This window comes from Streptomyces sp. NPDC048606 (genome assembly GCF_040650855.1).
Taxonomy (GTDB): domain Bacteria; phylum Actinomycetota; class Actinomycetes; order Streptomycetales; family Streptomycetaceae; genus Streptomyces.
The window spans coordinates 115,344-170,943 of the sequence record NZ_JBEZIB010000016.1 but is presented as its reverse complement, the minus strand read 5'-3'; the positions used below and the strand labels follow the sequence as shown (position 1 = coordinate 170,943).

Annotated in this window: 49 protein-coding genes and 2 pseudogenes (1 of these 51 running past the window's edge); 37 read left to right on the top strand and 14 right to left on the bottom strand. The window is 74.0% G+C overall.

Features of this window, described 5'->3' with window-relative positions; genetic code table 11:
• Nucleotides 1-672 (top strand): annotated as a pseudogene (locus tag AB0D01_RS19385) (hypothetical protein); the annotation flags it as partial.
• Nucleotides 654-1,499, top strand: coding sequence for a hypothetical protein (locus AB0D01_RS19380; RefSeq protein WP_363056734.1), 846 nt, complete (start codon nucleotides 654-656; stop codon nucleotides 1,497-1,499). The pseudogene AB0D01_RS19385 and the gene AB0D01_RS19380, both read left to right, overlap by 19 nt.
• Before the next feature lie 72 nt (nucleotides 1,500-1,571).
• On the opposite strand, the gene AB0D01_RS19375 is transcribed toward AB0D01_RS19380, so the two are convergent.
• Entirely contained in the window at nucleotides 1,572-2,843 is a 1,272-nt protein-coding gene (locus AB0D01_RS19375; RefSeq protein WP_363056732.1) for a DUF1015 domain-containing protein, read from the bottom strand.
• Nucleotides 2,844-2,968: 125 nt separating this feature from the next.
• Here AB0D01_RS19375 and AB0D01_RS19370 point away from each other — a divergent pair, with 125 nt between their 5' ends.
• The 4 genes from AB0D01_RS19370 to AB0D01_RS19355 all read left to right on the top strand — a co-directional run bounded on the left by AB0D01_RS19370 (nucleotide 2,969) and on the right by AB0D01_RS19355 (nucleotide 7,206).
• Nucleotides 2,969-4,000 (top strand): HAD-IIA family hydrolase, encoded by a 1,032-nt coding sequence (locus AB0D01_RS19370; RefSeq protein WP_363056730.1) that lies wholly within the window; start codon nucleotides 2,969-2,971, stop codon nucleotides 3,998-4,000.
• Between the two features lie 142 nt (nucleotides 4,001-4,142).
• The gene (locus AB0D01_RS19365) at nucleotides 4,143-5,189 is read left to right on the top strand and encodes an iron chelate uptake ABC transporter family permease subunit (RefSeq protein WP_363056728.1); all 1,047 of its coding nucleotides are present in this window, start codon (nucleotides 4,143-4,145) and stop codon (nucleotides 5,187-5,189) included.
• A gap of 47 nt (nucleotides 5,190-5,236) precedes the next feature.
• Nucleotides 5,237-6,280 (top strand): iron chelate uptake ABC transporter family permease subunit, encoded by a 1,044-nt coding sequence (locus AB0D01_RS19360; RefSeq protein ID WP_363056768.1) that lies wholly within the window; start codon nucleotides 5,237-5,239, stop codon nucleotides 6,278-6,280.
• A gap of 71 nt (nucleotides 6,281-6,351) precedes the next feature.
• On the top strand, nucleotides 6,352-7,206 hold the full coding sequence (locus AB0D01_RS19355) for an ABC transporter ATP-binding protein (RefSeq protein WP_363056766.1): 855 nt from the start codon (nucleotides 6,352-6,354) through the stop codon (nucleotides 7,204-7,206).
• Between the two features lie 170 nt (nucleotides 7,207-7,376).
• On the opposite strand, the gene AB0D01_RS19350 is transcribed toward AB0D01_RS19355, so the two are convergent.
• Nucleotides 7,377-7,724, bottom strand: a complete 348-nt coding sequence (locus AB0D01_RS19350; RefSeq protein ID WP_363056726.1) for an SCP2 sterol-binding domain-containing protein — start codon at nucleotides 7,722-7,724, stop codon at nucleotides 7,377-7,379.
• A gap of 65 nt (nucleotides 7,725-7,789) precedes the next feature.
• Between AB0D01_RS19350 and AB0D01_RS19345 the strand changes: the two genes are divergently transcribed.
• From AB0D01_RS19345 to AB0D01_RS19325, 5 genes are all read left to right on the top strand, one after another.
• Nucleotides 7,790-8,077 carry a hypothetical protein gene (locus AB0D01_RS19345; protein ID WP_363056724.1) on the top strand — a complete coding sequence of 96 codons (288 nt, stop codon included), beginning with the start codon at nucleotides 7,790-7,792 and terminating at the stop codon, nucleotides 8,075-8,077.
• Nucleotides 8,078-8,084: 7 nt separating this feature from the next.
• Nucleotides 8,085-8,900 carry a TlyA family RNA methyltransferase gene (locus tag AB0D01_RS19340; RefSeq protein ID WP_363056722.1) on the top strand — a complete coding sequence of 272 codons (816 nt, stop codon included), beginning with the start codon at nucleotides 8,085-8,087 and terminating at the stop codon, nucleotides 8,898-8,900.
• Between the two features lie 41 nt (nucleotides 8,901-8,941).
• On the top strand, nucleotides 8,942-9,865 hold the full coding sequence (locus AB0D01_RS19335) for an NAD kinase (RefSeq protein ID WP_363056720.1): 924 nt from the start codon (nucleotides 8,942-8,944) through the stop codon (nucleotides 9,863-9,865).
• A 93-nt stretch (nucleotides 9,866-9,958) separates the two neighbouring features.
• On the top strand, nucleotides 9,959-11,686 hold the full coding sequence (gene recN / locus AB0D01_RS19330) for a DNA repair protein RecN (protein WP_363056762.1): 1,728 nt from the start codon (nucleotides 9,959-9,961) through the stop codon (nucleotides 11,684-11,686).
• A gap of 226 nt (nucleotides 11,687-11,912) precedes the next feature.
• Entirely contained in the window at nucleotides 11,913-13,031 is a 1,119-nt protein-coding gene (locus tag AB0D01_RS19325; protein ID WP_363056718.1) for a glycosyltransferase family 4 protein, read from the top strand.
• A gap of 733 nt (nucleotides 13,032-13,764) precedes the next feature.
• On the opposite strand, the gene AB0D01_RS19320 is transcribed toward AB0D01_RS19325, so the two are convergent.
• The 3 genes from AB0D01_RS19320 to AB0D01_RS19310 form a co-directional block, all read right to left on the bottom strand.
• On the bottom strand, nucleotides 13,765-15,387 hold the full coding sequence (locus tag AB0D01_RS19320; RefSeq protein WP_363056716.1) for a PucR family transcriptional regulator: 1,623 nt from the start codon (nucleotides 15,385-15,387) through the stop codon (nucleotides 13,765-13,767).
• Between the two features lie 58 nt (nucleotides 15,388-15,445).
• On the bottom strand, nucleotides 15,446-16,828 hold the full coding sequence (locus tag AB0D01_RS19315; RefSeq protein ID WP_363056714.1) for an FAD-binding oxidoreductase: 1,383 nt from the start codon (nucleotides 16,826-16,828) through the stop codon (nucleotides 15,446-15,448).
• Between the two features lie 68 nt (nucleotides 16,829-16,896).
• Nucleotides 16,897-18,726 carry a glycoside hydrolase family 15 protein gene (locus AB0D01_RS19310; RefSeq protein WP_363056712.1) on the bottom strand — a complete coding sequence of 610 codons (1,830 nt, stop codon included), beginning with the start codon at nucleotides 18,724-18,726 and terminating at the stop codon, nucleotides 16,897-16,899.
• 449 nt (nucleotides 18,727-19,175) lie between these two features.
• On the opposite strand from AB0D01_RS19310, the gene AB0D01_RS19305 reads away from it, so the two are divergent.
• The 13 genes from AB0D01_RS19305 (at nucleotide 19,176) to AB0D01_RS19245 (ending at nucleotide 33,927) form a co-directional block, all read left to right on the top strand.
• Nucleotides 19,176-20,828 carry a CTP synthase gene (locus AB0D01_RS19305; RefSeq protein ID WP_363056710.1) on the top strand — a complete coding sequence of 551 codons (1,653 nt, stop codon included), beginning with the start codon at nucleotides 19,176-19,178 and terminating at the stop codon, nucleotides 20,826-20,828.
• 85 nt (nucleotides 20,829-20,913) lie between these two features.
• The gene (locus tag AB0D01_RS19300; RefSeq protein WP_363056708.1) at nucleotides 20,914-21,552 is read left to right on the top strand and encodes an NUDIX hydrolase; all 639 of its coding nucleotides are present in this window, start codon (nucleotides 20,914-20,916) and stop codon (nucleotides 21,550-21,552) included.
• Between the two features lie 286 nt (nucleotides 21,553-21,838).
• Entirely contained in the window at nucleotides 21,839-23,857 is a 2,019-nt protein-coding gene (locus tag AB0D01_RS19295; RefSeq protein ID WP_363056706.1) for a tetratricopeptide repeat protein, read from the top strand.
• Between the two features lie 153 nt (nucleotides 23,858-24,010).
• On the top strand, nucleotides 24,011-25,126 hold the full coding sequence (gene ald, locus AB0D01_RS19290) for an alanine dehydrogenase (RefSeq protein WP_363056704.1): 1,116 nt from the start codon (nucleotides 24,011-24,013) through the stop codon (nucleotides 25,124-25,126).
• A 449-nt stretch (nucleotides 25,127-25,575) separates the two neighbouring features.
• A complete protein-coding gene (locus AB0D01_RS19285) occupies nucleotides 25,576-26,613 on the top strand; it encodes a ParA family protein (protein WP_363056702.1) in 1,038 nt (345 codons plus the stop codon).
• Nucleotides 26,598-27,107: a hypothetical protein gene (locus tag AB0D01_RS19280; protein WP_363056700.1), complete on the top strand. Its 510-nt coding sequence runs from the start codon at nucleotides 26,598-26,600 to the stop codon at nucleotides 27,105-27,107. The genes AB0D01_RS19285 and AB0D01_RS19280 overlap by 16 nt, the downstream gene beginning before the upstream one ends.
• A 167-nt stretch (nucleotides 27,108-27,274) precedes the next feature.
• A complete protein-coding gene (locus AB0D01_RS19275) occupies nucleotides 27,275-28,420 on the top strand; it encodes a ScpA family protein (protein WP_363056698.1) in 1,146 nt (381 codons plus the stop codon).
• On the top strand, nucleotides 28,417-29,037 hold the full coding sequence (gene scpB, locus AB0D01_RS19270) for an SMC-Scp complex subunit ScpB (RefSeq protein ID WP_363056696.1): 621 nt from the start codon (nucleotides 28,417-28,419) through the stop codon (nucleotides 29,035-29,037). The genes AB0D01_RS19275 and scpB overlap by 4 nt, the downstream gene beginning before the upstream one ends.
• Nucleotides 29,037-30,305 carry a pseudouridine synthase gene (locus AB0D01_RS19265; protein WP_363056694.1) on the top strand — a complete coding sequence of 423 codons (1,269 nt, stop codon included), beginning with the start codon at nucleotides 29,037-29,039 and terminating at the stop codon, nucleotides 30,303-30,305. Before scpB ends, AB0D01_RS19265 begins: the two co-directional genes overlap by 1 nt.
• 121 nt (nucleotides 30,306-30,426) lie before the next feature.
• Nucleotides 30,427-31,038, top strand: a complete 612-nt coding sequence (pnuC, locus tag AB0D01_RS19260) for a nicotinamide riboside transporter PnuC (RefSeq protein WP_363056692.1) — start codon at nucleotides 30,427-30,429, stop codon at nucleotides 31,036-31,038.
• Nucleotides 31,035-32,132: an AAA family ATPase gene (locus AB0D01_RS19255; RefSeq protein WP_363056690.1), complete on the top strand. Its 1,098-nt coding sequence runs from the start codon at nucleotides 31,035-31,037 to the stop codon at nucleotides 32,130-32,132. Before pnuC ends, AB0D01_RS19255 begins: the two co-directional genes overlap by 4 nt.
• Nucleotides 32,096-32,905 (top strand): NUDIX hydrolase, encoded by an 810-nt coding sequence (locus AB0D01_RS19250; protein WP_363056688.1) that lies wholly within the window; start codon nucleotides 32,096-32,098, stop codon nucleotides 32,903-32,905. The genes AB0D01_RS19255 and AB0D01_RS19250 overlap by 37 nt, the downstream gene beginning before the upstream one ends.
• Nucleotides 32,902-33,927, top strand: coding sequence for an ADP-ribosylglycohydrolase family protein (locus AB0D01_RS19245; RefSeq protein WP_363056686.1), 1,026 nt, complete (start codon nucleotides 32,902-32,904; stop codon nucleotides 33,925-33,927). The genes AB0D01_RS19250 and AB0D01_RS19245 overlap by 4 nt, the downstream gene beginning before the upstream one ends.
• A 12-nt stretch (nucleotides 33,928-33,939) precedes the next feature.
• On the opposite strand, the gene AB0D01_RS19240 is transcribed toward AB0D01_RS19245, so the two are convergent.
• From AB0D01_RS19240 to AB0D01_RS19230, 3 genes are all read right to left on the bottom strand, one after another.
• Nucleotides 33,940-34,626, bottom strand: a complete 687-nt coding sequence (locus AB0D01_RS19240) for a nucleotidyltransferase domain-containing protein (RefSeq protein WP_363056684.1) — start codon at nucleotides 34,624-34,626, stop codon at nucleotides 33,940-33,942.
• Nucleotides 34,627-34,654: 28 nt separating this feature from the next.
• The gene (locus tag AB0D01_RS19235; protein WP_363056682.1) at nucleotides 34,655-35,140 is read right to left on the bottom strand and encodes a Rieske (2Fe-2S) protein; all 486 of its coding nucleotides are present in this window, start codon (nucleotides 35,138-35,140) and stop codon (nucleotides 34,655-34,657) included.
• 81 nt (nucleotides 35,141-35,221) lie between these two features.
• Nucleotides 35,222-35,563: a DUF952 domain-containing protein gene (locus AB0D01_RS19230; protein WP_363056680.1), complete on the bottom strand. Its 342-nt coding sequence runs from the start codon at nucleotides 35,561-35,563 to the stop codon at nucleotides 35,222-35,224.
• Between the two features lie 138 nt (nucleotides 35,564-35,701).
• Here AB0D01_RS19230 and AB0D01_RS19225 point away from each other — a divergent pair, with 138 nt between their 5' ends.
• The 5 genes from AB0D01_RS19225 to der all read left to right on the top strand — a co-directional run bounded on the left by AB0D01_RS19225 (nucleotide 35,702) and on the right by der (nucleotide 40,649).
• Nucleotides 35,702-36,175 carry a YidB family protein gene (locus AB0D01_RS19225; protein WP_363056678.1) on the top strand — a complete coding sequence of 158 codons (474 nt, stop codon included), beginning with the start codon at nucleotides 35,702-35,704 and terminating at the stop codon, nucleotides 36,173-36,175.
• A gap of 292 nt (nucleotides 36,176-36,467) precedes the next feature.
• Nucleotides 36,468-37,556: a prephenate dehydrogenase gene (locus tag AB0D01_RS19220; RefSeq protein WP_363056676.1), complete on the top strand. Its 1,089-nt coding sequence runs from the start codon at nucleotides 36,468-36,470 to the stop codon at nucleotides 37,554-37,556.
• A gap of 178 nt (nucleotides 37,557-37,734) precedes the next feature.
• A complete protein-coding gene (gene cmk / locus AB0D01_RS19215; protein ID WP_363056674.1) occupies nucleotides 37,735-38,463 on the top strand; it encodes a (d)CMP kinase in 729 nt (242 codons plus the stop codon).
• Between the two features lie 56 nt (nucleotides 38,464-38,519).
• A complete protein-coding gene (locus AB0D01_RS19210; RefSeq protein WP_363056760.1) occupies nucleotides 38,520-39,107 on the top strand; it encodes a lysophospholipid acyltransferase family protein in 588 nt (195 codons plus the stop codon).
• A gap of 75 nt (nucleotides 39,108-39,182) precedes the next feature.
• Complete coding sequence (gene der, locus AB0D01_RS19205; protein ID WP_363056672.1) at nucleotides 39,183-40,649, top strand: ribosome biogenesis GTPase Der; 1,467 nt, start codon at nucleotides 39,183-39,185, stop codon at nucleotides 40,647-40,649.
• Between the two features lie 12 nt (nucleotides 40,650-40,661).
• Here der and AB0D01_RS19200 read toward each other — a convergent pair whose 3' ends face one another.
• Together AB0D01_RS19200 and AB0D01_RS19195 are read right to left on the bottom strand one after the other, a co-directional pair.
• The gene (locus tag AB0D01_RS19200) at nucleotides 40,662-41,069 is read right to left on the bottom strand and encodes a hypothetical protein (protein ID WP_363056670.1); all 408 of its coding nucleotides are present in this window, start codon (nucleotides 41,067-41,069) and stop codon (nucleotides 40,662-40,664) included.
• Between the two features lie 226 nt (nucleotides 41,070-41,295).
• Nucleotides 41,296-42,099, bottom strand: a complete 804-nt coding sequence (locus AB0D01_RS19195) for a hypothetical protein (RefSeq protein ID WP_363056758.1) — start codon at nucleotides 42,097-42,099, stop codon at nucleotides 41,296-41,298.
• 301 nt (nucleotides 42,100-42,400) lie between these two features.
• Between AB0D01_RS19195 and AB0D01_RS19190 the strand changes: the two are divergent.
• A pseudogene (locus AB0D01_RS19190) lies at nucleotides 42,401-42,955 on the top strand (transglycosylase family protein); the annotation flags it as partial.
• A 290-nt stretch (nucleotides 42,956-43,245) separates the two neighbouring features.
• Nucleotides 43,246-44,256: a YafY family protein gene (locus tag AB0D01_RS19185; RefSeq protein ID WP_363056668.1), complete on the top strand. Its 1,011-nt coding sequence runs from the start codon at nucleotides 43,246-43,248 to the stop codon at nucleotides 44,254-44,256.
• 277 nt (nucleotides 44,257-44,533) lie between these two features.
• Here AB0D01_RS19185 and AB0D01_RS19180 read toward each other — a convergent pair whose 3' ends face one another.
• The gene (locus AB0D01_RS19180; RefSeq protein ID WP_363056666.1) at nucleotides 44,534-45,580 is read right to left on the bottom strand and encodes a phosphatase PAP2 family protein; all 1,047 of its coding nucleotides are present in this window, start codon (nucleotides 45,578-45,580) and stop codon (nucleotides 44,534-44,536) included.
• Nucleotides 45,581-45,820: 240 nt separating this feature from the next.
• Nucleotides 45,821-46,915, bottom strand: a complete 1,095-nt coding sequence (locus AB0D01_RS19175) for a glycosyltransferase family 39 protein (RefSeq protein WP_363056756.1) — start codon at nucleotides 46,913-46,915, stop codon at nucleotides 45,821-45,823.
• A 457-nt stretch (nucleotides 46,916-47,372) separates the two neighbouring features.
• Between AB0D01_RS19175 and AB0D01_RS19170 the strand changes: the two genes are divergently transcribed.
• Together AB0D01_RS19170 and AB0D01_RS19165 are read left to right on the top strand one after the other, a co-directional pair.
• On the top strand, nucleotides 47,373-49,097 hold the full coding sequence (locus tag AB0D01_RS19170; RefSeq protein ID WP_363056754.1) for an MFS transporter: 1,725 nt from the start codon (nucleotides 47,373-47,375) through the stop codon (nucleotides 49,095-49,097).
• A 116-nt stretch (nucleotides 49,098-49,213) separates the two neighbouring features.
• Entirely contained in the window at nucleotides 49,214-50,425 is a 1,212-nt protein-coding gene (locus AB0D01_RS19165) for an acyl-CoA dehydrogenase family protein (RefSeq protein WP_363056664.1), read from the top strand.
• A 17-nt stretch (nucleotides 50,426-50,442) separates the two neighbouring features.
• Here the strand turns inward: AB0D01_RS19165 and sepF are convergent, their stop codons facing one another.
• Entirely contained in the window at nucleotides 50,443-50,901 is a 459-nt protein-coding gene (gene sepF, locus AB0D01_RS19160; RefSeq protein ID WP_363056662.1) for a cell division protein SepF, read from the bottom strand.
• A 284-nt stretch (nucleotides 50,902-51,185) separates the two neighbouring features.
• On the opposite strand from sepF, the gene AB0D01_RS19155 reads away from it, so the two are divergent.
• From AB0D01_RS19155 to AB0D01_RS19140, 4 genes are all read left to right on the top strand, one after another.
• Nucleotides 51,186-52,601: a DUF5685 family protein gene (locus AB0D01_RS19155; RefSeq protein WP_363056660.1), complete on the top strand. Its 1,416-nt coding sequence runs from the start codon at nucleotides 51,186-51,188 to the stop codon at nucleotides 52,599-52,601.
• Between the two features lie 288 nt (nucleotides 52,602-52,889).
• Complete coding sequence (locus AB0D01_RS19150) at nucleotides 52,890-53,708, top strand: DUF1684 domain-containing protein (RefSeq protein WP_363056658.1); 819 nt, start codon at nucleotides 52,890-52,892, stop codon at nucleotides 53,706-53,708.
• Nucleotides 53,709-53,868: 160 nt separating this feature from the next.
• Nucleotides 53,869-54,753, top strand: coding sequence for a S1 family peptidase (locus AB0D01_RS19145; protein WP_363056656.1), 885 nt, complete (start codon nucleotides 53,869-53,871; stop codon nucleotides 54,751-54,753).
• 84 nt (nucleotides 54,754-54,837) lie between these two features.
• Complete coding sequence (locus AB0D01_RS19140; RefSeq protein WP_363056654.1) at nucleotides 54,838-55,317, top strand: hypothetical protein; 480 nt, start codon at nucleotides 54,838-54,840, stop codon at nucleotides 55,315-55,317.
• A 62-nt stretch (nucleotides 55,318-55,379) separates the two neighbouring features.
• Here the strand turns inward: AB0D01_RS19140 and AB0D01_RS19135 are convergent, their stop codons facing one another.
• Nucleotides 55,380-55,600, bottom strand: the 3' end of a protein-coding gene (locus AB0D01_RS19135) for a DUF4231 domain-containing protein (protein ID WP_363056752.1). Its footprint extends 676 nt past the window's final position; 221 of the gene's 897 nt are visible here — the last part of the coding sequence; its start codon lies off the right edge, out of view; it ends in the stop codon at nucleotides 55,380-55,382.

Sequence of the window (55,600 nt, the reverse complement as noted above, 5' to 3'; positions counted from 1 at the left end):
GGCGTCCTTCCTACCCGCGTCGTGATGACGACCGTGGTGGTTTCCGTGGCGGTCGCGATGACCGCGGTGGCGACCGTCCGTCGTACCCGCGCCGTGACGACGACCGTGGCGGTCGTCCTTCCTACCCGCGTCGTGATGACGACCGTGGTGGTTTCCGTGGCGGTCGCGACGACCGTGGCGGCGACCGTCCGTCGTACCCGCGTCGGGACGACCGTCCGTCGTACCCCCGTCGTGACGACGACCGTGGCGGCCGTCCCTCCGGTGGCGGCTTCCGCCGTGACGACCGGGGCGACCGTCCCTCGTACCCCCGTCGCGATGACGACCGTGGCGGTTTCCGTGGCGGTCGTGACGACCGTGGTGGGGACCGTCCCTCCTACCCGCGTCGGGACGACCGTCCGTCGTACCCCCGTCGTGACGACGACCGTGGCGGCCGTCCCTCCGGTGGCGGCTTCCGCCGTGACGACCGCGGTGACCGCGGTGGGGACCGCCCGTCCTACCCGCGTCGTGACGACCGGGGTGGCGACCGTGGTGGGTACCGTGGCGGCCGCGATGACCGTGGTGGCGACCGCGACTTCCGCGCGGACCGCGACCGTGACCCGGTCAAGCGTCTGCCCATCGACGAGGACGTCACCGGCCACGAGATCGACGCCGACGTGCGTCAGGAGCTCCTGAGCCTGCCCAAGGGCCTGGCCGAAGAGGTCTCGCGCAACCTGGTCATGGTCGCCCGGCTCATCGACGAGGACCCGGAGCAGGCGTACGCGTACGCCCGCATCGCCCTGCGTCTGGCCTCCCGCGTCGCCGCCGTCCGCGAGGCCGCCGGCTTCGCCGCGTACGCCACGCAGAAGTACAGCGAGGCGCTCGCCGAGTTCCGTGCCGCCAAGCGCATGACCGGTTCCGTCGAGCTGTGGCCCGTCATGGCCGACTGCGAGCGCGGCCTCGGCCGCCCGGAGCGGGCCCTGGCCATGGCCGGCGAGCCCGAGGTGCAGAAGCTGGACAAGGCCGGTCAGGTCGAGATGCGTCTCGTCGCCGCCGGTGCCCGCCGGGACATGGGCGAGCTCGACGCCGCCATCGTGACCCTGCAGAGCCCGGAGCTGGCCTCCAACGCCGTCCAGCCGTGGACCGCGCGCCTGCGGTACGCCTACGCCGACGCCCTGCTGGCCGCCGGCCGTGAGGACGAGGCGCGCGAGTGGTTCGGCAAGACCATCGAGGCCGACAAGGACGGGGCTACGGACGCCTCCGACCGACTCGCCGAGCTCGACGGCGTGGAGTTCGTGGACGCCGCCGTGACCGAGGCCGACGCCGACGTGGACTTCGAGGACGACGAGGACGAGGACGACGAGGACGCGGCGGAGATCGCCGCGGCCGAGCGCGCCTCCGACATGGCCGAGTACTACGACGAGGACGACGAGGAGTACGAGCCCGTCGCCGCGGCCGACGCCGAAGTCGACGTGACCGACGAACTGGTCGTCGTCGAGGACGACGAGCGCGACCGCGCCTAGCCGATGACGAAAGGGCGGTACCCCCTCGGGGGTACCGCCCTTTCGCATGTCCGGGGCCGGGTCGGCGCCCGGTCAGTCCAGGCTGCGCAGGACCAGTCCGGTGGCCGGCTTCGGGCCGAAGGAGGTCGACTTGCGGGGCATCGTGACGCCTTGGCGGGCCAGGCCCCGTACGACGTCCTCGCGGACCGGGTGCAGCAGGACGGCCGTGCCGCCGTGCCGCTCGGCCATCGCCACCGTGGCGGCGCTGTCGTGGATGTAGGTGATGTGGTCCGGGGTGTCCGGGACCTCCCACAGGGTGTCCAGCAGGGAGGCGTGCAGGACCGTCGCGTCCAGCCGGCGCCAGGCCTCGGGCCGGTCGTGGCGGACGGTGCGCGCGATGAGCGCCGGATCCGGGTCGGTGACCAGGTGGAAGGTGCCGTCGCCGGTGAGGAGGAAGGCGTTGCCGCGCTCCGAGGCGTCCGCGAGGGTCTCCAGGGCCAGCGGCAGCGGGCCGTCGACGGGACGCACCCGGAAGGAGCCCTCCAGGGCGGCCAGGGCCCGGGCCGGGGGGAGGCGGCGCAGCATGCGGTGGATGGCGCGGACCTGGAGCGGGTAGCGGACGGTGTCGACGAGGAGGACCAGTCCGAAGTCCCACGGCGTCGGCGAGCCGTGCTCCTCCTGGAGGCGCAGGTACGTCGCCCAGCGGTGGTGTCCGTCGGCGATGAGGGCCTGGCGGGTGGCGAGGTCGGCGGTGACGGCCTTCAGGTCGTCGGGGTCGGTGATGGCCCACAGGCTGTGGCGGAAGCCGTCCTCGGTGACCGTCGACAGCAGGGGTTCGCCGGCGGCGGTGGCCTCGATGATCGCGGCGGCGCCCGTGCCCGGACCGTTGCCCCGGTAGGTGAGCAGCAGCGGTTCGAGATTGGCCGAAGTGGCACGCATCAGACCGGCCCGGTCGGTGACCACCTCGGGCATGACGTCCTCGTGGGGGAGGACGACGCCGGCCTCGGCGCCGGACAGGGCCAGGGCGCCGATGACGCCGCGTTGCAGGACTCCGGCCTTGCGCTGCTCGTACACGTAGAGCGCGGGGCGGGGGTCGGCGCTCAGGACGCCCTCGGCGAGCCAGTCGCGCAGGGTGCGGGCGGCCTGCTCGTTGCGGGCGGCCGGGGTCTCGGCCTGCGGGAGGATCAGCCGGACGATGTTGTGCGGGTCGGCGGATTCGAGGTAGTCGACTCCGTCGGGGCGCACGACCACGTCGTACGGCGGGGAGGTGACGGCGGCCAGACTGCCGACGCGCTCCGGGACATAGCGCAGTCCGTGGAAGGGGATCAGGCGCAGCCCGTGCTCCGCGTTGCCAGGTGTGGTCATTGGTGCATGGTAAGACGCGTCTCGCCATACGGGATGAGCGGGGCGGTACCGGGGCAGTGCAAACTCGGACAAGATCGATCACAAGAATCGTCAGCGGTGTAGGAACGGTATAGAGGAGTGGCCAGATGACCCGGCAGAGCAGGACCAGTCCCGCGGGCAGCGAGCGGAGCCTCCACCAGGCGTACGACACGGCCCTGCTGGACCTGGACGGGGTGGTGTACGCGGGCGGGCGGGCCATCGCGCACGCGGTGGAGTCCCTGGCGGTGGCCCGGGCCGACGGGATGCACCTCGCGTACGTCACGAACAACGCGCTGCGCACTCCGGACGCGGTCGCGGAGCACTTGAGCGAGCTCGGCGTCCCGACGGAGGCCGGGGAGGTGATCACCTCGGCGCAGGCGGTGGCGCGGCTGATCGCGGAGGAGGTGGCGCCGGGGTCCAAGGTGCTGGTGATCGGTGGCGAGGGGCTGCGGGTCGCGCTGCGCGAGCGCGGGCTGGTGCCGGTGGACTCGGCCGACGAGGAGGGGCTCGCGGCCGTGGTGCAGGGGTACGGCGGTCCGACGCTGGCGTGGGAGCGGTTCGCGGAGGCCTCGTACGCGATCAACCGGGGGGTGCCCTGGTACGCGTCCAACACGGACCTGACGATCCCGGGGGCGCGGGGCATCGCTCCGGGCAACGGGGCGGCCGTGGAGGTCGTCCGGATCGCCACGGGCGCCGAGCCGAGGGTGGCGGGCAAGCCGTTGCCGCCGATGCACCGGGAGACGGTGCTGCGGACCGGGGCGAAGCGGCCGCTGGTGGTCGGGGACCGGCTGGACACCGACATCGAGGGCGCGTTCAACGGGGACGTGGACTCGCTGCTGGTGTTGACCGGGGTGACGGACGGGGCGCGGCTGCTGAGGGCGGAGCCGAAGTACCGGCCGACGTACGTGGACCGGGACCTGCGCGGGTTGCTGACCGGGCAGCCGGAGGTGACGCCGGTCGGGGAGGGCTTCCGCTGCGGCGGCTGGACGGCGTTCGCGGGGCCGGAGGCGTTGGAGCTGCGGGGCGAGGGCGATCCGCTCGACGGGCTGCGGGCGCTGTGCGCGGCGGCGTGGACGCGGGCCGGTGAGGGCTCCTGCGGGCTGGACGCGGGCAAGGCGCTGGCGCTGCTGGGGCTGTAGCCGATCGCGTCGCGGGGCGGGGCGTCGGCCGTGCGGTGGGTCGCCCCGCGCGGCGTCGCGCGGGGTGTTCGGGTCCTTCGCGTGCGGAAGAGGGGCTGTTCAGAGGGGCGTTTCGGTCGGAGGGTAGGCTAACCTAACCTGCGTGTTGGTCGAGAGTCCCCCAGAACAGAGCGCGGCCCAGGCCGTAGCCCCCCGCACGCGGAACGGCGCGCGCGCGGCCGGTCTGCTCGCAGCCGTCGTCGTGCTGGCCCTGGTCGCGGTCGCGAGCATCGCCGTGGGCGCCAAGCCCATGCCGCTCGACCACGTGTGGCACGGCCTGTTCCACTACGCGGGCACCCCCGACGACGTCGTGGTGCGGGACCTGCGGGTCCCGCGCACCGTCCTCGGGGTGCTGGTCGGCATGGGGCTCGGGCTGTCCGGCGCGGTGATGCAGGCGCTGGCCCGCAACCCGCTGGCCGAGCCCGGCATCCTCGGCGTCAACGCCGGCGCCGCCGCGGCCGTCGTGTCCGCGATCAGCTTCTTCGGCGCCGCGACCCTGAACGAGTTCGTCTGGTGGGCCTTCCTGGGTGCCGCGGTCGTCTCCGTCGTCGTGTACGTGCTCGGCGGCAGCCGCAGCGCCACCCCGGTCCGTCTCGCGCTCGCCGGTACGGCGGCCAGCGCGGCACTGGTCGGCTACATCAACGCCGTGCAGCTGATGGACAGCAAGGCGCTGGACAAGCTGCGCTTCTGGACCGTCGGTTCGCTGGCCTCCGCCAACATGGACACCGTCCGGCAGGTCGCGCCCTTCCTGGTGGTCGGCGCCGCACTGGCGCTGGCGCTGGGCCGGTCGCTCAACGCGATGGCGATGGGCGACGACACCGCGCGGGCGCTCGGCGCGCACCTGACGCGGACCCGGATCGGCGCCATGGTCGCCATCACCCTGCTGTGCGGGGCCGCGACCGCCGCCTGCGGTCCGATCGTCTTCGTCGGCCTGATGATCCCGCACCTGGTGCGCATCATCACCGGGCCGGACATGCGCTGGGTGCTCGCGTACTCGGCGGTCCTGTCGCCCGTGCTGCTCCTCGGGGCCGACGTGGTCGGACGGGTCGTCACCCGGCCCGGTGAACTCCAGGTCGGCATCGTCACGGCGCTCATCGGCGGGCCCGTCTTCATCTACCTGGTTCGGCGCAAGAGGATGGCCCAGCTGTGAGCGCGACCCCCACCGCCCCGACGAAGCCGGCGCCGAAGCCGGCGCGGGTGCCGAAGCCGGCGCTGCGGGCGCTGCGCGGCCCCGGCCGGCTCTCGCTGCGCGTCGAGCCGCGCGCCCAACTGGTCGGCCTGGTCCTGGCGGTCGCGACGTTCGCCCTGGCCGTGGTCCTGATCGGCACCGGCGACTTCGAGATCGCCCCGCTGGACGTCGTCCGGACCCTGCTCGGCAACGGCACCCCCGCGAACGACTTCATCGTCAACGACCTGCGCCTGCCCAGGGTGTTGGTGGCGGTGCTGGTGGGCGCGGCCCTCGGCATGTCGGGGGCGGTCTTCCAGTCCGTCTCGCGCAATCCGCTCGGCTCCCCCGACATGTTGGGCTTCGCGTACGGCTCGGCGGTGGGCGCGCTCGTCGCGATCGTCCTGTTCAAGGCCGACGCGAACGGGGTCGCGGTGGGCGCGGTCGTCGGTGGCGTGCTGACCGGTGTCGTCGTCTACCTGCTGGCCTACAAGCGGGGCATCAACGGCTACCGGCTGGTGCTGGTCGGCATCGGTGCCTCGGCCGTGCTCGTCGCCGTGATCCAGTACCTGATCGCCAAGGCGCAGCTCGTCGAGGCCACCCGGGCGATGGTCTGGCTGACCGGCTCGCTGGCCGGGCGGGACTGGGCGCAGGTGTGGCCGCTGCTGGTGACCTGCGCGGTGCTGTTCCCGCTGATCCTCGCGCAGGGTCCGGCCCTGCGCATGATCGAGATGGGTGACGACGCGGCGTACGCCGTGGGCGTGCCCGTGGAGCGGACCCGGATGCTGCTGATGCTGGCGGCGATCGTCCTGACCACCGCCGCCGCCGCGGCGGCCGGTCCGATCAGCTTCGTCGCGCTGGCGGCGCCCCAGCTGGCCCGCCGGCTGACCCGCTCGCCGGGCTCGAACCTGCTGACGGGCGCGCTGATGGGCGCCGTCCTGCTGCTGGCCTCCGACCTGGCCTCGCAGCGGGCCTTCGGCGCGGACCAGTTGCCGGTGGGCGTGGTGACCGGGCTGGTCGGCGGCGTGTACCTGCTGTGGCTGCTCGTCGTCGAGCGCAAGGCGGGACGGATATGAGCGGGCGGGACGGGGTCGTCGGCACGGCCGAGGACCACGGCGGGACCGGCGGGGCGGGCGACCGCGGTCGCATCGGTGACAACGGCTTGAACGGCAACACGAGGAGTACGCGAGTGCAGCGGCTGTCCGCGGAGAACGTCACCCTGGGCTACGACCAGCGGGTCATCGCCGAGGGCCTGTCGGTGGAGATACCCGACAACTCCTTCACGGTGATCGTCGGCCCCAACGCCTGTGGCAAGTCCACGCTGCTGCGGGCGCTGTCGCGGATGCTGAAGCCGTCCGTCGGGCGGGTGCTGCTGGACGGTCAGTCCATCGGCTCGATGCCCGCGAAGAAGGTCGCCAAGACGCTGGGCCTGCTCCCGCAGAGCTCGATCGCCCCGGACGGGATCACCGTCGCCGACCTGGTCTCGCGCGGCCGGTACCCGCACCAGGGTCTGCTGCGCCAGTGGTCGGCGGAGGACGAGCGGATCGTCGTCGAGTCGATGACGTCCACCGGGGTCGCCGAGCTGGCCGACCGGGCCGTGGACGAGCTGTCGGGCGGTCAGCGCCAGCGCGTGTGGATCGCGATGGCCCTGGCCCAGCAGACGCCGCTGCTGCTGCTGGACGAGCCGACGACGTACCTGGACATCCAGCACCAGCTCGACGTGCTCGACCTGTGCGCGGAGCTCCACGAGAACCAGGGCCGGACGCTGGTGGCGGTGCTGCACGACCTCAACCAGGCCGCGCGCTACGCCACGCACCTGATCGCCATGCGCGGCGGCGTGGTCGTCGCCGAGGGGCCGCCCGCCGAGGTGGTCACCTCCGAGCTGGTCGAGGAGGTGTTCGGGGTGCGCTGCCGGATCATCGACGACCCGGAGACCGGTACCCCGCTGGTGGTCCCGGCCGCGCGCCAGGCGCGTACCGCGGTGGTCGCCCACAGCGCGTAGCCGCGGCGGGGGAGGGCGCCGGCGCGCGGCTCCGGCGCCTCGGGCCCGTGTGGCCCGGCAGGCCCGTACCGCACGGCAGGCCCGTACCGCACGGCAGGCCCGTGCGGCCCGGCAGGCCCGTCCGTACCGCTCGGGCGTCCGTGCGTGCGGTCCGGGCCGGTCGGGGGCGGCTAGAGCATGCTCTTGAGCCGCAGGAGGTCGCGGAAGCCGGCCTCCAGGCGGACCCGGCCGGAGGCCCAGGCCTTCGCGAACTTCAGCTCGCCCGCCACCAGCGCGACCAGGTCGTCGCCGGTCATCGCGAGCCGGATCTCGGCCTTCGCGCGGGGCGGGCCGGGCGCGACGGCCTGGACCGTGATCCGGCCGCCGTCGAGGCGGCCGGTGAAGGTCTCGTCGAGGTCGGTGATGTGACAACTGAGCGAGCGGTCGAAGGCCGCGGCGCCGCGGACGTCGCCGTCGGCACGCCTCAGGTTGTCGGAGAGTCGGTCGAGTGCTTCGCGGCACTCCTCGGTCGTAGCCATGGTGATCACGACCGTACCGCAGAGCCGCGCGTGGTCGCGGCCGCGCTTCGGGGTAGCGTCGGGGCATGACCGACGCAGTGTCCGGAAGCGGTCCGGACGTCCCCGAGGAGCCGACGGACCGGCCCCCGGCGCAGACCCCCGGACAGCCGGTCGGGCCCGCGCCGCTGGGCCTGGAGAGGACCCCCACCGGGCACCCCGGCGTGGACGCGCACCTGGAGCGCCTCGCGGACGCGGACCACCTGGCGACCGACGGGCACCCGCGGGTGTACGAGGATGTGCACGGGGGACTGCGTGAGGCGCTGAGCGCGCTGGACGCACCGCCGGTCCCCGGACCTTACGAAAACAGGAGCTGAACCGAACGTGGCAGGAGTGGCACGCCGCCGCCTGGACGCCGAACTCGTACGCCGCAGCATGGCCCGCTCGCGCGAGCACGCGGCCCAGCTGATCGCCGCGGGCCGGGTGACCGTGGGCGGTACCACCGCGACCAAGCCGGCCACCCAGGTCGAGACCAGCGCGGCCCTGGTCGTCCTCAAGGACGACAGCGACCCCGACTACGTCTCCCGGGGCGGCCACAAGCTCGCGGGCGCCCTCGCGGCGTTCCGCCCGCTGGGACTGGCGGTCGAGGGCCGTCGGGCCCTGGACGCGGGCGCCTCGACCGGCGGGTTCACCGACGTCCTGCTGCGCGCGGGCGTCTCCCACGTGGTCGCCGTCGACGTCGGCTACGGGCAGCTCGCCTGGTCGCTGCAGAGCGACGACCGCGTCACGGTCAAGGACCGCACGAACGTGCGTGAACTGACGGTCGAGCTGATCGACGGGATCCCCGTGGACCTGGTGGTCGGCGACCTGTCCTTCATCTCGATCGGGTTGGTCCTGCCCGCGCTGGTGGGGTGCACCGCGCCCGGCGCGGACCTGGTGCTGATGGTCAAGCCGCAGTTCGAGGTGGGCAAGGAGCGCCTGGGCAGCGGGGGAGTGGTGCGCAGCCCCGAGCTGCGCGCGGAGGCCGTACGGGAGGTCGCGGCGCAGGCCTGGAAGCTGGGGCTGGGGGTGCTCGGGGTGACCGCGAGCCCGTTGCCCGGGCCGTCGGGCAACGTCGAGTACTTTCTGTGGCTGCGGGCGGGCGCACCGGCACTCGACCCGGGGGACGTCGATCGTGCAGTGGCGGAGGGGCCGCAGTGACAGATTCGTCAGAGTCAGCAGCGTCAGCAACGTCGGGAGCCGTGGCGGGGGCGGGAGCGGAACCGGAGGGGGCGCGTACGGTCTTCCTGCTCGCGCACACCGGCCGGCCGGCCGCGATCCGCAGCGCCGAGCTGGTCGTCCAGGGGCTGCTGCGCTCCGGGCTCGGGGTGCGGGTGCTGGAGCACGAGGCGGTGGACCTGCCGCTGCCGCCCGAGGTGGAGCTCGTGGCCGAGTGCACCCCGAAGGTGCTCGACGGGTGCGAGCTGCTGATCGTGCTGGGCGGTGACGGGACGCTGCTGCGCGGCGCGGAGTTCGCGCGCGGCTCCGGGGTGCCGATGCTGGGCGTGAACCTCGGTCGGGTGGGCTTCCTCGCCGAGGCGGAGCGCGACGATCTGGACAAGGTCGTCGACCGGGTGGTCACGAGGGCGTACGAGGTCGAGGAGCGGATGACGCTCGACGTACTCGTCCGGACGAACGGTGACATCGTCCACCGGGACTGGGCGCTGAACGAGGCCGCGGTGCAGAAGGTGTCCCCCGAGCGGATGCTGGAGGTCGTCCTGGAGATCGACGGGCGTCCGGTCACCGGCTTCGGCTGCGACGGCATCGTGTGCGCGACGCCGACCGGCTCGACCGCGTACGCCTTCTCGGCGGGCGGCCCGGTGGTGTGGCCCGAGGTGGAGGCGCTGCTGATGGTGCCGATCAGCGCGCACGCGCTGTTCGCGAAGCCGCTGGTCACCTCGCCGGACTCGGTGCTGGCGGTGGAGGTGCAGACCGGTACCCCGCACGGGGTGCTGTGGTGCGACGGGCGGCGGACGCTGGAGCTGCCGTCGGGCGCCCGGGTGGAGGTGCGGCGGGGTTCGGTGCCGGTGCGACTCGCCCGGCTGCACCACGCGGTGTTCACCGACCGGCTCGTGGCGAAGTTCGCGCTGCCCGTGTCCGGTTGGCGCGGGGCGCCCCACCAGTAACCCCTAAATAGCACACCCGTTCGAGAAGATCCGGCCGGGTGACGTCACATCGCACCCGGGAAACCTCGGTATCGTCGTCCCGTGCTTGAGGAGATGCGGATACGGTCGCTCGGGGTCATCGACGACGCGGTGGTCGAGCTGTCGCCCGGATTCACCGCGGTGACGGGCGAGACCGGCGCGGGCAAGACGATGGTCGTCACCAGCCTCGGGCTGCTGCTCGGCGGGCGCGCCGATCCCGCCCTGGTGCGGATCGGGGCCAAGGCGGCGGTGGTCGAGGGCCGCCTCGTCATGCGCCCCGACGCCCCCGCCGCCCTGCGCGCCGAGGAGGCCGGGGCCGAACTCGACGACGGCGCCCTGCTGATCAGCCGGACGGTGTCCGCCGAGGGGCGCTCGCGCGCCCACGTCGGCGGCCGCTCCGTGCCCGTCGGCCTGCTCGGCGAACTCGCCGACGACCTCGTCGCCGTCCACGGCCAGACCGACCAGCAGGGCCTGCTGCGGCCCGCCCGACAGCGCCAGGCCCTCGACCGGTACGCCGGGGACGCCGTGGCCGTCCCCCTGGAGAAGTACGCGGGCGCCTACCGCCGGCTGCGCACCGTCGCCGGGGAACTCGACACCATCACCACCCGGGCCCGGGAACGCGCCCAGGAGGCGGACCTGCTGCGCTTCGGACTCGACGAGATCGCCGCCGTCGAACCGCTGACCGGCGAGGACGCCGAGCTGGCCTCCGAGGCCGAGCGCCTGGGCCACGCCGAATCGCTGGCCTCGGCCGCGCAGGCCGCCCACGCCGCCCTCGCCGGGGACATGGAGGACCCGGAGGGCGTCGACGCCAACACGCTCGTCGCCGGCGCGCACCGCGCGCTGGAATCCGTACGCTCCCACGACAAGGCGCTCGGCGCGCTCGCCGATCGGATCGGGGAGCTGGGCATCCTCCTCGCCGACGTGGCCGGAGAGCTCGCCGGGTACGCCGACGACCTGGACGCCGATCCGCTGCGGCTGGCCGCCGTGGAGGAGCGGCGGGCGGCCCTGACCCAGCTGGTGCGCAAGTACGGCGACGCCGAAGGCGGCCTGGGCTCCGTACTGCGCTGGGCCGAGACCGGCGCGGCGCGGCTGCTGGAACTCGACGGGGACGACGACCGGATCACCGAACTCACCGCCGAACGCGACGCGCTGCGGGCCGAACTGTCCCAACTGGCGCAGGCGCTGACCGACGCCCGCACGGAGGCCGCCGAACGCTTCGCCTCCGCCGTCACCGAGGAACTCGCCTCCCTGGCCATGCCGCACGCCCGGGTCACCTTCGACATCCGCCAGAGCGAGGACCCCGACGGCGTCGAGGTCGCCGGCCGACCGGTCGCCTACGGGCCTTCGGGCGCCGACGACGTCGAACTGCTGCTGGCCCCGCACCCGGGCGCCCAGCCCCGGCCCATCGCCAAGGGCGCCTCGGGCGGCGAGCTGTCCCGGGTCATGCTGGCGGTGGAGGTCGTCTTCGCCGGCTCCGACCCCGTCCCCACGTACCTCTTCGACGAGGTCGACGCGGGCGTCGGCGGCAAGGCCGCCGTCGAGGTCGGGCGGCGGCTGGCCAAGCTCGCGCGGACCGCCCAGGTGGTCGTCGTCACGCACCTGCCGCAGGTGGCCGCCTTCGCGGACCGCCAACTGCTGGTGGAGAAGACCGTCGACGGATCCGTCACGCGCTCCGGGGTGACCGTGCTGGAGGGCGAGGACCGGGTCCGCGAACTGTCGCGGATGCTGGCCGGCCAGGAGGACTCCCAGACCGCGCGGGCCCACGCCGAGGAACTCCTCGCGGCGGCGCGCGCCGACGCCTGAGCGACGGGTCGCCGAAGGCCCGGGACGGACACCGCCCCGGGCCCTCGGCCCCTCCGCCGGCCGGCGGACCCGGCTCCGGCGGGGCGCGGCGGTAGCCCGTGTGGGTGAGGCTGTGGGGCGGAGTGCGGTATCTCGTACCGGATCCGCACCCGTATGGTCCCGGAACGCGCGTGCGGACTGGCATCCTGGGCGACGTCCCTGACGTCTCACCCTGGAGCTTCGGCCCGTGAGCAGCTCCCCGGTCCCGATCCCGGTCCCCGCACAACCGTACGGGCGACCCCCGCTGCGCACCGTCCAGGTCCTCGGCGGCGCGGGCGCGGGCAGCAGCGCGCACGTACGGTCCCTGACCACGGGGCTGGCCGCCAGGGGCGTGCGCGTCACCGTGTGCGCCCCCGTCGCGGCCGAGGGGGAGTACGACTTCACCGGCGCCGGAGCGGAGTTCACCCCGGACGCGGTGGCCGCCCTGCGGGCCGCCTGCGCACGCGCCGACCTCGTCCACGCCCACGGGGTACGGGCCGGCCTGCGGGCCGCGCTGGCCCTGAGCGGACGCCGGGCGGGGCGCAGGGTCCCGCTCGTGGTCACCTGGCACGGCGGCGCCCCCGAGCCGCAGGGGATGCTGGGCCGGCTGAGCCGCCTCCTGGAGGGCCGGGTGGCCCGGGCGGCGGCCGTCGTCCTGGGCGCCTCCTTCGACCAGGTCGACCTCGCCCGGCGGCGCGGGGCGCGCGACGCGCGACTGGCCGCGCCCGCCGTACCGAGCACGGCCGGCGCCGTGGACGCCGACAAGACCCGGGCGGAACTGGGCGCCGTGGACAGACCGCTGGTGGTGGCCGTCGGCAGCCTGGTCCCGCGCCGCGGCTACTCCGTCCTGATGGACGCGGCACGGGCGTGGCGGGTCATGGAACCGCTGCCGCTGCTCGTGATCGCCGGGGAGGGGCCGCTACGTCCCGAACTGACGCGGCGCATCGAGGAGGAGGGGCTTCCGGTCCGGCTGCTGGGACGGCGCCCGGACGCGGACCGGCTGCTCGCCGCGGCGGACGTGGCGGTGCTGCCGAGCCGCTGGGAGGGCCGCTCCCCGCTGGCCCAGGAGGCCCTGCGGGCCGGGGTGGCGCTGGTGGCGACCGAGGTCGGCGCGGTACCGGAACTGGTCGGGGACGCGGCCGTGCTCGTGCCCTACGGGGATTCCGGGGCGCTGGCGGGCGCGGTGGCCGCGCTGCTGGCGGATCCGGGGCGGCGGGCGGAGCTGGGGGAGGCGGGGCGGGCGCAGGCCGCGACGTGGCCGTCGGAGGACGAGACGGTGGCGCAGGTCCTGGCCGTCTACGACGAACTGATGGAACGCGGCCGCTGACCCTGCCGGGTGCCGGCGGCGGGGCGGTCTCGCTGCCGGGTGCCGGTGTGGGTGCCGCTGCGCGGTGCCGTCTCCCCGCCCCGCCCTTTCTCCGTTTCCCGGGGCCGCGCCCCGGCCCCCGTTTCGGGGGCTCCGCCCCCGGACCCCCGCGCAACGAACTCCGGCGGGGCGGGGGGTGGGGCTGCGCCCCGGGCCCTGCGTATCGAGCGCCGGCGGGGCTGGGAGGGGTAGGGCTGCGGCCCGGGCCCCAGGCCCCTCGGCGTGGCTGGGGCAGTCACCCCGACCCCCGGCGCGTCGAGCGCCGGCGGGGTGCGCCCCGGCTCCCGCGCGGCACGGGGTGGCGCGGTGGTCGATCGGTCCGCCGGGCCGGTCACGGGGTGGTTGTCAGCCGCGCCGGCGTTTGAGGCGGGAACGGTGGAAGGGCGGGTAGGGGACGAGCCCCGCGCAGCGGAACCCCGGCCGGGAACCGGCACACGCCAACCGGCCCCGGCCGGGATTCGGTTGCCCAGCCCGTCGGCAGCGGCCACATGCCAACCGGCCCCGGCCCGGACCCCGTCCGGCGGTCGACGGACGGAGTCCGGCGCAGCGGCGCGAAGCCCGAGAGGCCGGCCGCGGCCGAGCGGTGCGAGCGGCGCGTCGAGGAGGCACAGCCCGGCGCAGCGGCGCGAAGCCCGGGAGGCCGGCCGCGGCCGAGCGGTGCGAGCGGCGCGTCGAGGAGGCGAGGCGCGGCGCGTCAGGAGGGTTGGGCGTGGCGGCGGGCGCGGAGGGCGAGGCTGAGGGAGAGGACCGTCTCGGGGTCGTCCAGGTCCGTGCCCAGGAGTTCCGAGATGCGGGCCAGGCGGTTGTACAGGGTCTGGCGGTTGAGGTGGAGCTCGCGGGCCGTCTCCGCCTTGCGGCCCGCGTGCGCCAGGTACGTCTCCAGCGTCGGGAGCAACGGCGGCCGCGAGTGCGCGTCGTGCACGCGCAGCGCCCCGATCGCCCGGTCGACGAACGCCGCCAGGTCCGGGTGTTCCCGCAGCCGCCACAGCAGCAGGTCGATGTCCAGGCGGCGGGCGTCGTACCAGGGCCGGGCCGGCAGGCCGTGGGCGGCGGTGGCGGTCTCGGCCGCGTGCCGCAGCCCCGCCGAGGCCGCCGCCCAGCTCCCGGAGACGCCGACGACCACCGCCGGCGGGGCCCCGGCCCGGTCCAGCCCGGCGCGTTCGACGCCGGCCCGCAGCGCGGCGGCGACCCGGTCGGCCACGGCGGTGCGTTCGGATTCGGCGCGCAGCGACACCAGCAGCGGGACCCGACCCTCCACGGGCCGGACCCCGAGGAGGACCGGCACTCCGACGGAGGACAGCTCCTCCAGTACGGCGCGGGCCAGCACCGCCCACCCGCCGGCCGCGCCGAGATCGGTGGACAGCCGCATCACGATCGGCAGCAGCGGCCCGGTCCCGGGCCGGAAGCCCAGGACGCGGGCCTGCGCCGGGGCGTCCTCCGCCGAGATGCGGCCCTCGGCCAGGTCGGTGAGGAAGTCGCCCCGGCCGCGCGCGGCCAGTTCGTCCTCCTGGCGCGCCTGCATCAGCACCACCGCCAGCACCCCGGCCGTGCGCTCCGCCGCCATCCGGTGCACCGGCAGCAGCGGGTTGCCGACGCCCAGCAGGACGAGGCGCGCGCGGACGGATCCGGTGCCGGGGCCGCCGCCGGGCACGTCGACGACCACCGCGTTGCCCGGGGGTTCGGCGGCGCGTTGGCCCCGTAGGCCCTCCCAGACCTGGAGCGGGTCGGCGGCGGCCTCGCCGGCGGCCGGGCCGGCCGCGTACAGCAGTTGGCCGTCGGGGGTCTCCAGGAACACCGGGTTGGTGGTGAAGTCGGCGAGGATCCGCAGCACCTGCGGGATCCCGCCGCCGCCCAACAGGGCCTCCGTGCAGCGCCGGTGGACCTCCTCCGCCCGCTGGAGCAGCGCGTAGTGGCCGTTGACGATCTCGGTGTGGACCTCTTCGGTGACGGTGACGAACGGGACCTCGCGGTGCAGTTGCACCAGCGGCAGGCCCGCCGCCCGCGCGGTCTCGACGAGCGTGGCCGGGAGCCGGGTGAAGCGGGGGCCGAGTTCGACGACGAGGGCGGCGATGCCCCGGTCCGCGAGGCGGCGTACGAAGGCCCGCTGTTCGGCGGGGCGGGTGCCCAGGCCCAGGCCGGTGGTGAGCAGCAACTCGCCGCCCTTGAGGAGGGAGGCGATGTTGGGGACCTCGCCGGCGTGCACCCAGCGGACGGTGCGGCCGAGCCGGTCGGCGCAGGCCACCACCTCCGGGAGGCCGCCGCGCAGTCCCGGGAGCTCCAGTGCCCGTTGAACCGTGATCCCGCCCTGGTTGTCCATGTCGCGGGACGCTACCTTCCGGACGGTCGCGGACGCATCACGGGGGGTGGTCCGTGCCTCAGCTCGGGGTGATGTTGTGGTTGAAGCGGAACACGTTGTCCGGGTCGTACTGCCGCTTCAGCGCGCCGAGGCGCCGCATGTGCTCCTCGCCGAGGCCGGCGACGACCCGCTCGGCGCCCTCGTCCCCGGTGAAGTTGAGGTAGATCGCGCCGGTGCTCCACGGGCGGACGTCGGCGCGGACGTCCTTGACCCACTGGCGGGCCCGTTCGTCATCGGCGGGGTCCTCCCAGATCGCGAAGGGGTGCACGCCCCAGGGCGCGTCGCGGAACGCGATCGGGTGGTCGCCGGGGGCCGAGGCGATGGCGCCGCCCTGCGGGAAGAGGAGGTGCTGCGTGTGGGTGGGTACGGGCATGGAGTCGGCGCGGGCGCAGAAGACGTCCACGAGCTCGTCGGGGGCGCCCGTGAGGTACTCCGCGGACCAGTAGTTCCGCAGTCCCGGCGGGTCGTCGATCATGCACTGGAGGTCGGCGTACGGGATGGCCGTGACGATCTCCACCTCGTGCGGGACGGCCAGCAGGGGCGCGGCGAGCCGGCGCATCTCCTCCTCGGGGCCCGCGTAAGTCAGCAGGACGCCCGCCAGCAGCGTGCCCACCAGGTGCGGGGGGACGAACTCCTCCGGCGGCGCGGTCAGGTAGAGCGCGGCACCGCTCGCCTCGGGCGGCCCGGACTCGATGACGTCCCGGTAGGCGCGGACCGCCTCGGGCCCGCGCTCCGGCGCGTAGAGGAGCATGGCGATCGACATGTGCGGCAGTTCGTGCAGCCGCAGGGTCAGGGAGGTCGCGATGCCGAAGTTGCCGCCGCCGCCGTGCAGTCCCCAGAACAGTTCGGGGTTGTCCTCGGCGTTCGCGTGCAGGAGTTCGCCGTCGGCGGTGACCAGGTCGACTCCCAGCAGGTTGTCGACGGCCAGCCCGAACTTCCGGTCGAGCCAGCCGGTGCCCCCGCCCAGGACGAAGCCGCCGACGCCGGTGGTCGAGGCCCGGCCGCCGGTGGTGGCCAGGTCGTACGGTTGGCAGGCCCGGTCGAGGTGGCTCATCGTCGCGCCGCCGCCGACGTGGACGGCCCGTGCGGCCGGATGGACCGTCACCTCGTTCATCCGGCGCAGGTCGACGACCAGCCCGCCGTCGTTGACGGACATGCCGGCGACGCTGTGCCCGCCGCCGCGGACCGCGATCGGCAGGTCGAGCCCCCGGGCGAAACGGACGGCGGTGACCACGTCCTGCGGGTCCGCGCACTCGGCGATCACGGCGGGCCTGCGGTCGATCAGCGCGTTGAAGCGGACCCGGGACTCGTCGTACCCGGGGTCGCCGGGGGCGAACACCGCTCCGGAGAGGTCCTCACGGAGTTCGACGAGCGCCGTACCCGCCTTCGAGAGGGGCGCCATGGCCACCCCCCTTTCGCGAGAGGGGCTGGGACCCCTCCAGCGTAGGCGGGCACGGAACGGGTCGCGCGTCAGCCCCCGTAGGCCCCGCTGGCCGTCAGCCGCAGCGCCGTGTCGATGAGCGGGACGTGGCTGAAGGCCTGCGGGAAGTTGCCGACCTGCCGCTGGAGCTTGGGGTCCCACTCCTCGGCGAGGAGCCCCAGGTCGTTGCGGAGCGAGAGCAGCTTCTCGAAGAGCCGGCGGGCCTCGTCGACCCGGCCGATCATCGCGAGGTCGTCGGCCATCCAGAACGAGCACGCGAGGAAGGCGCCCTCGTCGCCCTCCAGGCCGTCCACGCCCGCCTCCTCGCCGGCCGTCGGGTAGCGCAGGATGAAGCCGTCCGGGGTGGACAGCTCCCGCTGGATCGCCTCGATCGTGCCGATGACCCGCTTGTCGTCGGGGGGCAGGAAGCCCATCTGCGGGATCAGCAGCAGCGAGGCGTCCAGCTCCCGGGAGCCGTAGGACTGCGTGAAGGTGTTGCGGTCCTTGTCGTAGCCCTTCTCGCAGACGTCGGCGTGGATCTCGTCGCGCAGTTGCCGCCAGCGCTCCAGCGGGCCGTCCGCGTCGCCGCTCTCGATCAGCTTGATCGTGCGGTCCACGGCCACCCACGCCATGACCTTCGAGTGCACGAAGTGCCGGCGCGGACCGCGGACCTCCCAGATGCCCTCGTCGGGCTCCATCCAGTGCGTCTCCAGGTAGCGGATCAGCTTGAGCTGGAGCAGCGAGGCGTAGTCGTTGCGGGCCAGGCCGGTCATGTGGCCCAGGTGCAGGGCCTCGGTGACCTCGCCGTACACGTCGAGCTGGAGCTGGTGCGCGGCGCCGTTGCCCACGCGCACGGGGCCGGAGTTCTCGTAGCCGGGGAGCCAGTCCAGTTCGGTCTCGCCGAGCTCGCGCTCGCCCGCGATCCCGTACATGATCTGGAGGTTCTCCGGGTCGCCGGCCACGGCCCGCAGCAGCCAGTCCCGCCAGGCCGAGGCCTCCTCGCGGTAGCCGGTGCGCAGCAGCGAGGAGAGGGTGATGGCGGCGTCGCGCAGCCACGTGTAGCGGTAGTCCCAGTTGCGGACCCCGCCGATCTCCTCCGGCAGGGAGGTGGTGGGGGCGGCGACGATCCCGCCCGTGGGGGCGTACGTGAGGGCCTTGAGGGTGATCAGGGAACGGACCACCGCCTCCCGGTAGGGCCCGTGGTACGTGCAGTGGTCGACCCACTCCCGCCAGAACTCCGAGGTGGCCTCCAGGGCCGCCTCGGCGTCGGGGCACTCGGGGGCGCCCTTGTGGGAGGGCTGCCAGCTGATGGCGAAGGCGACCCGGTCACCGGGGGCGACGGTGAAGTCCGAGTACGTCGTCAGGTCCTTGCCGTAGGTCTGCGCGCGGGTGTCCAGCCACACCGAGTCGGGGCCGGCGACGGCCACGGTGCGCCCGTCGACCTTGTGCACCCACGGCACGATCCGTCCGTAGCTGAAACGCATGCGCAGGGCCGAACGCATCGGGACGCGTCCGCTGACGCCCTCCACGATGCGGATCAGCTGCGGTGCGTGGTCCTCGCGGGGTGGCATGAAGTCGATGACGCGGACGGTCCCCCGCGGGGTGTCCCACTCCGACTCCAGCACCAGCGAATCGCCGCGGTAGCGCCTGCGCGCGGCCCGCGGGGCCTCCGTACCGGGAGCGAAGGCCGGGCCGATGCGCCAGAACCCGTGTTCCTCGGTGCCCAGAAGGCTCGCGAAGACGGCATGGGAGTCGAAGCGTGGCAGGCAGAGCCAGTCCACCGCCCCGTCCCGGCAGACCAGCGCCGCGGTCTGCATGTCCCCGATCAGTGCGTAATCCTCGATGCGCCCGGACACGTTGCTCTCCAGTCGAACGGCCACGTCCGCCCCGTAGGGCGCTTGCAATGCGCTGTCGCGCGGTCTCCTGTGCGCAGGGATCCCCGCGTCGAGTCCTAGATTGCCGGAACGGGCGAGGTTACGCCGTTTGCCGGACTGCTCGGCGGCGATGTGCAGCGGTATCCGAGCAGGGTATGACGGCACCCTAGTGATCTCCTTAAGTCCTGGGACAATGTGACTCGGCTGAACGGGTGACCTGGGAGAACGCCCTCGTCGGGGCGGGTCCGGGGCCCTCGGGAAGCGTGCCGCGCCGCGCGCCCGGAGGCGGACCGTCCCGGGCGCTGATAGGCTGGTACCCCGTGGACCGGTGGTCTGCCTGTGCGAATCAGGAGCCCCGAAACCGCAGCTTCGGCGCCCCCTGAGACCCCTCCGGATCTCCGCGGAACGGCGCCGGACGCACCTCACCTCGCGACCACGGGAGCCCCCTCTTGGCGATGCCGCCCAAATCCATGACGACCAAGCACATCTTCGTCACCGGGGGTGTCGCTTCGTCCCTCGGCAAGGGGCTGACGGCCTCCAGCCTGGGTGCGCTGCTGAAGGCGCGCGGCCTGCGGGTCACGATGCAGAAGCTCGACCCGTACCTGAACGTCGACCCCGGCACGATGAACCCGTTCCAGCACGGCGAGGTGTTCGTCACCAACGACGGCGCCGAGACCGACCTGGACATCGGCCACTACGAGCGCTTCCTCGACGTCGACCTCGACGGCTCGGCGAACGTGACGACCGGCCAGGTCTACAACACGGTCATCGCCAAGGAGCGCCGCGGCGAGTACCTCGGTGACACCGTGCAGGTCATCCCGCACATCACCAACGAGATCAAGCACCGCATCCGCCGCATGGCGACCGACGACGTCGACGTCGTCATCACCGAGGTCGGCGGCACGGTCGGCGACATCGAGTCGCTGCCGTTCCTGGAGACCGTCCGCCAGGTCCGCCACGAGGTCGGCCGCGACAACGTCTTCGTCGTGCACATCTCGCTGCTGCCCTACATCGGCCCCTCGGGCGAGCTGAAGACCAAGCCGACCCAGCACTCGGTCGCCGCCCTGCGCAACATCGGCATCCAGCCCGACGCCATCGTGCTGCGCGCCGACCGCGACGTCCCCACCTCCATCAAGCGCAAGATCTCGCTGATGTGCGACGTCGACGAGGCGGCCGTGGTCGCGGCCATCGACGCCAAGTCGATCTACGACATCCCCAAGGTGCTGCACACCGAGGGCCTCGACGCCTACGTCGTGCGCAAGCTCGACCTGCCGTTCCGCGACGTCGACTGGACGGTGTGGGAGGACCTGCTGGACCGGGTCCACAACCCCGACCACGAGGTCAAGGTCGCGCTGGTCGGCAAGTACATCGACCTGCCCGACGCCTACCTGTCGGTGACCGAGGCGCTGCGCGCCGGCGGTTTCGCCAACAAGGCCCGCGTGCAGATCAAGTGGGTCACCTCCGACGACTGCAAGACCCCGGCCGGCGCCGCGGCGCAGCTGTCCGACGTCGACGCGATCTGCGTGCCCGGCGGGTTCGGCGACCGCGGCGTGAACGGCAAGGTCGGCGCGATCACCTACGCCCGCGAGAACCGGATCCCGCTGCTCGGCCTGTGCCTGGGCCTGCAGTGCGTGGTCATCGAGGCCGCGCGCAGCCTGGCGGGCATCGAGGACGCGAACTCCACCGAGTTCGACGCCTCCACCGCCAACCCGGTGATCTCCACGATGGAGGAGCAGCTGGCCTTCGTCGAGGGCGCGGGCGACCTGGGCGGCACCATGCGCCTGGGCATGTACCCGGCCAAGCTCGCCGAGGGTTCGATCGTGCGCGAGGTGTACGGGGACCAGGCGTACGTGGACGAGCGCCACCGCCACCGCTACGAGGTCAACAACGCCTACCGCTCCGAGCTGGAGAAGAAGGCCGGCCTGGTCTTCTCGGGCACCTCCCCGGACAACAAGCTCGTCGAGTACGTCGAGTACCCGCGCGAGGTCCACCCCTACCTGGTGGCCACGCAGGCCCACCCGGAGCTCCGCTCCCGCCCGACGCGGCCGCACCCCCTCTTCGCCGGTCTGGTCAAGGCCGCCGTGGAGCGTCAGCAGTCCGCGAAGTGACGTGAGCGCCTGAGCGCATAACGTAGGCAGCCGGGGTACGGAAGATCCGTACCCCGGCTGTCGCGCGTTGTGGAGGGCACGGTTCATGGGGATCAGCGATACGTCGGAGTCCTGGGAGACGCTGTCGACCCGGCGGCCCTTCCAGGGCGCCAAGACCGCCGTCGACTCCGACGAGGTGCGGATGCCGGACGGCTCGGTGGCCCGCCGGGACTACCAGGTCCACCCCGGTTCGGTGTGCGTGGTCGCCCTGGACGAGGAGGCGCGCCGGGTCCTGGTGCTGAGCCAGTACCGCCACCCGGTGCGGCGCCGGCTGTGGGAGCTGCCCGCCGGGCTGCTGGACGTGCCGGGGGAGAACCCGCTGGAGGCGGCGCGGCGCGAGCTGTACGAGGAGGCGCACCTCGCGGCCGACGACTGGCGGGTGCTCGTCGACTTCCACCCCTCCCCGGGCGGCTCGGACGAGGCGGTCCGGGTGTTCCTCGCGCGCGGCGTGTCGGAGGCCGAGGGGGAGCGGTACGGGGAGACCGACTCCGAGGAGGCCGACATGGAGGTGGCCTGGGTGGCCCTGGACGAGCTGGTGGACGGGGCCCTGGCGGGCGAGCTGGGCAACGCCGCGCTGGTGGTCGGCGTCCTGGCCCTGAAGGCGGCGCTGACGCGCGACGGCGGTCCGGACGCGCTGCGGCCGGCCCTCGCGCCCTGGCCGGCCCGCCCCTACGAGGCCTCGTAGGGCCTGCCGTCGAACGCCCGGCCGCCCCGCGACCTCCGGGCGGCGACGGGGTTCGACGACGGACACCGGGGCCCGCGCGGAACCTCCGGGACCGGCCCCCGCGGGCCGCGGCAGCGCGGACCGGCCGGGGCGTCCGGGCGGTGCCCGGAGGGAGTGCGGGACGCCTCCGGAGGGCCTACGGAGGGCTTACGGGGGTCCTCCGGGGGTCCTCGGGGTGAAAAGGTGACCATCTGCTGATCCGATCGGGGGATCTGTCCGCCACGCTCCACACGGGCCGTCGCTCTGCGTGAACTACGCTCGGCAACCCGGAGGCAGGGAGAGGAGCGGATCCGTGACGGATTTCGTCGGGCGGCGGCGTGAGCTCAAGGAGCTGCGCGAGGACATCGCACGGACCGGGCTCGACACCCTTTCGGGCCGCAAGGCCAAGGCGCCCCGGGCCCGGGTGCTGCTCATCGCGGGCCGGCCCGGCTCCGGACGCACCGCCCTCGCCGAGGCGCTGGTGCGCGAGGTCGCCGACGAGTACCCCGACGGGCTCGTCCGGGTACGGCTGACCGCCCCCGGCGGCGACACCCTCCCCACCGACCGGGCCGTGCGCACCCTCCTGGAGGGGCTCGGCCGACCGACCCCGCCGGGGGCCGCCGAGGACGACCTGAGCGCCGCGCTGCGCGAGGCCGTGGCGGGGCGGCGCGTCATCCTGCTCGTCGACGACGCCGCCGACCCGTACCAGGTCGACGCGCTGCTCCCGGACACCCCCGAATGCCTGGTCGTCGTCACCGCGGAGGGCCCGCTCACCGGGATCCCGGACGTCCGCCCGTGCACCCTCGGCGGACTGGACACCCCCTCCGCGGTGGCCCTGCTCGGCCGCCTCATCGGCGACACCCGCGTCACCGTCGACCCGCGCGCCGCCGAGGGCCTCGCCGAGGCCTGCGGGGGAGCGCCCGCCGCGCTCGCACTCGCCGGAGGCTGGCTCGCCGCGCACCCCAAGGCCGCCGTCGCCGACGTCGCCAAGCAGCTCCACGACATGCCCTCCGGCGTCCACGGCCCCCTCGGCCGCGCCTTCCGGCTCGTCTACGAGTCCCTGCCGCAGCCGGCCCAGCGCACCCTGAGGCTGCTGCCGCTGGCCCCCGCCGGGATCCTCGACTCGCACACCGCCTCGGCCCTCGCGGGCTGCTCGGTGGCCGCCGCGCAGTCCACCCTGGAGGACTTCGCGGGACTGGGCCTCGTCCGGCACGCCCACGACGGCATGTTCCTGCTGCCGGGCTGCCTCGCGCCGCTGCTCCAGGGCCTGCTGGAGACCAAGGAGCGCCCCGCCGAGGTCGAGCTCGCCCGGGCCAGGATGCTGGAGCGCACGGTACGCCTGCTGACCTCCTGCCGGGCCATGGCGGAGACCGACGAGGACCCGGGCATCGGCGGGCCCGAGAAGCTGGACGGCCTGCCGCGCGCCCTGCGCTTCCCCGACCGGCGGGCCGCCTCCACCTGGCTCGACACCCGACTGCCCGCGCTGACCGGCGCCGCCACACTGGCCGTGGCCGACGGCGGGCTGGACACCCTGGCCCGCAGGCTGGTCGCGGCCCTGGTCCGGGCCCTGGCCGCGCACCGCGGCACCGAGGCCGCCGCCCCGGAGCTCTACGGGCTGCACCGGCTCGTCCTCGACGTGGCCGAGCGGCGCGACCTGCCCCGCGAGCAGGCCGCCGCGCTGCTGAACCTGGCCGACCTGGACGCCGCGACCGGCCGGACCCGCGAGGCGCTGGAGCGCTACCGGGCGGCGCTGGTCGCGGGGAAGGCGGCCCGGGACCCGTACGCGACCGGCCGCGCGATGGAATCCGTAGGCGGTGCCTACCAGGAGCTGGCGGACTGGCCCCGGGCCTCCGACTGGTTCGGGCGGGCGCTGTCGCACGCGCTGGCGCGCGGGGAGCGCGCCGACGAGGCCCGCCTCTACGGCCGGCTGGGCAACGTGCACACCTACGCGGGCCGCTACGGCGAGGCGCTGCGCGCCTGGCGCGCGGCCGCCGCGGGGTACCGCAAGCTCGCCGATGTCCCGGGACAGGCCAAGGCGTTGAGCGAGATGGCCCGGGTCCAGGAGTACGCCGGGCGGCCCGAGGAATCCCTGCACACCTGCCGGGAGGCGATCGAGCTGGCGCGCAGGGCCGGCGACCTGCGGCTTCAGGCCGCGCTCCAGGTCCGCCTCGCCGACACGTTGGACCGGCTCGGGGATCCGGCGGCGGCCAGGCTGCACCGGTCCGCAGCCGACAGATTGCTGGGAGACGACCCCGCAGCCTGCGAAATCCGTAGTACTTCCGACTGAGATTATTCGTTTGCAAGGCTAGACAGCGAGTCATCCTTCATTAGACTGGGTTCACCGCGGCATCCCGTGGTGCATCCCGTTGCGCGTTCTTGTGGGCGGGTATGTATGGAAGTGCCCCCGTTTTTCCCCCTGAGTCAAGGACCGTGATCGACGATGAAGGTCGGCATCCCCCGCGAGGTCAAGAACAACGAGTTCCGGGTCGCCATCACGCCCGCCGGCGTGCATGAGCTGGTCCGCAACGGCCACCAGGTCTTCGTCGAGCAGAACGCCGGTGTGGGCTCCTCGATCACGGACGCCGAGTACGTCGCCGCCGGCGCCGAGATCCTCGGCACCGCCGACGAGGTCTGGGCCACCGCGGACCTGCTGCTCAAGGTCAAGGAGCCGATCGCGGAGGAGTACCACCGCCTCCGCAAGGACCAGACCCTCTTCACCTACCTGCACCTCGCGGCCTCCCGCGAGTGCACGGACGCCCTCCTGGAGTCCGGCACCACCGCCATCGCGTACGAGACGGTCGAGCTCGCCAACCGCGCGCTGCCGCTGCTCGCCCCGATGTCCGAGGTCGCGGGCCGTCTGGCCCCGCAGGTCGGCGCCTACCACCTGATGCGCTCGGCCGGCGGCCGCGGCGTCCTGCCCGGCGGCGTCCCCGGCACCCACGCCGGCGAGTGCGTGGTCATCGGCGGCGGCGTCTCCGGCTGGAACGCCGCGCAGATCGCCATCGGCATGGGCTTCCACGTGACCCTGCTCGACCGCGACATCAACAAGCTCCGCGAGGCCGACAAGATCTTCGGCACGAAGATCAAGACGATCGTCTCCAACGCCTACGAGCTGGAGAAGGCGGTCATCGAGGCCGACCTCGTCATCGGCGCGGTGCTGATTCCGGGTGCGAAGGCCCCGAAGCTGGTCACCAACGAGCTCGTCGCCAAGATGAAGCCCGGAAGTGTCCTTGTCGACATTGCGATCGACCAGGGCGGCTGCTTCGAGGACTCCCGTCCGACCACCCACGCCGAGCCGACCTTCCAGGTCCACAACTCGGTCTTCTACTGCGTCGCCAACATGCCGGGCGCGGTGCCGAACACCTCCACCTACGCGCTCACCAACGCGACCCTGCCCTACATCGTGCAGCTCGCGAACCTCGGCTGGGTCGAGGCGCTGCGTCGCGACCCGGCCCTGGCGCTGGGCCTCAACACCCATGACGGCCAGGTCGTTTACGGTCCGGTCGCCGAGGCCCACGGCCTCGCCACCCTGGAGCTGAGCACCCTCCTCGGCTGAACCGTCAACGATTGACGTCAATCTCACGTATCCGGCCGGACCTTGCCCGCAAGGTCCGGCCGGCCGCGTTCGCGGGGCGGCCGTCGACCCGGCTCAACTCGCCTCGAACGTAACCCTTTAACCCTTTCGCACACCCGCGAAACTTCGCGGTGACGGCTCGGACGCCCTTGACAGAGTGGTGTTCGCTTGCCGACACATCGTGCCGGGTCCGGTGGATTGTGTTGCCGCTGGACGGTGACACGCCATAGAGTCGCCAACCGTCGGCATGGTGCAACGCTGACCTATCGATAAGTGTCCTGGTCACGTCCGAGGAGGTAAGACGACTTGTGAATGAGTCGACATTTGCTCCTGGAGGTGGTCGAGCAGGGACGCCTGAGCGAGGTCAAGGACCCGCCGGGCTCGAAGCCGTCGGCTCCGTCGCAGTCCGCACCTTCGCAAACCACCAGCACATGACGACGCCCCAAAAGAGCATGGACGGCCTAGACGTGAACTCCAGGGCCGGCGACCCGAGCGGCGATACGCCCACGGGTTTCGCCGACTACGAAAACCTGCCCGAAGGGCACTTCTACGACCCGGACGCGGAGTACGAACCGGACCCCGAGTACGCGGCCACCCTCGCCCCCGACGCTGCCCGCCAGCGCCGTGAGCGGATCGGCCCGACCGGACGCCCGCTGCCGTACTTCCCGATCCCGGGTCCGCTGACCGATCACGGTCCGGCGAAGATCATCGCGATGTGCAACCAGAAGGGCGGCGTGGGCAAGACCACGTCGACCATCAACCTGGGCGCCGCACTCGCCGAGTACGGGCGCCGCGTGCTGCTCGTCGACTTCGACCCCCAGGGCGCACTGTCCGTGGGCCTCGGGGTCAACCCGATGGAACTCGACCTGACGGTCTACAACCTGCTCATGGAGCGGGGCATGTCGGCCGACGAGGTGCTGCTCAAGACGGCGGTCCCCAACATGGACCTGCTGCCGAGCAACATCGACCTGTCCGCCGCAGAGGTGCAGTTGGTCAGCGAGGTCGCGCGCGAGTCGACGCTCCAGCGGGCCCTCAAGCCCCTGATGGCCGACTACGACTACATCGTGATCGACTGTCAGCCCTCGCTGGGCCTGCTGACCGTGAACGCCCTGACGGCCGCTCACAAGGTCATCGTGCCGCTGGAATGCGAGTTCTTCGCCCTGCGCGGCGTGGCGCTGCTGACCGAGACCATCGAGAAGGTGCAGGAGCGGCTCAACCCGGAGTTGGAGCTCGACGGCATCCTCGCCACGATGTACGACTCCCGTACGGTGCACAGCCGCGAGGTGCTGGCGCGCGTCGTCGAGGCCTTCGACGACCACGTCTACCACACGGTCATCGGGCGCACGGTCCGCTTCCCGGAGACCACGGTCGCCGGCGAGCCGATCACCACGTACGCCTCCAACTCCGTCGGTGCCGCCGCCTACCGCCAGCTGGCCAGGGAGGTGCTCGCCCGGTGTCCCGCCGAGTGAGTCTGCCCGGAGCCGACGAACTGTTCCGTACGACCGGGGGGACGGCCCTCCAGTCGTCCTCGCCCCGGCGGGGCGGCGACGAGGCGCCGGCCGGCGGCGCGGAGCACGCGGCGGGCCCGGCGGACGGCACGGCCAGGACCACGGGCGACGGTCGGATCCGGGAGTCGGGCGATCCCGGCGTGGGCCCGCAGCGCAGGGCGCAGGAAGGTTCTGCCACCGGCGCCGGGGGCACCGCGCCCCGTTCCGCCAAGGGGCAGGGCCGGGGCGCCAACCGGCGGCCCAGCGGGCGCGAGCGGCACGACGAGAAGATCACGGTCTACGTCTCCGCCGAGGAACTCATGGACCTCGAACACGCCCGGCTCGTCCTGCGCGGGGAGCACGGTCTCGCGGTCGACCGGGGCCGCATCGTCCGCGAGGCGGTCGCGGTGGTCCTCGCGGACCTGGAGTCCCGGGGCGACGCGAGCATCCTGGTCCGCCGCCTGCGCGGCCGCTGATCCGGTCCGATCGGCGGGCCGCCCCGCGGGCCGTGCCCCGGATCATGTCGGGCCCGCCGGTCCGACCCGATCGGAAAGGCACGGCCTAGGCTGCGTCCCGGGCGCCGGCCGGCGCCCCGCGGGGCCCGACGGGCCGCGCAGCCGCCCCCGCACCGCCCTGGACCCCGATGCCCCCGAACGACGACGCAGCCCCCCGACCGGTCCGCCGGAGCCTGGGGCGCGGCCCGGGAGCGGCGGTACGGGGCCCTGTGGGGCCGTCGGGCACGGCGGTGGAGGAAGAGACCCGCGAGGCGGCTCCGGAGCCACAGGCGGCCACAGGGGCCCCCGGGGCGGCTCCGTCGGCCCCGGTGGAACCGGTGACGACGCCCGGGGCGGCTCCGGTGGCCCACCCCGAGGCGACCCCCGCGCCCGCGCCCGTCGCGGAGGCCGCGCCGCAGCCGGCGACGGCGGAGGCGGCGACGGGGACGGACGCAGCCCCGGCGGCGCGCGCGGAGGGAGCCCCTGGTCCGGGCTCCGGCGACGGGCGGTTCACGTTGCGGCTGGACAACTTCGAGGGCCCCTTCGACCTCCTGCTCCAGCTCATCTCCCGGCACCGGCTCGACGTGACCGAAGTGGCCCTGTCCAAGGTCACCGACGAGTTCATGGCCCACATCCGGGCCATGGGCCCCGACTGGGACCTCGACCAGACCACCGAGTTCCTGGTCGTCGCCGCCACCCTCCTCGACCTGAAGGCCGCCCGGCTGCTGCCCGCCGCCGAGGTCGAGGACGAGGCCGACCTCGCCCTCCTGGAGGCCCGGGACCTGCTCTTCGCCCGCCTGCTCCAGTACCGGGCGTACAAGCAGGTCGCCGCGATCTTCGAGGCCCGGGCCGAGGACGAGGGCCGCCGTCACCCCCGCACCGTCGGGCTGGATCCGCCGCACGCCGCGCTGCTGCCCGAGGTGATCCTCGGCCTGGGCCCCGAGGCCTTCGCCCGCCTCGCCGCCCGCGCCCTGCAACCCAAGGCGAAGCCGCAGGTCTACGTCGACCACATCCACGCCCCGCTCGTCAGCGTGCGGGAGCAGGCCGGTTTCGTCGTACGGATGCTCAAGGCCCGGGGCGAGGCCCGCTTCGAGGAGCTCGTCGAGGACGCCCCGGACACCCTGACGGTCGTCGCCCGGTTCCTGGCCCTCCTGGAGCTCTACCGGGAGAGGGCGGTGGCCCTGGACCAGGAGGAGGCGCTGGGGGCGCTCACCGTGCGCTGGAGCGGCGGGGACGGCGACGGGATGCCGAAGATCACCGACGAGTTCGACCAGGTCGTGGAGGCGAGCGAATGACGACGCGGGAGCCGACCCTCAAGGGCGCGCTGGAGGCCGTCCTGATGGTCGTCGACGAACCGGCGACGGTGGACCACCTCGCCCAGGTGTTGCAACGCGCCCCGCGCGAGGTCGCCGGGGCGCTGGCCGAGCTCGCCGACGAGTACACCGCCCAGGGCCGCGGCTTCGAGCTGCGCCAGGTCGCCGGCGGCTGGCGCTTCTACACCCGCCCCGCGTACGCGGCGGCCGTCGAGGCGTTCGTCCTGGACGGCCGGCAGGCCCGTCTCACCCAGGCGGCCCTGGAGACCCTGGCGGTCGTCGCGTACCGCCAGCCGGTGAGCCGATCGCGGCTCTCGGCGGTGCGCGGGGTCAACTGCGACGGGGTCGTGCGGACCCTCCTCCAGCGCGGTCTGGTCGCCGAGGCGGGCACGGAACCCGAAACAGGTGCGATCCTGTACAGGACGACGAACTACTTTCTGGAGCGGATGGGCCTGCGCGGCCTGGACGAGCTCCCGGAGCTCGCGCCCTTCCTCCCCGAGGCGGACGCGATCGAAGCCGAGACGCAAGAAGGTGTGCCGTCGTTCGATCCGGACTCACCGGACACTGACGTAGACGACGACAAGACGACGGAACTTTGATGCGAAGCAGCGGCAACGGCAACGGTGGCGGCAACAGGAACAGCGGCGGCGGTGGCGGCGGACGGGGCAACTCCCGCGGCGCCTCCTCCTCCGGCGGCGGCTACCGCGGCGGCTCCGGCGGTGGTTCCCGCGGCGGCAGCGGCAGCGGCGGCGGCTCCCGCGGGGGTTACCAGGGCGGGGGCGGCTACCAGGGCGGCGGCTCCGACCGCGACCGTGACCGCGACCGTCCGGCGCCGCGCATCCGCAAGCCCCGTCCCGAGGAGCGTCTGTACGACGTCGGCCCCGAGGGCGAGCGCAGCGGCCGCAGCGGCCCCAAGGCCGGCGGTGGCGGCGCCCGCGGCGCGGCCGCGCGCGGTGGTGCCAAGGGCGGCCCCAAGACCTCCAAGACCCCCGGCATCGGCGGCGCCGGCGGCCCGCGCCGCGGTCCGGGCAGCCGCAGCGGCCAGTCCCGCCCCCGCGAGCTGGACGCGCGCATCGAGGAGCGCGTGCGCGACCGGTACGCCGACAAGCCCGTGATCAAGACCCCGAAGACCTTCCCGGGCGCGGAGGAGGAGGGCGAACGCCTCCAGAAGGTCCTCGCCCGCGCCGGCATGGGTTCGCGCCGCGCGTGCGAGGAGCTCATCGAGCAGGCCCGGGTCGAGGTCAACGGCGAGATCGTGCTGTCGCAGGGCAAGCGCGTGCAGCCCAAGGACGAGATCAAGGTGGACGGTCTGACCGTCGCCACCCAGTCGTACCTGTTCTTCGCGCTGAACAAGCCGGCCGGCGTCGTCTCCACCATGGAGGACCCGGACGGCCGCCAGTGCCTGGGCGACTACGTCACCAACCGCGAGACCCGCCTCTTCCACGTCGGCCGCCTCGACACCGAGACGGAGGGCATCATCCTCCTCACCAACCACGGTGAGCTGGCCCACCGCCTCACGCACCCGAAGTACGGCGTGAAGAAGACCTACGTCGCCGCCATCACGGGCTCCCTGCCGCGCGACATCGGCAAGCGCCTGAAGGACGGCATCGAGCTGGAGGACGGTTGGGCGCGCGCCGACCACTTCCGCGTCGTGGACCAGGTCGGCAAGAACTACCTGGTCGAGGTGACCCTCCACGAGGGCCGCAAGCACATCGTGCGCCGGATGCTGGCCGAGGCCGGCTTCCCCGTCGAGAAGCTGGTGCGCACCTCCTTCGGTCCCATCGAGCTCGGTGACCAGAAGTCCGGCTGGCTGCGCCGCCTGACCAACACCGAGGTCGGCATGCTCATGCGCGAGGTCGGCCTGTAGTCACCAGGCCCCATCGAGCGGGAAGGCCCGCGACGCCACAGGCGTCGCGGGCCTTTCGCTTGTCCGGGACCCGCCCCCATGTTTATAGTCAGGGTGACTATTAAAGGGCGGGGAGGTCCACATGGGCTGGAGTACGAGCTGGACCGAGGTCCTCGGCTTCGCCACCGGCGCGGTGTGCGTCTGGCTGGTGGCCCGGCAGCACATCGCGAACTGGCCGATCGGCATCGCCAACAACGTCTTCTTCATCGTGCTGTTCACCCAGGCCGGCCTGTACGCCGACGCCGGTCTGCAGATCGTCTTCATCGCCCTCGCCGCGTACGGCTGGTGGTCCTGGACCCACGGGGGTGGACCGGGAACCACCGGAGCCCTGCCGGTGCGCCGCACCACGCGCACCGAATGGGCCTGGCTGCTCGTGGCGGGGGCGGTGGGGGTCGCCGCCCTCACCCTGCTGCTGGACCGCGTCAGCGACTCCACCGTCCCCTTCTGGGACGCGCTCACCACCGGACTCTCCCTGACCGCCACCTACGGGCAGTGCCGCAAGCTCCTGGAGTCCTGGTGGCTGTGGATCGCCGCCGACCTCGTCTACATCCCGCTGTACGTCTCCAAGGGGCTCCACCTCACCGCCGTCCTCTACGTCGGCTTCCTCGCCCTGTGCGTCGCCGGCCTCGTCGGCTGGCGGCGTACGCTCCCGGCCGGGGCGGCCCGCACCGACGCCCCGGCGGTGACCGCGTGAGCGCCCCGGGCCAGGGCCGGCGCCACGGCCACGGGCTGGTGCTCGGCAAGTTCTACCCGCCGCACGCCGGCCACCACCACCTGGTGCGCACCGCCCAGGACCAGTGCGAGCGGCTCACCGTGCTGGTGTGCGCCGCCTCCGTGGAGTCCGTCCCCCTCGCCGAACGGGTCGCCTGGATGCGCGAGGCGCACCCCGGGGCGCGGGTGGTCGGCGCGGTCGACGACGTCCCCGTCGACCTCCACGACCCCGAGATCTGGGAGGCCCACATGAAGATCTTCAGGGCGGCCGTGGGTCGACGCGTCGACGCCGTCTTCACCTCCGAGGAGTACGGCGGCGAACTCGCCCGCCGCTTCGGCGCCGCCGAGGTCTGCGTGGACCCCGCCCGCGAACTGTTCCCCGTGTCCGGCACGGCCGTGCGCGCCGACCCGATCGCCTGCTGGGAGTTCCTCGGGCCCGCCGTCCGCGCCGCCCTGACCCGGCGGGTCGTCGTACTCGGCGCCGAGTCCACCGGCACCACCACCCTCTCGCGCGACCTCGCCGCCCACTACCGCGCCCGGGGCGCCGTCTGGGCGAAGACCGGGTGGGTCGCCGAATACGGGCGCCGCCACTCCGAGGAGAAGCTCGCCGCGGCCCGCGCGGCCGACCCGACGGCCTCCTGGAGCGACGTCTCCTTCACCTCCGCGGAGTTCCCCGCGATCGCCCGCCGCCAGGACGAGGACGAGGAGCGGGCCGCCCGCACCGGCTCACCGGTGCTGTTCTGCGACACCGACTCCTTCGCCACCGGCGTCTGGCACGAGCGCTACCTGGGCACCCGCCACCACGAGGTCGAGGAGATCGCCGAAGCGACCCGCCGCGACCTCTACCTGCTGACCGACGACGCCGACGTCCCGTTCGAGGACGACGGCCTGCGCGACGCCCCCGGGCTCAGACCCTGGATGACCCGACGGTTCCGCGAACGGCTCGCCGAGACCGACCGGCGCCACCTCGTCCTCACCGGCGACCGACGGACCCGCCTGGAGACGGCCGTCGCGGCCGTCGACGGCCTCCTCGCCGAGGGATGGCACTTCGCCGCCCCGCTGCCGGAGCGCCGGTGAACGCCGCGCCCGCGAGCGGGCCCCCGCCGGGCTACGACCCGTCCGCCTTCGCACCGTTCGCGGTGACCGTCGACCTCGCCGTCCTCACCGTCCGCGCGGGAGCCCTGCACGTCCTGCTGATCCGGCGCGCCCAGGCCCCGTACGCCGGCGCCTGGGCGCTGCCCGGAGGCTTCGTCCTGCCCCGGGAGTCCGCCGAGAGCGCGGCCCGCCGCGAACTGGCCGAGGAGACCGGCCTGCCGCCCGAACTCGTCGGCTCCCTGCACCTGGAGCAGCTGCGCACCTACAGCGAACCGGACCGCGACCCCCGGATGCGGGTGGTGTCCGTCGCCTTCACCGCACTCGTCCCCGACATGCCCGAGCCCGCCCGCGACGGCGGCGGGGACGCCGACCGGGCCCGCTGGGTGCCCGTCGCCGGGACGGGACCGCTCGCCTTCGACCACGCGACGATCCTGGCCGACGCCCGGCAGCGGGTCGGCGCCAAGCTGGAGTACACCTGCCTGGCCACCGCCTTCTGCCCGCCCGAATTCACCCTCGGCGAGCTCCAGGCCGTCTACGAGACCGTCTGGGACACCGCCCTGGACCGCCCCAACTTCCGCCGCAAGGTCCTCGCCACCCCCGGGTTCGTCGAGGCCGTCCCCGGCGCCGCCCGCCTCACCGGCGGCCGGGGCAAACCCGCCGCGCTCCACCGGGCCGGGCCGGCGACCACCCTGCACCCGCCCCTGCTGCGCCCCACGCTCCGCACGCCCCGCTCCACGGAAGGACCCACGAGATGACCACGACCGCCAAACGACCGGCGACGGGCGCCCTCATCGGCCTGGCCCTGGGCGACGCCCTCGGCTTCCCGACGGAGTTCAACGACGTCCCCTCGATCCTCGCCAAGACCGGACCCTGGCGGGAGATGAGGCTGCCGCGCCCGGCGATCGTCACCGACGACACCCAGATGACCCTCGCCCTCGCACGCGGCATACGCACCGCCGGGGAACGCGGCCCGATCGCCCCGCTGCGCCTGGCCCGCCCGGTCCGCGAGGAGTTCGTCGACTGGTACCACTCCCCGGAGAACAACCGCGCCCCCGGCAACACCTGCCTCCAGGCGTGCTCCCTGCTGAACCGGCCCGAACTCGACTGGCGCGACGCCAGCCGCATCGGCTCCAAGGGCTGCGGCGCCAACATGCGGGTCGTCCCCGTCGGCCTCGTTCCCGGCTGGACCGAGACCGAACGCGCGGGCGCCGCCCAACTCCAGGCGGCCCTGACCCACGGCCACCCCACCGCCCTCGCCGCCTCCGACCTCACCGCCCGGGCCGTGTACCTGCTGGCCCGGGGCACCGAGGTGACCGGCCTGGTCGGACAGTTGCGCTCGTACGCCCTGGAGAACCGCACCCGCTACCACGAGGCCTGGCTCGGCGACCTGTGGCAGCGCACGGCCAGTGACGCCACCGAGACCTCCTTCATCGCCCGGGGCTGGGACGAATGCCTCGGGGTCCTCGACCGGCTCGCCGCGGCCCTGCGCGACCCCTCCCCGGAGACCGACCCCTGCCTGACGACGGGCGAGGGCTGGATCGCCGAGGAGGCCCTCGCCACCGCCCTCCAGTGCTTCCTGCTCTTCCCGGACGAGCCCCTCCTCGCCCTGCGCCGCGCCGCCTGCACGGCCGGGGACTCCGACTCGATCGCCTGCCTCGCCGGCGCCTTCGCGGGCGCCCACCTCGGCGCCGACGTCTGGCCCCGCGACTGGGAGGGCCGCATCGAATACCGCGAGGAACTCCTCTCCTTCGGCGCCCTGTGGGACGCCGAGGCCTGAACCCGCCGGGGCCTACGCGCGGTCGGCCGAGGCGCGGCGGGTGCGTACGAGGAAGTCCTCGACGCGGGCGCGGTCCGGCTCCGCGGGCAGGGGGGAGCCGGCGAGGGCTGCCTCCGCCTCCTCCGTGAGGCGGGTCATCCAGGCATCGACCTCCTCCCACGTCAGCTCGCCCCGCCTGACCGCCAGCAACCGGTCGCGGTCGGCCCCCGCGTCGAGCGTGAGCCGGCCCGTGCGCAGCAGGTCGCGGCAGGACCGCAGCAGACGCAGCAGGTGCATGGCGTGCTTCCAGCGCGGGCCGCCGTGCAGGCGGACGTCCGCGAGGAGCTTGCCGTGCTGGGAGGCGGCGTAACGGCCGAAGCTGACGTGGGCTCGGCGGGAGAGGAACGCCCCGCGCAGCGACAGGAGTTCCTCGCCCACCGGGGACGTCCGTTCCACCAGGGGGGAGTGCAGGCACTCCAGGATGTTCGGATTGGCGCGCAGGGCCAGATCGCAGAAGCGCTCCAGCTCCCAGGAGAACTCCTCGTCCCGGGGCCCCTCCACGTGCGTCGGCGGCTTCTCGAAGCGCCAGAAGAGGGGGGTGGGGGCGAGGTAGACACCGCGCCGGTCGGTGTCGCTCGCCTCCGTCGCCAGGCCGAAGGCGCGGGATCCCATCACGCAGGAGTAGATCGTGTGGTCCCGTACCAGGGTGAGGTCGTCCATCCCGGGAGCCTAGGCCGCCGGCCTTCGGTCAGGCGAGCGAAATCCCGCCGTCGGGGGCCACGGTGATCTTCTTCTCGGGCAGCGCGCGGGTGGCCGGGCCCTTGACGACGGCGCCGTCCGTCACCTTGAAGCGGCTGCCGTGGCAGGGGCAGTCGATGGTGCCGTCCGCGACCTTGTCGACCAGGCAACCGGAGTGCGTGCAGACCGCGCTGAAGCCGCGGAACTCCCCGGCCGTCGGCTGGGTCACGACCACCTTCTCCTTCTTCAGGACCACCCCGCCGCCGACCGGCACGGCCGAGGACTTCAGCAGGGCCTCGGCCGCCCCGGCGGGGGCGCCGGCGGAGGAAGCGGCGGAGGGGGTGGCGGCGCCGGACTCGGCGGAGGGGGACTGCCCGCCCCCGCCCCCGCCGCCGCAGGCGGCGAGCGTGCCGCCCGCCAGGGCCGCCGCCCCCGCCGCCAGCACCGTGCGCCGGGCGGTGGGCGTGGGATCGCTCGTACGGGTCGACTCGGTCATGGAGACTCCTTGCCTGTTCGCCAGGATGGCGAGGAGCATCCTGGCGCGTGGCGGGCCCCGGGTGAAGCCCGCCACACCGTGTCACCCCGCGACCGGCCACGGGACCAGGTCCGTCGGGCCGCCGGGGGTGCGTACCACCTCCCACACGCGCACCACCGCGTCCCGGTTCAACGGCCCGTACACGTGCGGGTAGCGGCCGTCCGTCCCCTCCGCCCGACGGACCTCCGCCGTCAGCGCCGCCTCGTCCAGTTCCACGGCGAGCAGGGTGCCCGGGGTGGCGGCGTAGTGGGCCTCGACGACGGCGCGCACGGTCGCGCGGTCCGCCGAGCAGTGCGTGAACCCCTCGGAGACGAGCGAGGCCGGGGCGTAGGGACGCTCCGGGGCGGCGGTCCAGTCGGCGAGCGGAACGATGTGGAAGATCATGCCGCCGTTCTACCGCAGCGGTCCGGGAGGGCCGTGCGCCAAGTGGCGGTACGTCCGGATCCGGGTGACATTGTCCGTGTCCCGAAGCCGGGTACGCCGCTGCCCGCGGGGCCCGGTCCTTCTGCGAAAGGCATCACCATGGCTGGTAACGACCTCGGCTCCCTCCTCGGGTCCCTCCTCGGCGGCGGCCAGGGCGGCGGTCAGGGCGGCGCCGGAGGGGGCGGCGGGAACATCCTCGGCGCCCTCCTCGGCGCGCTGATGGGCGGCGCCGGCGGCGCCCAGGCGGGCGGCGGCCCGGCGGCCGGAGCCCAGGCGGCCGGCGGGAACAACCCGCTCGGCGGACTGCTGGACATGCTGACCAAGTCCGGGCTCGCCGACCAGGCCCAGTCCTGGCTCGGCACCGGCGAGAACAAGCCCGTCAGCGGGGAGCAGATCGCCGGAGCGCTGCCGGACGCCACGCTGCGGGAGGTGGCGGAGCAGACGGGCGTCAGCCCCCAGGAGGCCGCCGACCGGATCGCCGACTCGCTGCCGCGGGCCGTGGACAAGCTGAGCCCCACGGGCGAACTGCCCTCGGGCTCGCTGGAGGACATCATCCGGCAGCAGAAGTTCTAGGGCCTGTCGTCGAACTCCCGTCTGCCCCGCGACGCCCGGCACGCGCTCTCGCCGCACCGGGCGAAAGACCGAGTACGTCCAGTACGCGGACTTCCGCCCGGCACGCCGAGAGCACGCACCGGACGCCGCGGGGCCGCCCTCCGGGCGACGACAGGAGTTCGACGACAGACCCCAGGCCGTACCCCCAAGGGGCCCGGCGGTCGGCCCGAGGGCCGGCCGCCGGGCCCCACCGGTGCACCGGTGGCTACCCTGAGTCAGGACCTGCCGTCACGCGATCACCCTGGAGCACCCCGTGAGAACCGCCGTCGTCATCGGAACCGGACTGATCGGCACCTCGGCGGCGCTCGCCCTGACCGCCCGCGGCATCACCGTCCACCTCGTCGACCACGACGAGGCGCAGGCCCGTACGGCGGCCTCCCTCGGCGCCGGGACGGACGCCGCCCCGGAGTCCAAGGTCGACCTGGCGATCGTGGCCGTACCGCCCGCCCACGTCGCCGCGACGCTGGCCGAGGCCATCGGGCGGGACACGGCCCGGGCGTACGTGGACGTCGCCAGCGTCAAGGGCGGGCCCCGGCGGGAACTGGCGGCGCTGGGCGCCGACACGACCGCCTACATCGGCACGCACCCGATGGCCGGCAAGGAGCGGTCCGGCCCGCTGGCCGCGACGGCCGACCTCTTCGAGGGAAGGCCCTGGGTGCTGACCCCGACCCGGGACACCGACCACGAGGTCCTCAACCTGGCCCTGGAACTCGTCGCGCTGTGCCGGGCCGTCCCGGTGGTGATGGACGCGGACGCGCACGACCGGGCCGTGGCGCTGGTCTCGCACACCCCGCAGCTCGTGTCGAGCATGGTGGCGGCCCGCCTGGAGGAGGCCGACGAGACGGCGGTGCGGCTGTGCGGCCAGGGCATCCGGGACGTGACGCGCATCGCGGCGTCGGACCCGCGGATGTGGGTGGAGATCCTCTCCGCGAACCCGGGACCCGTCGCCGACGTGCTCGCGGGCATCGCCGCCGACCTGGACGAGACGGTCGAGGCCCTGCGCGGACTCCAGTCCGCCGACGAGGCGAAGCGGCGCGGCGGGGCCGCCGGCATCGAGGACGTGCTCAGGCGGGGCAACGCGGGCCGCGTCCGGGTCCCCGGCAAGCACGGCGCGGCGCCGATGGCGTACGAGACCGTCGGGGTGTTCATCAGCGACAAGCCGGGCGAGCTGGCCCGGATCTTCGCCGACGCCGGACGGGCCGGGGTCAACATCGAGGACGTGCGGATCGAGCACGCGACGGGCCAGCAGGCCGGTCTGGTGCAGCTGATGGTGGAACCGCGCAGCGTGGCCGTCCTGGAGACCGAGCTGCGCGAACGGGGCTGGGCCCTGCGCCAGCAGTGACCCGGCCCGGGAGGCCGCGGTCGGGCCCGGCGGACCGCCCGGCGGGCGGGTCCCGTCGGGCCCCTTCCCGTCCGGGGGGCCGCGGGCGGGACGGGGAGTGGTCCGGGCCCGGTAACCTGGGGAGGGGCGCTATTGGCGCGCCCGCACACTCAGGCGTAACCAGGAAGGTGCCCGCACCGTGGAAACCGCAGCTCCGTCCGCCGTGATCGTCGCCATCGACGGTCCCTCCGGCACGGGCAAGTCCAGCACCTCCAAGGCCGTGGCCGCCAAGCTCGGGCTGCGCTACCTGGACACCGGTGCCCAGTACCGGGCCATCACCTGGTGGATGATCACCAACGGCGTCGACACCGACGACCCGCAGGCCATCGCCCTCGCCGCCGGCAAGCCGGCCATCGTCTCCGGCACCGACCCGGCCGCCCCCACCATCACCGTGGACGGCCTGGACGCCTCCGGCCCGATCCGCACCCAGGAGGTCACCTCCAAGGTCAGCGCCGTCAGCGCCGTCCCCGAGGTGCGCACCCTGATCACCGACCTCCAGCGCTCCATCGCCGCCGAGGCGGCCGAGGAGGCCGCCGGGATCGTGGTCGAGGGCCGGGACATCGGTACGACCGTCCTGCCGGACGCCGACCTCAAGATCTTCCTGACCGCCTCCGCCGAGGCCCGCGCCGCCCGCCGCAACGGCGAACTGCGCGGCAAGGAGGCCGCCGACCTGGCGGCCACCAAGGAGGCGCTGATCAAGCGCGACGCCGCCGACTCCGGCCGCAAGACCTCCCCGCTGGCCAAGGCCGGCGACGCGGTCGAGGTCGACACCACGGACCTCACCCTCGACCAGGTCATCGAGTGCGTCGTCACCCTCGTGGTGGAGCGGCAGGGCCGCGAGGCGCGGAAGCCGGCGGCCCGCCCGTGAGCGAAACGCCCTCCCTCAAGGGTGCGGCGGTCGGCAGACGCATCGGCATCGGCCTCATGTACGGCCTGTGGAAGCCGCGCGTGCTGGGGGCCTGGAAGGTGCCCGCCTCCGGCCCCGTCATCCTCGCCGTGAACCACGCGCACAACATAGACGGCCCCATGGTCATGGGCACCGCGCCGCGTCCGCTGCACTTCCTGATCAAGAAGGAGGCCTACGTGGGCCCCCTCGGGCCCTTCCTGCACGGGATCGGCCAGGTCAAGGTGGACCGCGCGGGCACCGACCGCACCGCCATCACCCGGGCGCTCTCGGTGCTGGAGCGGGGCGGCGCCCTGGGGATCTTCCCCGAGGGCACCCGCGGCGAGGGCGACTTCGCCTCCCTGCGGGCCGGCCTCGCCTACTTCGCCGTGCGCGGCGGCGCCCCCATCGTGCCCGTGGCCGTCCTCGGCAGCACCGAGGCGAAGGGCCGCCTCGTCAAGGGGCTGCCCCCGCTGCGCGGCCGGGTGGACGTCGTCTTCGGCTCCGCCTTCGACGCCGGGGACGGCACGGGACGCCGTACGCGTACCGCGCTGGACGCGGCCACCGTACGCATCCAGGACCGGCTGACCGCCCACCTGGCCGACGCCAAGCGCCTCACCGGCCGCTGAGCGAGACTTGACCCAGTAGTGGAACCGCGCTGCGCGGGTGCCACCGATCACCACGAACGACGAGGAACGGACTTCATGAACGACCAGCACGACCACGGAGCACTTGGCGACGCCGAGTACGCGGAGTTCATGGAGCTCGCCGCGGAGGAAGGCTTCGACCTCGAAGAGGTCGAGGGCGCGCTCGAGGAGGCGAGCGGTGGCCCGCTGCCCGTCCTCGCCGTCGTCGGCCGCCCGAACGTCGGCAAGTCGACCCTGGTGAACCGCATCATCGGCCGCCGCGAGGCCGTCGTCGAGGACAAGCCGGGCGTCACCCGCGACCGCGTCACCTACGAGGCCGAGTGGGCGGGCCGCCGCTTCAAGGTCGTCGACACCGGTGGCTGGGAGCAGGACGTCCTCGGCATCGACGCCTCCGTCGCCGCCCAGGCCGAGTACGCCATCGAGGCCGCCGACGCGGTCGTCTTCGTCGTGGACGCCAAGGTCGGCGCCACCGACACCGACGAGGCCGTCGTCAAGCTGCTGCGCCGCGCCGGCAAGCCCGTCGTGCTCTGCGCCAACAAGGTCGACGGCCAGAGCGGCGAGGCCGACGCGGCCGCCCTGTGGTCCCTGGGCCTGGGCCAGCCGCACCCCGTCTCCTCCCTCCACGGCCGCGGTACGGGCGACATGCTCGACGCCGTCCTGGAGGCGCTGCCGGAGGCCCCCGAGCAGACCTTCGGCGCCGGCGCCGGCATCGGCGGCCCGCGCCGCATCGCGCTCATCGGCCGCCCGAACGTCGGCAAGTCCTCGCTGCTGAACAAGGTCGCGAAGGAGGACCGGGTCGTCGTCAACGAGCTGGCCGGCACCACCCGCGACCCGGTCGACGAGCTGATCGTGCTCGGCGGCGTGACCTGGAAGTTCGTCGACACGGCCGGCATCCGCAAGAAGGTGCACCTCCAGCAGGGCGCCGACTACTACGCCTCGCTGCGTACGGCCGCCGCCGTGGAGAAGGCCGAGGTCGCGGTCATCCTGATCGACACGACGGAGAACATCTCCGTCCAGGACCAGCGCATCATCACCATGGCCGTCGAGGCCGGCCGTGCCATCGTGATCGCCTACAACAAGTGGGACGAGCTCGACGAGGAGCGCCGCTACTACCTCGAACGCGAGATCGAGACCGAGATGCAGCAGGTCTCGTGGGCCCCCCGGGTCAACGTCTCCGCGCTGACCGGCCGTCACATGGACAAGCTGGTCCCGGCGATCGAGACCGCGCTCGCGGGCTGGGAGACGCGCGTCCCCACCGGTCGGCTGAACGCCTTCCTCGGTGAGGTCGTCGCCGCCCACCCGCACCCGATCCGCGGCGGCAAGCAGCCCCGCATCCTGTTCGGTACCCAGGCGGGGAGCAAGCCGCCGCGGTTCGTCCTCTTCGCCTCGGGCTTCCTGGAGCACGGCTACCGCCGCTTCATCGAGCGCCGCCTGCGCGAGGAGTTCGGCTTCGAGGGCACCCCGATCCACATCTCGGTCCGGGTGCGCGAGAAGCGCGGCGCGCAGTACAAGAAGAAGAAGTAGGACGGCGCGGGGTCAGTAACCCCGGCGCGGAGCGGGCGGCAGGGCCGCCGGGATGTGCTGCATCCCGGTCTGGTGCTGGCGCCCGCCGCCGTATCCGGAGCCGGTGGAGCCGGCGTAGGCGTACGAGGGCTGAGGGGCCGGCACGGGCGCGTACGCGGGCTGCCAGGAGTCGCCCGGCTGCCATCCGGAACCGCTCGCGGAACCGTTCCAGCCGCTGCCGTACCCGCCGCCGTAGGCCCCCGCGTACGCGCCGGTGCCGTACGAGCCGCCGTACGAGAACGCCGTGAAGCCGAGGTCCTCCTCTCCCGTGCGGTCGCCCGGCAGGGCCCGGAAGGCGCGCAGGTACTCGGAGTACAGCGTGTCGTAGATCGGGGTGTGCGAGGCGGCCGGAGCGAGGTCCCGGTCCCGTGCGGGGCGCATCGGGGGGACGCTGCTCGAAGGGGACGGGGCGCGGGAGGGGTCGTATGAATGCACGTATCAGCCAACGAACCCGGCGCCCTGCGGATGCGGGGTGAGGCGGACCGAAACGCAGATCGCCGGGGGTGCGCGGGACGGACCGCGCACCCCCGGCGCATGCCGCCCGGCCCCCTCGTGAGGGGCGGACGGCGGTCTCCGGTGGGGGAGTGGGAAGCGGGAGCGGGGGCGGTCAGGCGCCCGGGGTGCCGGCGAGGGGCATCGAGGCGGCGACCAGCTTGCCGTTGATGGCGGCCTTGTCGAGGGCGTCGCGCAGCAGGTCCTCGCGGGGCTGCTGGCCGATGGAGCCGACCGGGGCGGCGTAGATGAGGACGCGCTGGGTCTTGTTGACGGCGGCCCGCCAGCCGTCGGTGACGCTGAGCGCCTGGTGCGCCTGCCACCAGGCGACCTGGGGACCGCCCTCGGTGCCGGGCTGGAGCACGGCGTGCAGCTGGCCGCCGGCGAGCAGCACCGACCAGCCGCCGAGCGGGGAGGGCAGCTCGGTGGTGTCGGTGACCGGGATGAAGCCCTGCTCGATGAGGAGCGGCAGGAAGTCGTCGCCGGGGCCGGTGGTGCCGGGGCGGGCGATCGGCGCGGTCGGCTCGACGACCAGCGCGGGGTGCAGGTCGCCGCCGATCAGGACCAGGCCGCTGGTGATGCCGAGGACGGCCTGGCCGCCGGGGACGGCCGCGGGGACCTCGCCGGCCGGCGCGTCGTCGGGGGCCGGCCCGTCGCCGGTGATGCTGCGGACCGCGCCCTGGAGCTGCTCCTCGGAGACGTTCACGACCTGCGAGGGGATGCAGCCGGCGTGGGCGAAGGCGAGGACGGCGGTCTCCTCGCCGACGAACAGCACCGTGCTCGTCGGGTCGGTCTCGGGGTCGCCGGGGGTGCGGCAGGAGGTGCAGTCGTAACTGCTCGGGGCGTCGTCGCCGGTGAGCAGCCTGTCGGCTTCTTCGTCACCGATCTCGGCACGTACCTCAAGACTGACGTCGAGCATGCGCGGCACGGGGTGGCTCCTCATTCGTGCGGACGCCGGGGGGTTCCCGGCTCGCCGGGATCAACGGCCGAGCGGCGGCCGGGGTCACGCCGTTTGAGGGAACGGAATCGAACCGGGCACCCGAAAGAGTGAACCGTCCGACCGTGGCTTCGTTTCGGTGGCAACTATTGCCTGGTTGTGCGCAGTTGGTGCCCGGTACCGGTCGTTCGGGAGCCGGACGCGGGTCGGCCGTCCGGGTGGGGCGCGGGGGCGTGCCGCGTGGCGGGCCGGGCGGGCGCCGGGCGCTCCGTAGCGTGACCCGATGCCCGAACTCTGTCGCCGGGGCCGGTGGGCCGCGGTCGCGGCCGGCGCCGCGCTGGCGCTCGTACTCCCGTGGGGCGTCGACGCGGTGGCCGCGCCGCCCCCGCCGGCCCCGGGGCCCGCGGCGCGGCGCCACGGGCCGGACTGCGGACCCGGCGGCGCGTGGCCGTGGGACTGCGTGGCCGACTGCGAGAGCGGCGGACGGTGGGCGGTCGACACCGGGAACGGCTTCTACGGCGGGTTGCAGTTCTGGCAGCCGACGTGGGAGGAGCACGGGGGGCTCGCGTACGCGCCGCGGGCGGACCTCGCCAGTCGCGAGCAGCAGATCCTGATCGCCGAGGAGGTGCTCGCCATCCAGGGGTGGGGGGCCTGGCCGGTGTGCGCGAAGCGGTACGGGCTGGCGGGGCGGATGCACGTGGTGCGGGCCGGGGACACGCTGGAGGGGATCGCGCGCCGGCGGTCGGTACGGGGCGGCTGGCGGGCCCTGTACGAGGCGAACCGGGGCCTGATCGGGGCCCGCCCGGAGCGGCTCCGTGCCGGGCTCTTCCTGACCCTCCCGCCGACGGGGCGTCCCGCCTCGCCGGCGCCGACCCCGACCGCCTCGCCGACCCCGACCCCGGCCGCGACCGCCCCGTCGCCTCCGGCCCCGGCCACGACGGCCCCGTCGGCCCCGGTCGCGGCCACGACGGCCCCGGCCGCGCCGCCGACCGCCTCGCCGGCTCCGACCGCGCCCCCGACCCCGACCCCGACCGGGATGGGCGTGCGGCCCGCGCGGGCGGGCTGACCCCGCCGCCGGGGATCCGGGGCGCGGGCCGCGGTCCGGTGGGGGTGGGGGAGACTGCGGGGATGCTCGACACCTCCGCACGACTGCTGCGCCTGCTGTCCCTGTTGCAGGCCCACCGCGAATGGACCGGCCCCGCCCTCGCCGAACGGCTCGGCGTCACGCCGAGGACCGTGCGCAGGGACGTGGACCGGCTGCGGGAGCTCGGCTATCCCGTGAACGCCACCCCCGGCACCGCGGGCGGGTACCGCCTCGGGGCGGGGGCCGAGCTGCCGCCGTTGCTGCTCGACGACGACGAGGCCGTCGCCGTGGCCGTGGGGCTGCGCACCGCCGCCGGCAACGGCGTCGAGGGGATCGGCGAGGCCTCCGTACGGGCCCTGACCAAGCTGGAGCAGGTCCTGCCGACGCGGCTGCGCCGACGGGTCTCGGCGCTGAACGAGTTCACCGTCCCCCTGCTGCGCCCCGCCCGCCGCGAGACCGTGGACCCGGCGGTGCTGACGGAGCTGGCGGCCGTGTGCCGGGACGCGGAGCGGCTGCGCTTCGGCTACCGCGACCACGGCGGCGAGGTGAGCCGCCGCGCGGTCGAGCCGCACCGGCTCGTCTGCACCGAGCGGCGCTGGTACCTCGTCGCCTGGGACCTCGACCGCGAGGACTGGCGCACCTTCCGGGTGGACCGGATCGAGCCCCGCCCGCCGCACGGCCCCCGGTTCACGCCCCGCCCGGCGCCCGCCGAGGACCTCGCCGCGTACGTCTCCCGGGGGGTCTCGCAACACGCCTACGCGGCGCGGGCCGTGGTGCGGCTGCGGATGTCGGCGGAGGAGGCGGCGCGGATCGTCGGCCCGTCCGACGGGTCGTTGGAGCCGCTCGACGCGCACAGCTGCCTGCTGCGCACCGGGGCGGTCAGCCTCGACGTTCTGGTGATTCACATCATGCTGCTCGGCTGTGAGTTCGAGGTCGTGGAGCCCCCCGAGCTGACCGAGCGGATCCGGGGTGCGCGGGACCTTCTCGGGCGCGCTCTGCAAGGAGAGGCGGAGGGTTCGACGTCTGCGGATTCGGGGAATCCGGAAATGGCTTAGGCGCTTCTCCGAAGGAATTCGAAGGGATTTCGAGTCGGGCGTGTCGCGGGCCGCGCGGAATGCCGTGCGCGGCCTTCCGCGGGAGGTGCGGCCCGCCCGGCCCGGGGCGCGCCGTCGTCGACAACCCGTGACACAAGCGTGACCCGGTACGGAGGAACCTCCGGGCGCTCGGCTGACGGGCCGTGCGTATGAACGGCGAAAGCGGGCCGGTCGGGTGACCGGCCCGCTTTCGCGTGCGGGGTGAAGGGGTGTGCGTACCGTCCCCGCGGGGTCGTCCTCAGCCCCCGGTGGCCGGGCGGGCCGAGGCTCCGCGCCCGGTGCCGCGGTCGCTGTGCGCGGGGCGGCGGCTGCCGGCCGGGGTGACGGGGGTGCGTTCGGAGCGGATGAGGTGGGGCCGGCCCACGGTGTGCGCGCTCGACCGCAGGGCCGGGGAGTGCGTCGCCGCGGGGGCGCCGGACGGGGCGGCGGTCCGGGCGTCGGCCGTGTTCCGGGGCCGCCACTTGCCGCCGGCGGAGAGCAGCGGCGTGAGCGCGGCCGCGACCGGCTCGGAGACCCGGCCCTCCTCCAGGCGGCGCCGCCACAGCTCGCGCAGCTGGAAGACGAAGGCCTCGGCGCGGGCGATGAGCGGCTCGAACCAGGGCAGCGCCAGCATGATGAGCAGGCCGGCGGTCCAGCCGAGGAGTACGTCGGAGACCCAGTGGGTGCCGAGGTAGACCGTGGTGGCGCCGACGCTCAGCGAGACCACCGCCGAGACGATGGACAGCACCCGCCGGGTGACCGTGGTCGAGGCCAGGTAGGCCAGGATTCCCCAGGTCACGACGGCGTTGGCGGTGTGGCCCGACGGAAATATATCGCCGCCCGCGAAGAGTTCGGCGGAGCCGATCTGCGTGGCGTAGTGCGGGCCGAGCCGGCCGAGGCCGAGCTTGACGGAGCCGACGGTGACGTTGAGCAGGAGCAGGGCCACGCCGAGGGTGATCAGTGGGCGCAGGGTGTGCTGGCGCCACGAGCGCCAGCCGAGCCAGGCCGCGACCATCACGGCGGTGGGGCCGCGCTGGCCGAGCACGACGAGGTAGTCGAGGAAGGCGTGCAGCTGCGGCCACTGCTCGTAGGGGCGGAAGAACATGATCTGCCAGTCCAGCCGGACGAGCCAGGACGTCGTCAGGACGGCGACGACGATCGCGAGGTAGAACGCGAGGGTCGAGGCGAGGAGCACGACGCGGTGCCGGCTCATCTGCGGCGTTTGCAGATGAGCCGGACGCTCTGGTTCCCGGTCCAGCCGGGCGAACACCGGCTCCAGACGGGTCAGCATTTGGTCAGTACGCACTCAATCGACGTTACCGCGCGACGAAGCGCGGCCCGGTCGAATCGCGGGCTTTGTGATGACCATGTGATGTGGAGTGCGTCTCACGCGGACTTTAATTCCCGTGATTTCGCCTCTTGTTGGAACTTCTCGGAATCAACTGCGGGAGTCCTGACCCGGCAATTATCCGCATACTTACACCGGACTTATTTCGGCGCCCCAATTCCTTTGCCCAACCATGGATTGGAATGGTCCATTCCGTGATCACGGCGGCCCGGAGCCGTTCAGCCAGAAGGCCCCGTACACCGCCGCCACCAAGGCCAGGGACCCCACGACGGCCACCGCCCGGCCCGTCCGCAGGCGGGCCAGGGCCACCGCCGGCGGCAGCAGCAACGGGAACGCCGGCAGCAGCAGCCGGGGCTTGGAGCCGAAGTACCCCGAGGCGCAGAGCGCGAGCGCCACCACGATCCCGGCGTAGACGAGCAGCGCGGCGGGCAGCCGGCGCCGTACGCACAGTCCGTACAGCCACAGCACCAGCGCCACGCCGACCAGCAGCCCCAGCCCCGCCGGGAAGGCGGGCGATGCCAGGCGGGCGCCGATGAACCGGGCGAACGCCCAGCCCCCGTCGAAGCCGTTGCCCCAGCCGGCCTGCACGTCCAGGTAGCCCAGCAGTCCGCCGCCGGTGTGCCGGCCGACCCACAGGACGTACGCCGCCGCGCCCATCGGGGCCAGCAGCACCCCGAGCGCCATCCGCCGGGACCGCTCCCCGCGCCGCGCCGCGAGCACGGCCGCCACCCACACCGCCGCGACCACGGCGGCGCCGACGGGCCGGGTCAGACCGGCGCCCGCCGCGAGCACCCCGGCCGCGACCCAGTGGCCGCGCAGCGCGTGGTGCAGCGCCCACGCGGCCAGGGCGGTGAACAGCGACTCGCTGTACGCCATCGACTGCACGATCCCGACGGGCAGCGCCGCCCAGAGCGCCACCGCCCAGACCCCGGCCCGCCGCCCGTGGAGCCGGTCCGCCACGGCGAAGACGCCCCAGGCCGCGGCGAGCCCCGCCACCGCCGACACCACCAGGCCGGCCGAGCCGTACGACAGGCCCGTGACGGCCGCCACCGCCCGCTCCAGCCAGGGCAGCAGGGGGAAGAAGGCCAGGTTGGAGTGGACGGCCCCGCTGGGTAGGACCACCTCGTACCCGTACCCCTCCGCGGCGATCCGGGCGTACCAGAGCGAATCCCACCGGGCCGACAGCAGGGTGTGCGGGCTGCTGCCGGCCACCGCGCACCAGCCCGCGAGCACGCCCAGCACGAGGAGGCGGACCGCCGCGAAGGCGGCGAGCGCGGGAGCGGCCCGCCGCAGAGCGGTGCGGTGCGCGGGCGCGGGCCCGGCGGGCGAGGGGCCTTCGGGTCCGGGCGTCGCGGGCGGGGAGGGTGGGGGAGGCGGGGAGGGTGGGGAGGTCACGGCTCCGAGTATCGACGCCCCGACCGGCCGGCCCGCCCACCGCCCCCGCCGGCCCGTCACCCTTCCGTGTCGGCGTGGCCCGTCACCCCCTCCGGGCGGAACCACGCATGGTCACCGGACGTGTGCGAGGAGGGAGGACGGAACGGGGCGAGTGGCACACACCACACGTGGGCCGTCGTCGGGATGAGAGCTTGACCACGTGTCGGACACACGAACTCGCGTACGCTGACCCTTCACTCGCGTGTCGATGCCGGACCCCGTAGGACGCCGCTCAGCGCACCACCCGCGGCGCCCCACGACGCTGTCCGCCGAGTGCGAGGGACCACCTGGAGGTACATGCATGTCGGGGACGAACATGACCGGCGACAGGAACCCTTCCCTTCGGCAGCGGCTCGCCGCCGCCTCCGACGGGGCGAACCGCTGGGTCGTCCTGGCCGTCCTGTGCGTCAGCCTGGTGCTCGTCGCGCTCGACGCGACGATCCTGCACGTCGCCGTCCCCTCCGTCACCGAGGACCTGCGCCCCGGCGCGATCGAGCTCCTGTGGATCGTCGACGCCTACCCGCTGGTCTGCGCCGCCCTCCTGATCCTCTTCGGCACGCTCGGGGACCGGGTGGGCCGCCGCCGGATCCTGCTGCTCGGCTACGGGCTCTTCGGCGCGGCCTCCGCGCTGGCTGCCCTCGCCGACGACGCGCAGGTGCTGATCGTCGCGCGCGCCCTGCTCGGCATCGGCGGCGCGATGATCATGCCGGCCACCCTGTCGATCCTGCGCCAGGTCTTCCCCGACCGGCGCGAACGCGCCCTCGCCATCGGCATCTGGACCGCCGTGGCCGCCATCGGCGCGGCGAGCGGCCCCGTGCTCGGCGGCTTCCTCGTGCAGCACTTCTGGTGGGGATCGGTCTTCCTCATCAACATTCCGCTGATGGCCCTGATCCTGCCGCTCGGCCGCTGGCTGCTCCCCGAGTCCAAGGGCGCCTCCGACGGCCCCTGGGACGTGCTGGGCGCGCTGATGGCCGCCGGCGGCGTCCTCGGAGCGGTCCTCGGCATCAAGCGGATCGGCGTGGAGCGCCGGCTCCTGGACGCCGAGGCGGTGGTGCCGCTGCTCCTCGGCGTGGCCCTGCTGATCCTCTTCGTACGCCGCCAGAAGCGGCGCGAGCACCCGCTGATCGACATGCGGATGTTCTCCCGGGCCGCCTTCTCCACCTCCGTCGGCTGCATCGTGCTCGCCATGCTGGCCCTGGTCGGCCTGGAGCTCATCGCCGTCCAGTACCTCCAGCTGGTGTTGGAGCTCAGCCCGCTGGAGACCGGGTTGAGGCTGCTGCCGCTCACCTTCGCGGCCATGGCCGCCGGCGCCACCGGCTCGTACACCCTCCAGCGGGTCGGCCCGCGCGCCATGGTCTCGCTCGGCTTCGTGCTGACCGCCTCCGCCGTGGTGCTGCTGACGCTGATGGGGCAGCAGGACCGGCCCGTCCTTTTGACCGTCGGCTTCGTCCTGCTCGGCTTCGGCCTCCAGACGACCCTGTTCGCCGCCTACGAGTCCATGCTGAGCGAGGCCCCGGCCGAGACGGCCGGCGGCGCGGCCTCCATAGGCGAGACCTCGTACCAGCTCGGCGCGGGCATGGGCATCGCCCTGCTCGGCAGCGTGATGAACGCCGCCTACGCGCCCGGCCTCCTGAACCTCCCCGGCGTGTCCGCCGAGGACTCGGCGGGAGCCGCGCACTCGCTGGGCGAGGCCTACCAGATCGCCGCGAACCTGGGCGGGCCGGCCGGGGAGACCCTCCACGCCGCCGCCCGGCACTCCTTCGTCCACGGCCTGCACGTCACCCTGCTGGTCAGCGCCGGCCTGCTGCTGGCGGGCGCCGCGATGGCGCTGATGCTGCCGCGCACCATGGACCCGGCCGAGCGCTCCGAGACCGCCGACCGCACCGAGGCCGCCGACCGCGAGGCCGCCGACCGCGCCGGGGACGCCGCCGTGCGCCTGCCCGCGCAGCCCACGGGCGCGACCGGCCGCTCCGGGGCCACCGCGCGGATCCCCGGACCCGCGACCGAGGCCGACCGCGACCGGGCGGGCCGTACGGCCTGACCCCGCCACCGGCGGGCGGACACCTCCGGGAAAACCGGGGGTGGACCGGGAGCGGGGTCGGCGACAAACTTGCAGCGCGAGTTTTTCCGCCCCACGTGCCCGCCGGGAGGCCCCTCTTGTCCGCGCCGTCCGCATCCTCGGCGTCCTCCGCGCCGAGGACCCCCTTCGCGCCCACCGATCCGCTCGGCCTCGACGAACTGCTCGGCCCGGAGGACCTGGCCGTCCGGGACACCGTCCGTTCCTGGGCCGCCGACCGCGTCCTGCCCCACATCGCCGGCTGGTACGAGGACGGTGAGCTGCCCGGCATCCGCGAGCTGGCCCGCGAGCTCGGCTCCATCGGCGCGCTGGGCATGTCCCTGACCGGCTACGGGTGCGCCGGCGCGAGCGCCGTCCAGTACGGCCTGGCCTGCCTGGAGCTGGAGGCGGCCGACTCCGGGATCCGCTCGCTGGTCTCCGTACAGGGCTCGCTCGCCATGTACGCGATCTGGAAGTACGGCTCCGAGGAGCAGAAGCTGCGCTGGCTGCCCGGCATGGCGGCCGGCGAGCTGATCGGCTGCTTCGGCCTGACCGAGCCCGACGTGGGCTCCGACCCCGCCGCGATGCGCACGTACGCCAAGCGCGACGGCGGCGACTGGGTCCTCAACGGGCGCAAGATGTGGATCACCAACGGCTCCGTGGCCGCCGTCGCCGTGGTGTGGGCGCAGACCGACGAGGGGATCCGCGGCTTCGCCGTCCCCACGGACAGCGCGGGCTTCTCCGCCCCGGAGATCAGGCACAAGTGGTCGCTGCGCGCCTCGGTGACCAGCGAGCTCGTCATGGACGACGTACGACTGCCGGCGGACGCGGTGCTTCCGGGCGTCACGGGGCTCAAGGGACCGCTGGGCTGCCTCAGCCACGCGCGGTACGGGATCGTCTGGGGTTCCATGGGTGCGGCGCGCGCCAGTTTCGAGGCCGCGCTCGACTACGCGCGGACGCGGGAGCAGTTCGGCAAGCCGATCGGCGGCTTCCAGCTCACCCAGGCCAAGCTCGCCGACATGGCGCTGGAACTGCACAAGGGCATCCTGCTCGCCCACCACCTGGGGCGGCGGATGGACGCGGGCACCCTGCGTCCGGAGCAGATCAGCTTCGGCAAACTGAACAACGTCCGCGAGGCGATCGAGATCTGCCGCACCGCGCGGACCATCCTCGGGGCGAACGGGATCTCGCTGGAGTACCCCGTCATGCGGCACGCCACCAACCTCGAATCGGTCCTCACCTACGAGGGCACCGTCGAGATGCACCAACTGGTGCTGGGCAAAGCGCTCACCGGGCTGGACGCCTTCCGGTAGGCCGGTGAGGGCCCCGCTCAGCTCTGGTTGAAGAAGTCGCGGGTACGGCCGCCCGCCTCGCCGTTGACGATCTGGGTGTCGGCCGGGGTCAGGAGGAAGACCCTGGTCGCCACCCGCTCGATCGAGCCGCGGAGCCCGAAGGTGAGGCCCGCCGCGAAGTCGACCACGCGCTTGGCGTCGGTCGGGTCCATGGAGGAGAGGTTCACGATCACCGGGACGCCCTCGCGGAACAGCTCGCCGATGCCGCGCGCGTCGCGGAAGCCGTCCGGGGTGACCGTCGCGATCCGCCGGCCGCGCTCGACCGCGGAGTCCGACGCGACCTTGACCCGGGGATCGGTGACCCACTGGTCGCCGGGGCCGGAGACCGTGCCCTGCTGGCGCTCCACCGCCTCCGCGTAGTCGTCGTCGTAGTACCGCTCGTCGTCGCTGTCCTCCACGAGACCCAACCAGGCACTCGCCTTGCGTACCGAACCCATGGACGCCTCCTTTCACCGTGGCCAGTCTGTCTTCTTCTCCGCTGCCCCTATGGTCGTCCATGATGCTGACAACGCGCCAAGTGGATAGTCGCCGCGCAGGGGTTTCGTGACGGGACTGGTGCAGAACATCCGTTGCACCGTCAAGGTTCCCGGTGGCTACCGCTGCTGTCTGAGTGAAAATACGACCGCCACCACCGTACGGGTGAGGCGTCGATGCATACGGGTGAACGATCGGGCTGGATACGATGCCCCGGAAACTCGCAGCTCACACACGGGGGACCGGATTGTTCGGCATCGTCAGACCTTGCACGCACCGGCTCGGCGAACGGTTCAAGACCGAGTGGATGGCTCATCTGTGCGGGCTCTGCCTGGCACTTCGGGGTGACCACGGACAGTTCGCGAGGATCGTCACGAACTACGACGGGCTGCTCGTCTCCGTTCTGACGGAGGCTCAGTCAGGGCCGCTCGCCGGCTCCCGACGCACGGCCGGCCCCTGCCCGCTGCGCGGGATGCGCACCGCGCCCGTGGCCAACGGGGAGGGCGCGCGGCTCGCCGCCGCCGTCTCGCTCGTCCTGGCCTCGGCGAAGGTCCGCGACCACGTGGCCGACCGCGACGGGCTGTTGGCCCGCGCGCCGATAGCCGCCGCCGCCCGCCGGGTGGCCCGGGGCTGGGACCGGGCCGGCGCCCGCACCGGCGCCTCGCTCGGCTTCGACACGGCGGTGCTCGTGGACGCCGTGGACCGGCAGGGCGGCATCGAGACCCTGGCCGGGATCGGCACGTCCGTGCTGGTGGTCACCGAGCCGACGGAGACCGCCACCGCGGCCGCCTTCGCGCATACCGCGGTCCTGGCGGGACGGCCAGGCAACGCGACCGCGCTGGCCGAGGCCGGCCGCTACTTCGGGCGCCTCGCCCACCTGCTGGACGCCGTGGAGGACCAGGCCGCGGACGCCGGGGCGGGCGCCTGGAACCCGCTCACGGCCACCGGCACCTCCCTGGGCGAGGCCCGGCGGCTGTGCGACGACGCGCTGCACGGGATCCGGCTGGCCCTGGGCGAGGTGGAGTTCGCCGACGCGGGGCTGGCGCACCGGCTGCTGGTGCACGAGCTGCGGACCTCGGTGGACCGGGCCTTCGGCGTCGGGACCTGCCGGCACGGCGTGTCGAACGCCGCCGGCCAGGGGCAGGGCCCGTACGCGGGCGGCCCGTACGGGGGCGGTGGACCGTACGGCGGCGATCAGCAGGGCGGCGGCCCGTACGGAGGCGGCCCCTACGGCGGCCCCGGCCCGTACGCCGCCGGGGCCTACGGCGCCCCGCAGCACGGCGGACCCCACGCCCCGCCCGTCCCCGGCGGCCCCGCCGGCCCGCCCCCGGGAGGCCCGGGCGGCCCCTGGGGCCCGGGAGGCGGTGGCGGCCACGGCGGCCCCGGCGGCCCGTTCGGGCAGAAGCCGCGCCGAGGACTGCTGGCCGGCTGCGCGGTGGCGCTCGGGCTGTTCTGCACGTGCCAGATCTGCTGCACGGAGCACGAGGGGCCGTGGTCGCGCAAGAAGCGCGACCCCTGGTGCGACGCGTGCGAGTGCTGCGACTGCTGCCGGCCGAACTCCTCGATGACCGGCGGCAGCGAGGGCAGCGGCGGAGACGGGGGCGGCGGCGACGGCGGTTGCTGCGACTGCAACTGCTGCGACTGCAACTGCGGCTGCGACTAGCCCCCGCCCGACCGCCGGCGGGGACCGCCGCCGGCGTCCGCCGTCCGGGACCTCCGCCCGCGCCGACCGGCCGGGACCGCCCCCGACCGTCTGGCGGAACCCCCGGTCGGGAGGACGGCCCCGGTCGGGACCCCCGGCCTGGACCCCGGCCGGGAGGGCCGGCCGCGTCCGCCGGCCCTCCCGGGGGCGCCGGCCGGTGGGCGACGTGGCGTCAGTTCCGCCTCCGTACAGGCCCGGACGGGGTACTCCCGGGTTTCCGGCCGGGCCCGTGTGGAAGGGTTGAGCGGCATGAGTGACGACGAAGCGGTCAAAGCCTGGCAGGAGTGGCGCGAGCACCGTGAGGCCACGGTGTCCGCGCCCTACGGCCCCCTCTCCCTGATCGGCACCCACTGGCTCGCCGACTACCCGGAAGGTCGAATTCCGGCCGTTCCGGGGCACTGGCGCGCCACCGACGACGGGGTGGAGCTGAAGGCCTCGCCCGAGGACGCCCTCGTCCTGGACGGCGCGCCCCTGGACGGCGAGGTGCGCCTGGGTCCCGACGAGGGTTCTCCCGCGCACGCGCGGATCGCCGTCGGAGCCGCCGGCGGGCCGCGGCTCGTGGTGATCGCCCGCGAGGGGGAATGGGCGGTGCGCGTCTTCGATCCCGCCGCACCCGCCCGCACCGCCTTCCGGGGGGTGGAGGCCGGCCCGTACGACCCGGACCTCGTGCTGCCGGGGCACTTCCGTCCGTACGACGCGGACCGGACGGTCCAGGTGGAGAACGCGGACGGGCGGGCGCGGGGGCTGGGCCTCGGCGGGGAGCTGAGCTTCACCCGCGCGGGAGAGCGCCACACCCTCCAGGTGGCGGTGGACGCCGGCGACGGCGCCCTGTGGGCCGTCTTCGGCGACGCCACGAGCGGCCGATCCAGCTACCGCTTCCGCTTCCTGAGGCCCGGCACCCCGGCCGCCGACGGCTCGATCCGGGTCGACCTCAACCGCGTGCTGTTGCCGCCCTGCGCCTTCGCCGACCACTTCATCTGTCCTTTCCCGCCGCCCGGGAACACGCTGCCCTTCGCGGTGGCGGCGGGGGAGCGGCGGCTGAAAGGCGCCCTTGTCGCCGAGAACTGACGCCGCGACACTCCCGTCAGCGTCATCGGCGGACTTGTCAGGGGCACGTCGATTCACACGCGGCTCCCGCCGCGCGGTCCCGGCGACCCCACCGCCGCTCACCGGCCCCGGCACCCCCACGTACGCCGGGCCCCCCGACCCCCTTCCGGGAGGACGTGAAGTGAGGAACAAGAAGATCGACCGTGTCCGGCTGCTCGCGGTGGCCACCGGCCTGGCCGCCGTCGCCGCGCTCGCCGCCCCCACCGCCGCCAGTGCGGCCGGTGAGGAGGACGGCTTCAGCGCGACCCGACTCGCCGCGGCGGGAGCCTCCGTCCTGCGCGCCGACGTCGCGGGCACCGCCTGGCACACGGACCCCGCCACCGGGACCCTCGTCGTCGCCGCCGACTCCACGGTCAGCGCCGCCGACATCGCCAGAATCCGCCGCGAGGCCGGGCCCGACGCCGGCGCCCTGCGCATCGAACGCACCCCGGGCAAGCTGACCAAGCTGCTCTCCGGCGGCGACGCCATCTACGCCAACAGCTGGCGCTGCTCGCTCGGCTTCAACGTCCGCAGCGGGAGCAACTACTACGCCCTGACCGCCGGCCACTGCACCGACGGCGCCGGCACCTGGTGGAGCAACTCCGCCCGCACCACCGTCCTCGGCTCCACCACCGGCTCCAGCTTCCCCACCAACGACTACGGCCTGATCAAGTACGCGAGCAACTCCCCGGTGCCCCCCGGCACCGTCGGAGGCCAGGACATCACCACCGCCGTCAACGCCACCAACGGCATGTCCGTCACCCGGCGCGGCTCCACCACCGGGACCCACAGCGGCACCGTGACCGGTCTCAACGCCACCGTGAACTACGGCGGCGGCGACGTCGTCTACGGCATGATCCGCACCAACGTCTGCGCCGAACCCGGCGACAGCGGCGGCCCGCTCTACTCCGGCAGCCGCGCGGTCGGTCTCACCTCGGGCGGCAGCGGCAACTGCTCCTCCGGCGGAACCACCTTCTTCCAGCCGGTCGTCGAGGCCCTGAACGCGTACGGCGTCAGCGTCTACTAGTCCTACCGGCCCCTCGCGGCACCTCTGGACGTCCTCCCGGCTTCTGGGAGGATGTCCAGGGTGTCCACGGGGAAGGGCTTGCGCATGAAACGCATCGGCGTCACCGGCCACCGCTCGATCCCGGACGAGGCGCTGGAGCACGTGCGCGAGGCGCTGCGCGCCGTACTGGGCGACCACCGGGGACCGCTGGAGGCCTTCTCCAGCCTGGCCGACGGCGCCGACCAACTCTTCGCCGACATCGCCCTGGAATGCGGCGCCGACCTGACCGTCGTCATCCCCAGCGGGGACTACGAGCGGACCTTCGAGGACCCCGACGCCCTCGCCGGCTACCGGCGACTGCGGCGCCGCGCCACGCAGGAGGTGCGGATGGCCTTCGACCGCTCCACGGACGAGGCCTACTACGCGGCCGGTACCTACATCGCCGACTCCTGCGACCGGCTCGTCGCCGTCTGGGACGGCCTCCCGGCCCGCGGGCACGGCGGCACCGCCGAGATCGTCGCCTACGCCCGGGGCCTCGGCAAGCCCGTCACCGTCATCTGGCGCGAGGGCGTGACCCGCGACTGAGCCCGTCGAGCCGCGACCGGGCCGCGACCGGGCCGCGATCGAGCCGCGCCCCCCGCACCGCCTCAACTGCTGTGCCGGGCCAACCAGTCCGTGTGCTGCGGGGAGACGTACCGCTCCGTCTCGTAGACGGCGGCCGGCCACTGCGCCTCCGTGATCGTCGTCTGCATCACCACCATCATCGCCGCCAGGTCCTGTTCGATCAGCGTGTGGGCCTCGATCAGCGGATGGTGGCGCCGCACCTCGTTCCAGGCGATCCCGGCCGCCGCCGCCGCGCTCAGCAGCG

What these genes read in the sequence shown, in the direction of transcription:
- AB0D01_RS19150 (WP_363056658.1), top strand. Translation starts at nt 52,890, where the DNA reads ATGAGTGACGACGAAGCGGTCAAAGCCTGGCAGGAGTGGCGCGAGCAC.
- AB0D01_RS19305 (WP_363056710.1), top strand. Translation starts at nt 19,176, where the DNA reads ATGCCGCCCAAATCCATGACGACCAAGCACATCTTCGTCACCGGGGGT.
- sepF (WP_363056662.1), bottom strand. Translation starts at nt 50,901, where the DNA reads ATGGGTTCGGTACGCAAGGCGAGTGCCTGGTTGGGTCTCGTGGAGGAC.
- AB0D01_RS19375 (WP_363056732.1), bottom strand. Translation starts at nt 2,843, where the DNA reads ATGACCACACCTGGCAACGCGGAGCACGGGCTGCGCCTGATCCCCTTC.
- AB0D01_RS19200 (WP_363056670.1), bottom strand. Translation starts at nt 41,069, where the DNA reads ATGCGCCCCGCACGGGACCGGGACCTCGCTCCGGCCGCCTCGCACACC.
- AB0D01_RS19195 (WP_363056758.1), bottom strand. Translation starts at nt 42,099, where the DNA reads ATGCTCGACGTCAGTCTTGAGGTACGTGCCGAGATCGGTGACGAAGAA.
- AB0D01_RS19345 (WP_363056724.1), top strand. Translation starts at nt 7,790, where the DNA reads ATGACCGACGCAGTGTCCGGAAGCGGTCCGGACGTCCCCGAGGAGCCG.
- recN (WP_363056762.1), top strand. Translation starts at nt 9,959, where the DNA reads ATGCGGATACGGTCGCTCGGGGTCATCGACGACGCGGTGGTCGAGCTG.
- AB0D01_RS19370 (WP_363056730.1), top strand. Translation starts at nt 2,969, where the DNA reads ATGACCCGGCAGAGCAGGACCAGTCCCGCGGGCAGCGAGCGGAGCCTC.
- AB0D01_RS19315 (WP_363056714.1), bottom strand. Translation starts at nt 16,828, where the DNA reads ATGGCGCCCCTCTCGAAGGCGGGTACGGCGCTCGTCGAACTCCGTGAG.
- AB0D01_RS19235 (WP_363056682.1), bottom strand. Translation starts at nt 35,140, where the DNA reads ATGACCGAGTCGACCCGTACGAGCGATCCCACGCCCACCGCCCGGCGC.
- AB0D01_RS19210 (WP_363056760.1), top strand. Translation starts at nt 38,520, where the DNA reads ATGTACGGCCTGTGGAAGCCGCGCGTGCTGGGGGCCTGGAAGGTGCCC.
- AB0D01_RS19185 (WP_363056668.1), top strand. Translation starts at nt 43,246, where the DNA reads ATGCTCGACACCTCCGCACGACTGCTGCGCCTGCTGTCCCTGTTGCAG.
- AB0D01_RS19225 (WP_363056678.1), top strand. Translation starts at nt 35,702, where the DNA reads ATGGCTGGTAACGACCTCGGCTCCCTCCTCGGGTCCCTCCTCGGCGGC.
- pnuC (WP_363056692.1), top strand. Translation starts at nt 30,427, where the DNA reads ATGGGCTGGAGTACGAGCTGGACCGAGGTCCTCGGCTTCGCCACCGGC.
- AB0D01_RS19300 (WP_363056708.1), top strand. Translation starts at nt 20,914, where the DNA reads ATGGGGATCAGCGATACGTCGGAGTCCTGGGAGACGCTGTCGACCCGG.
- scpB (WP_363056696.1), top strand. Translation starts at nt 28,417, where the DNA reads ATGACGACGCGGGAGCCGACCCTCAAGGGCGCGCTGGAGGCCGTCCTG.
- AB0D01_RS19230 (WP_363056680.1), bottom strand. Translation starts at nt 35,563, where the DNA reads ATGATCTTCCACATCGTTCCGCTCGCCGACTGGACCGCCGCCCCGGAG.
- AB0D01_RS19350 (WP_363056726.1), bottom strand. Translation starts at nt 7,724, where the DNA reads ATGGCTACGACCGAGGAGTGCCGCGAAGCACTCGACCGACTCTCCGAC.
- AB0D01_RS19320 (WP_363056716.1), bottom strand. Translation starts at nt 15,387, where the DNA reads ATGGACAACCAGGGCGGGATCACGGTTCAACGGGCACTGGAGCTCCCG.
- AB0D01_RS19275 (WP_363056698.1), top strand. Translation starts at nt 27,275, where the DNA reads ATGCCCCCGAACGACGACGCAGCCCCCCGACCGGTCCGCCGGAGCCTG.
- AB0D01_RS19240 (WP_363056684.1), bottom strand. Translation starts at nt 34,626, where the DNA reads ATGGACGACCTCACCCTGGTACGGGACCACACGATCTACTCCTGCGTG.
- AB0D01_RS19170 (WP_363056754.1), top strand. Translation starts at nt 47,373, where the DNA reads ATGACCGGCGACAGGAACCCTTCCCTTCGGCAGCGGCTCGCCGCCGCC.
- ald (WP_363056704.1), top strand. Translation starts at nt 24,011, where the DNA reads ATGAAGGTCGGCATCCCCCGCGAGGTCAAGAACAACGAGTTCCGGGTC.
- AB0D01_RS19140 (WP_363056654.1), top strand. Translation starts at nt 54,838, where the DNA reads ATGAAACGCATCGGCGTCACCGGCCACCGCTCGATCCCGGACGAGGCG.
- AB0D01_RS19265 (WP_363056694.1), top strand. Translation starts at nt 29,037, where the DNA reads ATGCGAAGCAGCGGCAACGGCAACGGTGGCGGCAACAGGAACAGCGGC.
- AB0D01_RS19285 (WP_363056702.1), top strand. Translation starts at nt 25,576, where the DNA reads ATGACGACGCCCCAAAAGAGCATGGACGGCCTAGACGTGAACTCCAGG.
- AB0D01_RS19250 (WP_363056688.1), top strand. Translation starts at nt 32,096, where the DNA reads ATGGCACTTCGCCGCCCCGCTGCCGGAGCGCCGGTGAACGCCGCGCCC.
- AB0D01_RS19245 (WP_363056686.1), top strand. Translation starts at nt 32,902, where the DNA reads ATGACCACGACCGCCAAACGACCGGCGACGGGCGCCCTCATCGGCCTG.
- der (WP_363056672.1), top strand. Translation starts at nt 39,183, where the DNA reads ATGAACGACCAGCACGACCACGGAGCACTTGGCGACGCCGAGTACGCG.